This window comes from Pseudomonas sp. Pso3, from assembly GCF_055393275.1.
Window position 1 is genome coordinate 502,220 of the sequence record NZ_AP043687.1, and the last position, 55,974, is coordinate 558,193.

Genomic DNA, 55,974 nt, shown 5'->3' on the forward strand with positions numbered 1-55,974 from the left:
CTGGCCAGGGCGCCGAGTTGCACGCTGGCGGCGATCAGGGCGCCGGTCTTGTGCAGGTGCATGGTTTCCAGCGCCGGCTGGTCGATACGGCGGCCGACCGACTCCAGGTCGATGGCCTGGCCGCCGACCATGCCGGCCGGGCCGCTGGCGCGCGCCAGCACCGCGACCATCTCCAGCCGCACCGCGGCGTCCTGGGGCGCCGCCAGCAGGGTCTCGAAGGCCAGGGTCTGCAGGCCGTCGCCGGCAAGGATGGCGCAGGCTTCGTCATAGGCCTTGTGGGTGGTGGGCCGGCCGCGGCGCAGGTCGTCGTCGTCCATGGCCGGCAGGTCGTCGTGGACCAGGGAATAGGCGTGGATCAGCTCCACCGCGCAGGCGGCCTGGTCGGCGCGTGCCGAATCGCCGCCCAGGGCTTCGCAGGCGGCATAGACCAGGAGCGGCCGCACCCGCTTGCCGCCGCCCATGACGCTGTAGGCCATGGCCGCATAGAGCCGGGCGAGTTCGGCGCGCGGGGCGGTGAAGAGCGGGGCGAGGGCTGTGTCGACGCGGGTCTGGCAGCGTTGCTGGTAGGCCTCGATCATGCGTCGTCCCCGACCGGGGCGAAGGGCGCGGCGCTGAGTTCGCCGTCCTTTTCCAGCAGGATCTGCACCTTCTGCTCGGCCTGGGCCAGGGCGCCCTGGCATTCGCGGGTCAGGCGGATGCCCTGTTCGAAGGCGCCGAGGGAGTCCTCCAGGGACAGCTCGCCACTTTCCAGGCGTTCCACCAGGGTCTGCAATTCGGCCAGGGATTGTTCGAAGTCGGGAGCTTTCTTGCGGGCCATCGGGATTCTCGGCAGAGGCGATCGGGTCGCGGGAAGTGGGCAATGGGTCGGCCATTGTGCCACAGCCATCGGCGCCGCTTGACGCCATGCCCGGCCAGGCCCTAGGGTAGCGGTCATGAAAACGCGCAGCCCTCAACGCCCCAGCATTATTACCGCCATTACCTGATGGCGGGACAGCGTTAGCTGCGCAACCAGACCCGCCCAAGAGGCGGGTTTGTACTTTCTGACTCCTGGGCCCCGATGAAACACCCCAGGAGCCCGCCATGACCGCCCAGGAACCCGCCACCGATCTCTTGCAGCGCTATGCCCGCAAGATCCTCGAAGCCCCCGTTTACGACGTGGCGATCGAAACGCCCCTGCAACCGGCGCGGGCGCTGTCCGAACGACTGGGCTGCCAGGTGCTGCTCAAGCGCGAAGACCTGCAGCCGGTGTTTTCCTTCAAGATCCGTGGTGCCTACACCAAGCTGGCCAGCCTCTCGACCGAGGAAAAGGCCCGCGGGGTGATCGCGGCCAGCGCCGGCAATCACGCCCAGGGCCTGGCCCTGGCGGCGCGCGAACTGGGCGTGCGGGCGATCATCGTGATGCCACGCACCACGCCCGAGCTCAAGGTCATCGGCGTGCAATCGCGTGGCGGCGAGGTGGTGCTGCACGGCGACGCCTTTCCCGAGGCCCTGGCCGAGGCGCTGCGCCTGGCCGACGAGCAGGGCTACACCTTCGTCCCGCCTTATGATGATCCCGACGTCATCGCCGGTCAGGGCACCGTAGCCATGGAGATCCTGCGCCAGCATCCTGGTCGGCTGGATGCCATCTTCGTCCCCGTGGGCGGTGGTGGCCTGATCGCCGGGGTCGCCGCCTATGTGAAATACCTGCGGCCCGAGATCAGGGTGATCGGTGTCGAACCGGACGATTCCAACTGCCTGCAGCAGGCCCTGGCCGCCGGTGAGCGGGTGGTCTTGCCGCGGGTGGGGCTGTTCGCCGACGGCGTGGCCGTGGCCCAGATCGGCCACCACACCTTCGAGATCTGCCGCCGTTATGTCGACGAGGTCATCACCGTCAGCTCGGATGAGATCTGCGCGGCGATCAAGGACATCTACGACGATACCCGCTCCATCACCGAGCCCTCGGGCGCCCTGGGCGTGGCGGGGATCAAGAAATACGCCGAGCGGGAAGGTTCGAGCGGCCAGGTGCTGGTGGCCATCGACTCCGGTGCCAACATCAATTTCGACCGTCTGCGACACGTGGCCGAGCGCGCCGAACTGGGCGAGCAGCGCGAAGCCATCATCGCCGTGACCATTCCCGAGCGGCCGGGCAGCTTCCGCGCCTTCTGCGAGGCTCTGGGGCGGCGGCAGATCACCGAATTCAACTATCGCTATCACACCGGCCAGGAGGCGCACATCTTCGTCGGCGTCCAGACCCATCCCCAGCGCGATCCGCGCGAGGCCTTGCTGCAGGGGCTACGCGACCAGGGCTTCCCGGTGCTGGACCTGACCGACAACGAACTGGCCAAGCTGCATATCCGCCATACCGTGGGCGGTCACGCGGCGCGTGTCGGCCAGGAGCAGGTGTTCCGCTTCGAATTCCCCGAGCGGCCCGGTGCGTTGTTCGATTTCCTCGAACGCTTGGGCGGCCGCTGGAACATCAGCATGTTCCACTACCGCAACCATGGCGCGGCGGATGGCCGGGTGTTCGCGGCGCTGGAGGCCAGCCAGGCCGAACGGCCGGAGCTGCTGGCGACCCTGGATGCCATCGGCTATCGCTATTGGGACGAGACGGAGAATCCGGCGTATCGGTTGTTCATTGGGTGATTGGTTTTCAGGATCACGGCCATGGCGGCCTGCTAACGCGGCTGCTCTGCATTGATCGCGGCCATGGGCCGCTCCTACGGGCTGCATCCATGCCTGTAGGAGCGGTCGCTACGGCGCACCGGCATGGCCGCGATTGCCTGTAACGGGCACTGGGGCCTATCAGTGGAAAACGCTGCGCGGTTTTCCACGCTACGAAGCCCGGGCACAAGACGCCGGACCTCAATCCGCGTCATACCGGGCACTGAAGGCCTGCACGAAGGCGTTGCGCAGGATATTGAAGAATGCCTGCAGCGGGCTGATGTCCTGATCCTTCACGCTGCCGGAGAGATCCACCCGGGTGGCGAACTGGTCGCGGGGCTGGTTCTTGAGCAGCGTCTGGGCGGTGCCGACCACGGCTTCCCAGGCGCTTTCCAGGGCGTTCTTGTTGCGGTTCTCGACGTCCTGCTGCCAGTCGAAGATGTCGACGTTCTTCATCAGGGGTTTGACGTAGCCGCTGAGCCGGCCGTCCACCGCCTTGGCTTCCACCACCACGTCGCCGCTACCGGCGCGGAAGTCGAATTTGCCGTAGGCGCGGGCGAAGTCGTTGAGCTTGGGCAGGTCGATGTCGGTCACCCGCAGACGGAAGTCGAAGTCGGTGAAGTCCTTGAAGGGATCGAAGCGGGCACTGGCTTCTAGCGGCGCGCTGCCGAGCACGGCGGCCTTGCCTTCGAAGTGGGCGATGCGTTCGCCCTGGGCGTCGGCGGCGTTGGTCAGGTTGTAGAGGCTGGCGTTGACGTCGGTGGCCGCCAGATTCACCTGGGGCCTGGAGTTGAAGTTGCGGAAGGTCACCCGTCCATTGACCACCCGCACCTCGTCGAGGGTGATGGAGATCAGCTTGTCGACCTGGTTCTGCCAGTCGGTGCCTTCACCGGTCTGCGACTGTTCCTTGCGCGCGCCGCCGTCGACGAAGTTGAGTTCGGGGCGATCGAAGAGGATGCGTCCGACGATGGCATGGTCCCGCCACAGCGAGCGCCAGCTCACCGCGATGTCGATGCTGGGCGCCTTGAGAAAGGGCACCGGCACCTTGCCGTTGACCTTGACGATCTCCAGCCCCTCGATGCGATAGGCGCCGCGCCACCAGGCCAGGTCCACGTCGGTCACCTGGCCGCGGTAGTCGCCCATGTCCGCCAGCTTGTCGTTGAGGTAGTGACGGATCAGCAGGGGCGCGGCCAGGTGCAGGCACAGCAGCAGGACGACCAGGCCGAGGAGAATATAAAGAGGCAGGCGCAGACGACGGGACATGACGGTGGCTCGGGACAAACTTCGTCCCCGGTCGACCCTGGGCGCCCCGTCTGAGTTTCTTGCGACCAGGCGTGACGGGAGGAGCCGGTCGCTGCGCTGGCAACGAAGGGCTCTGGCGTGCCGCCTGGCGAACACCAGGCCTCGGCGCCGGTCGTCGGTCCGCTCGAATCGCAGATGCAAAAAAGCCGGCTTGTGGCCGGCTTTCGAGGGCGGGTTGAGCTGATTTTTGGTGAGCCCGGCCCGCCCGGGTTGCCCTTGCCGGGCAGATGAGAAAGAGGCCTGGGGCCTCCGGCGGCGATCGGCAGATGGCGGATCGGCGCAGGGTCGCGGATGGCGACGAGGGGTGCAGGGTAGTCGCTTTGCCGCCGGATAGGAAGCCCGGCGTGGCCGCTGTGACGTCCAGAAACAGAAAAGCCCGGCGAACCGGGCTTTGCGACAGCGGCGTGGATCAGCCCTTGTAGGCGGCCACGGCCTTGGTGATCTCGGCGCGGGCGGCGTCGGCGTCGCCCCAGCCCTCGACCTTGACCCACTTGCCCTTCTCCAGATCCTTGTAGTTCTCGAAGAAGTGCTTGATCTGCTCCAGCAGCAGGGCCGGCAGGTCGGTGTATTCCTTCACGTCCTTGTACAGGACGCTCAGCTTGTCGTGGGGGACGGCGATCAGCTTGGCGTCACCGCCGGCTTCGTCGGTCATGTGCAGCACGCCGACCGGACGGGCGCGGATCACGGCGCCGGGAGCGACCGGGTAGGGGGTCACGACCAGCACGTCCAGGGGATCGCCATCGTCGGCCAGGGTGTTGGGGATGTAGCCGTAGTTGGCCGGGTAGAACATGGGGGTGGCCATGAAACGGTCGACGAAGAGGGCGTCGCTGTCCTTGTCGATCTCGTACTTGATCGGCGCGTGGTTGGCCGGAATCTCGATGGCGACGTAGATGTCGTTCGGCAGGTCTTTGCCGGCGGGAATCTTGCTGTAGCTCATGAACGGGTCCCTCTGGTCGGTTGGGAAAAGTGGCCGGGAGTATAGGCGCTTTCAGATCGGGGTTCGAGCCTCGGACCCCGGGGGTGTCGGCTGTTGCACGCTCGCCAGGCTGACGGCGAGACGCTGGCGCGGATCCTGGCGGAACAGCTGCTGCAGCTGGGCGTAGACCGCCGGATAGTGTTCGCCGAGCAGGTCGGGCGCGCTGAAGAAGTACTCGCAGGCGACGGCGAAGAATTCCTCGGGGCTTTCCGCCGCATAGGGGTCGAGCGCGGTCTCGGCGTCCGGATCGGCGTCGAGCTGGCGATTGAGGTCGTCATAGGCGTGCTGCAGGGCGCCGGTCCAGGCCGCCTGGGGCATGCCAGGGTGCAGCGGTGGCTGGCCGTTGCACAGGCCGCCGGCGAGCAGGTCGATGAGGTGGGCGAATTCGTGGATGACCAGGTTGTAGGCCTCCCAGCCGCCACTGGCCTGGATGCCGGGCCAGGCCAGCACCACCTGGCCGCGATCCCAGGCTTCGCCGTCGCGTTCCTCGTCCCATTCGTGCTCCAGACCGCCCTCGTCGCGATGGCGCTGGGGACTGACGAAGGCGTCCGGGTAGACGACGATCTCGCGGACGTTGGGATAGAGCGCCGCTTCCGGCAGGTGCAGCAGGGGCAGCAGGGCCTGGGCGGCCAGCAAGAGGCGGTCACCGTCGTCCAGTTCCAGCCCCTGGAGCAGGGTCAGGCGCTTCTCGGCGAGAAACAGCACGCAGTGCTCGCGCAGCCAGGCGTCTTCCGCGACGGTCAGACCATCGAGGATCGGCAGGCGCTGACGCAGGCGCGCCCAGAGGTCATCGGCGATGGCGACCCGCGCAAGCAGGCGCCGCTCGCGCCAGGCGCGCCAGAAACCCAAGGACTCAGACTCCGCTCTGGACCGCGGCGCGCCGGCTCTTGATCAGGCCGAGGATCATCGGCAACAGGGAGATGCCGATGATGGCCAGCACCATCAGGGTGAGATTCTGCTTGATGAAGGGCACGTTGCCGAAGAAGTAGCCGAGGCTCACCAGACCGCCGACCCAGAGCAGCGAGCCGAGCACGCTGTACGCCAGGAAGTAGGGATAGTGCATGCGGCCGACGCCGGCGACGAAGGGGGCGAAGGTGCGGATGATGGGCAGAAAGCGCGCCAGGGTGATGGTCTTGCCGCCATGGTGCTCGTAGAAGGCCTGGGTGCGCAGCAGATAGTCGCGGCGGAACACCTTGGAATGGGGGTTGCTGAACAGCTTGTCGCCGGCGAAGCGGCCGATCAGGTAGTTGGTGCTGTCGCCCGCCACCGCGGCGAACATCAGCAGTCCGGCCAGCAGATAGGGGTCCATGTCGCCGAGGGCGGAGAGCGCGCCGGCGATGAACAGCAGGGAGTCGCCGGGCAGGAAGGGCATGACCACCAGGCCCGTCTCGCAGAAGATCACGGCGAAGAGAATGGCGTAGATCCAGGTGCCGTACTGGGCGACCAACCCGCTGAGATAGACGTCGAGGTGCAGGATCAGATCGATCGGGTTGAATTCCATGGGGCGTGCCTACCGTGGTTGCGAGGGTCCGGCGGCGATTATAAAGGCAGCCGGGACCGGGTTTTGTGGCCTGGTCGAGATCGGCGCCGGGAAAAAACGCCAGCCGCTCAGAGGTCAGGGTAGGGCAAAGGTTCAGTCCCGCGCCCGGATGGGCGCGGGAGTGGCGAGCCAGGTCTCAGCTCAGCGCCATGTCGATCACCACCCGACCCTCGATGCCGCCGCCGTGCATGCGGGCGAAGATGTCATTGATGTTCTCCAGCGGTTCGGCGCTCACCGTGGCCTTGACCTTGCCCTCGCCGGCAAAGTCCAGCGCCTCCTGCAGGTCCAGGCGGGTGCCGACGATGGAGCCGCGCACCGTGGTGCCGTTGAGCACCATGTCGAAGATCGACAGCGGGAAATCGCCCGGCGGCAGGCCATTGAGGGCGATGGTGCCGCCGCGGCGGGTCATGCCGATGGCCTGTTCGAAGGCCTTGGGCGAGACCGCCGTGACCAGGGCGCCGTGAGCGCCGCCGATCTCCTGCTTGAGGTAGGCCGCCGGATCCTGCTCGCGGGCGTTGACCGTGACCTCGGCGCCCAGCCGGCGGGCGAGGTCGAGCTTCTTGTCATCCACGTCTACCGCCGCCACGTTGAGGCCCATGGCCCGGGCGTACTGCACCGCCATGTGGCCAAGCCCGCCGATGCCGGAAATCACCACCCAGTTGCCCGGCTTGGTATCGGTCATCTTCAGGCCCTTGTAGACGGTGACCCCGGCGCAGAGGATGGGCGCGATCTCGACGAAGCCGACGTTGTCCGGCAGGCGGCCGACGTAGCCGGCGTCGGCCAGGGTGTATTCGGCGAAGCCGCCGTTCACCGAGTAGCCGGTGTTCTGCTGGGATTCGCAGAGGGTCTCCCAGCCGCCCAGGCAGTGTTCGCAGTGGCCGCAGGTGGAATACAACCAGGGCACCCCGACCCGGTCGCCTTCCTTGACGTGGGTGACCCCGGCGCCCACCGCCACCACATGGCCGACGCCTTCGTGGCCGGGAATGAAGGGCGGATTGGGCTTGACCGGCCAATCGCCCTGGGCGGCGTGCAGGTCGGTGTGGCAGACGCCGCTGGCGGCGATCTTGACCAGTACCTGGCCGGCACCCGGGGTCGGCACCTCGACTTCGCGGAATTCCAGGGGTTTGCCAAAGGCGGTGACGACAGCGGCTTTCATTGTTTTGGGCATGACGAGTCCCTCATGGAGGCATGATGCGTGGATGAAGCCAGACGGGGCCTGCGCCGGGACGCACCTGTCCACCACGGGCGGCCGTTGCGTCTAGCGTCGGCCACCCACGGGGAGGGGGTGTTGATCCAGGTCAGGCGGGAGGCGCGCCCCGACGTCCTGCTGAGGCGCGCGATCCAGGCGTCGTCTTCGCGGAGCGGCGTTGGCCCCGGGGCACAGTCAGTGGCGGCCGTACCCCGGGGTCTGCCGGTCGCTCCTAGAAGAAGCCCAGCGGATTGATGTCGTAGCTGACCAGCAGATTCTTGGTCTGCTGGTAGTGGTCGAGCATCATCTTGTGGGTTTCCCGGCCGACGCCGGATTTCTTGTAGCCACCGAAGGCGGCATGGGCGGGATAGAGGTGGTAGCAGTTGGTCCAGACGCGACCGGCCTTGATGCCCCGGCCCATGCGGTAGGCGCGGTTGATGTCGCGGGTCCAGACGCCGGCGCCGAGGCCGAACTCGGTGTCGTTGGCGATGGCCAGGGCCTCGGCTTCGTCCTTGAAGGTGGTGACGCCGATCACCGGGCCGAAGATCTCTTCCTGGAAGACGCGCATCTTGTTGTGACCCTTGAGCAGGGTCGGCTGGATGTAATAGCCGCTGGCCAGGTCACCCTGCAACTTCTCGACGTTGCCGCCGGTGAGGAATTCGGCGCCTTCCTGACGGGCGATCTCCAGGTAGGAGACGATCTTCTCGAATTGCTGCTGGGAGGCCTGGGCGCCGACCATGGTGTCGGTGTCCAGCGGATCGCCACGCTTGATCTGGGCGATCTTCTTCATCACCGCTTCCATGAAGGGGGCGTAGATGGATTCCTGCACCAGGGCGCGCGAGGGGCAGGTGCAGACCTCGCCCTGGTTGAAGAAGCCCAGGACGAGACCTTCGGCAGCCTTTTCGATGAAGCTCGGCTCGGCCTGCATGATGTCTTCGAAGTAGATGTTGGGCGACTTGCCGCCCAGCTCCACGGTGCTCGGGATGATGTTCTTGGCCGCGCAGGAGAGGATGTGCGAACCCACCGGGGTGGAGCCGGTAAAGGCGATCTTGGCGATGCGGGTGCTGGTGGCCAGGGCCTCGCCGGCCTCCTTGCCGTAGCCCTGCACCACGTTGAGCACGCCGGGCGGCAGGAGGTCGCCGACCAGCTCAACGAACAGGGTGATGGACAGCGGGGTCTGCTCGGCGGGCTTGAGCACCACGCAGTTGCCGGCGGCCAGCGCCGGGGCCAGCTTCCAGGCGGCCATCAGCAGCGGGAAGTTCCAGGGGATGATCTGGCCGACCACGCCCAGCGGCTCGTGGAAATGGTAGCTGGCGGTCTTGTCGTTGATCTCGGCGGCGCTGCCTTCCTGGGCGCGGATGCAGCCGGCGAAGTAGCGGAAGTGGTCGGCGGCCAGGGGCACGTCGGCGTTGAGCGTCTCGCGCACCGCCTTGCCGTTGTCCCAGGTTTCGGCGACGGCCAGTTTTTCCAGATTCTGTTCGATGCGGTCGGCGATCTTGAGCAGGATCAGCGAGCGCTCCTGCACCGAGGTGCGGCCCCAGGCATCGGCGGCGGCATGGGCGGCGTCCAGGGCGCGCTCGATGTCGGCGGCGTCGGAGCGGGGGAATTCACCGATCACCGAGCCGTTCACCGGGGAGGTGTTGGTGAAGTACTGGCCTTTCACCGGGGCGACGAATTCGCCGCCGATGTAGTTGCCGTAGCGGGCCTGCAGGGTCAGCAGGGCGTCTTGGGTGCCGGGAGCTGCGTAGCGCATGGTGGGTCTCCTGTTTGTTCTTGTATGAAGCGGCGCACCGATCCTGAGCAAGGTGCGGGCCAAGTCGGGCGAACCCGCATGGTTGCGGCCTTGCGGCCTGTCTCGGGGAAAGCCGCTCCCTGTCACTGTGACAGAGGTGTCACCCCTTGGCGTGACAGCCTGTCACCTGGGGGTGACAGAGTGCCCAGTCCGCCCGATTTGGCCTATGCTGGGGACCGCGCAGACGCCCCCGCGGAGGACAACAACAATGGCCGCCACCCCGTCCGATCGTCATGCCAGCCAGGTGCTCGAACTCGCTCGCGGCGCCGTCCTTGACGGCCCGGCCAGCGATCCGGCCATCGCCCGCTCCTGGCGGCGCTGTCTCGACGAACACCAGCTCGACCCGGCCGCTCCGGTAGCGCCCTGGGTGCTGGAGCGCGCCCGGTTCGACGAGCACCGCCAGCGCCAGCAGCGGGTCCTGCAGATCGCCCGTGGGCAGATGAATGCCCTGCACCAGCAACTGGGCGGCGCCGGCCATGCCGTGCTGCTCACCGATGCCCGCGGGCTGATCCTCGATTGCGTCACCGCCGAGGCCGAGCGCGAGACCTTCCAGCAGGCCGGGCTGTGGCTGGGCGCCGACTGGAGCGAGGCCTGCGAGGGCACCAACGGCATCGGCACCTGCGTAGTGGAGCGCCAGGCGCTGACCATCCATCGCGACGAACACTTTCGCAGTCGGCATACCCAGCTGACCTGCTCGGCCAGTCCGGTCTTCGATCCGGCCGGCGAACTGCTGGCGGTGCTGGACGTCTCCACCGCCCGCCAGGAAGCCTCGCGCCAGGGTCAGTTCCATACCATGGCGCTGGTCAACCTCTCGGCCAAGCTGATCGAGAGCTGCTACTTCCTCGACCGCTACGCCGACGGCTATCTGCTGCGCTTCCATGCCCAGGCGGCCTATGTCGGCCTGCTCAGCGAAGGGCTGCTGGCCTTCGACGCCGAGGGTCGCGTCCAGGCCGCCAACGAGACCGCCCTGATGCTGCTGGGCCTGGCGCGTAGCGCGGTGCTGGGGCAGCGGATGGAGAGCCTGTTCGAGTTGCGGCAGGACGACCTGCTGGAGCGCGCCCGTCCGCAACCCAGCGCCTGCTGGGCGCTGCGTGGCCGCCAGGGCCAGGGCTTCCACGGCCTGGTGCGCGGTCCCCAGGTACGGCCGGTCACCCCGGTGGCGGTGCCCAAGGCGCCCCTGCCCAGCGGCATCTGCCTGGCCGATCCGGCCCTGGCGCGGGATTTCAGCCGGGCGCTCAAGGTCCTGGAGCGCGACGTGCCGGTGCTGCTGCACGGCGAGACCGGCACCGGCAAGGAAGCCTTCGCCAGCGCCCTGCACCGCGCCAGCAGTCGCGCCGGCCAGGCTTTCGTCGCCCTCAATTGCGCGGCCATCCCGGAGACGCTGATCGAAAGCGAGCTGTTCGGCTATCGCGGCGGCAGTTTCACCGGGGCGCGCAAGGAAGGCATGGCCGGCAAGTTGCAGCAGGCCGATGGCGGCATCCTCTTTCTCGACGAGATCGGCGACATGCCGCTGGCGCTGCAGACCCGCTTGCTCAGGGTGCTGGAAGAGCGCCAGGTGGTCCCCCTCGGCGGCGGTGCTCCGCGGGCCCTGGACTTGCGCCTGGTCAGCGCCAGTCACCGCGACCTGGAGGCCCTGGTGGCCGCCGGCAGCTTTCGCGAAGACCTCTACTACCGCCTGCGTGGCCTGGTGGTGACCCTGCCGGCGCTGCGCGAACGCAGTGACCGCGGCGAGCTGCTCGATCAGCTGCTGGCCGAAGAGGCGCGTGGCGAGTCGATCCGCCTCGATCCGGCCGCGCGCGCCTGCCTGCTGGCCCAGCCCTGGCCCGGCAACGTCCGCCAGTTGCGCACCGTGCTGCGCACCCTGGTGGCCCTGAGCGAAGACGGCCATATCGGCCTGGACGAGCTACCCGCCGACTGCTGTGGCGCCCGGCTGCCTCTGCCGTCCAGCGCGACGCCGGTCGACAGCGCCCGGGAGGAGCTGCGCGCGGTGCTGGACGACTGCCACTGGCAGATGACCCGCGCCGCCAAGCGCCTGGGGGTGAGTCGCAACACCCTCTATCGCTGGCTGCATCAGCACGGCCTGCAGCGCCCCCAGGACTAAGAGCCTGTTCAAAGTCTGCTGCGCGTCGGCCAAACGGCGTTAAAAATGGCCTGGAAGGCCAGCCCCGTCGGAATGCTCATTTACTCTTTGTAAACTCGAGCGCGAGTCCGATCCGCTTCCTCAGCTATTTTCGCGGGGCCGCCTAGGCCTTGTTTGTCTCTAGCTCGCGAGCCTTTGAAAAGGCTCTAGCGCACCTTCGTGCACAGTTGGGCGATGCAGGGCGAGACAAACAGACCGCCCCGGTAGGCGCCGGCCAGGGTGCGGCTGGCGACCAGCAGCCACAGCAGGGCCAGCAGCACCACCAGCGCGGCGCCCAGGCCGGTGAAGAAGGGCGCCGCCAGGGCCTCGCCCAGGCGCAGGGTGGTCAGGGCATAGACGCCCAGGGGAAAGGTGAAGCCCCACCAGCCCAGGTTGAAGGGCATGCCCTCGCGGGCCTGGCGCTGGGTCACCAGCACCGCCAGCGCCAGCCACCAGAGTCCCAGGCCCCAGAGCAGCAGCGCGCCCAGCAGGCCTAGGCCCCGGGCGATCTCGCCAATGCCGGCCAGGCCATGGGCGGCGAACACCGCGGGCGCCGCACTGCCCAGTACCAGGAGACCCAGGGCACCGGTGGCGATCGGACCCAGCGCCAGCCAGCTCGACGCCGCCATGCTGGCCGGCGGCAGCCTGTGCAGGGCCAGGCGCAGCAGCAGGATCACCAGCAGGCTGAGGGCGACCGGCACCGAATAGGCCCAGAGCACATAGCTGGCGACGAGTACGGTGAAGTGCTCGCCGGCCGCCAGGTGCGGCAGCAGCAGGCCGCCACTGGCCGCCGCCACCTCCGCGGCCACCACCGGTAACAGCCAGACCGCGGTCATCTGGTCGATGCGATGCGCCTGGCGGGTAAACATCAGATAGGGGACCAGCACCCCGCAAGCCAGTGCCATGGCCACATCCAGCCACCAGAGTCCGAACGCCAGGGGCAGCACCGCCGCGCCCCAGCGCGGCAGGCCGAACAGCAGCAGGCCGTTGATCAGTGTGGCCAGGCCCATGGGGATGGTGCCGATAGACATCGAAACGGTGGCGTGGGCGAAGATCTCGCGGGCCTCGTCGAAGAACAGCAGCCAGCGCGCGGCATAGAGCCCAGTGAACAGGCCGAACAGCAGCACAGCGAGCAGCCAGAGCCCTTCGGCGAGGATGTGCAATCCAGGAAACTGCAAGGGGAAGGCGGCCAGAGCGAGGGCCAACACGCCAGTGCCCATGGTCACGGCGAACCAGTTGGGGGTGAACTGGCGGATGACCTCCAGGGGGCGGTCGAGCTGCCTGAAGGGTCTGAGGGCCTGCGCTGGGACAGCGGCGAAAAACGGCATGGCCGGGCTCCTGAAAGGGAAGGCCCTCAGGCTATGCCTGCTCGCTTATCATTAAAAATGAATGATCACGAAATATTAAACCATAGGATAGATAAGGCGCTGCCCGCACGGGGCAGACAGCGCCCGGGCATCAGGGCTTGGCCACGTGCCAGACCTGATTGACGCCATCCCCGGTGGTATCGCCCGGCTTGCTGTCCTTGACCCAGGTATACAGCGGCTTGCCCTGGTAGGCCCATTGCTGGCTGCCGTCGTCGCGAGTGACCAGGCTGTAGCCATCGGCCGCCTTGGCGCCCGCTTCGGCTGTCAGCGGTGGCCAGTTCTGGGCACAGGGACCGTTGCAGGCGGACTTGCCCGCGCTGTCCTTGGCGAAGGTGTAGAGCGTCATGCCCTTGCCGTCGACGAGCACCTTGCCCAGGGCGGTGTCGGCGACCTTGGTCGGCGCGGCGGCCAGGGCCAGGCTGGCGAAGGAGAGGGTTGCAGCGGTGATCAGCAGGTGTTTCAGCATGGTCGACCTCTTGTGCTTGTTATCAGGGCGAACGGAGCCACGGCTACTTGGGCATCCGCAAAGCCAGGGATGCCTTGCGCACTCTAGTCGAAATCCTGCCGTCCGGGGCCGGCGCAGCGCCGGGTATCCGCGACGGCCATCGCTCCGGCGGCGCGGCCCCCCGTGCTAACCTTGCCGCCGTTCAATCTGCAGCGGAGCCCGCCTGTCATGCACATCCACATCCTCGGTATCTGCGGCACCTTCATGGGGTCGCTCGCGGTGCTGGCCAAGGAAGCCGGCCATCGCGTGACCGGCTCCGACGCCAACGTCTATCCGCCCATGAGCACCCAGCTGGAGGCCCAGGGCATCGAGCTGACCCAGGGCTACGATCCGGCCCAACTGGATCCAGCGCCGGACCTGGTGGTGATCGGCAACGCCCTGTCGCGCGGCAATCCGGCGGTGGAATACGTGCTGGATAAGGGCCTGCCCTATGTCTCCGGCCCCCAGTGGCTGGCCGAGCACGTCCTGCAGGGCCGCTGGGTACTGGCGGTCGCCGGCACCCATGGCAAGACCACCACCACCAGCATGCTGGCCTGGGTGCTGGAGCACGCCGGCATGAGCCCGGGCTTTCTCATCGGCGGGGTGCCGCAGAATTTCGGCATCTCGGCGCGCCTGGGCGGCACGCCTTTCTTCGTGGTGGAAGCCGACGAATACGACAGCGCCTTCTTCGACAAGAGATCCAAGTTCGTTCACTACCGGCCGCGGACCACCATCCTCAACAACCTGGAATACGATCACGCGGACATCTTCCCGGATCTGGCGGCCATCGAGCGGCAGTTCCACCATCTGGTGCGGACCATCCCCAGCAGCGGCCTGATCATCCATCCCACCGCCGAAACGGCCCTGGTGCGGGTGCTGGAGATGGGCTGCTGGACCCCGGTGCAGACCACTGGCGCAGGTGGCCAGTGGCAGGCCCGCCTGCTGGCCGAGGACGGCTCGCGCTTCGAGGTGCTGTTCGACGGCGCGGTGCAGGGCACGGTGAACTGGGAACTGACCGGCCAGCACAACGTGGCCAATGCCCTGGCCACCCTGGCCGCGGCTCGTCATGTCGGCGTGGTGCCTGGCCTGGGCGTCGCGGCCCTGAGCGAATTCCGCAGCGTGAAGCGGCGCATGGAAAAGGTCGCCGAGGTGCGCGGCGTGACCGTCTACGACGACTTCGCCCACCATCCCACCGCCATCGCCACCACCCTGAAGGGGCTGCGTGCCCGGGTCGGCAGCGAGCGGATCATCGCCGTCATCGAGCCGCGCTCCAATTCCATGAAGCTGGGCGCCCACCGTGACGGCCTGCCGGCCAGCGTCACCGGCGCCGACAGCGTCATCTGGTACGCCCCGCCGAATCTGGGCTGGGACCTGGCCGGCACCGCCGAGGCCTGCGCCGTACCGGCCGTGGTCTGCGATTCCCTGGAGGCGATCATCACCCGGGTCCAGGCCGAGCTGGACGGCCCCACCCACGTGGTAATCATGAGCAACGGCGGCTTCGGCGGCCTGCACGGCAAGCTGGCCGCCGCCCTGGAGCAGGCATGATGGCCGGCCCGGAACGCATCACCCTGGCGCTGACCGGCGCCTCCGGCTCCCAGTACGGCCTGCGCCTACTGGACTGCCTGGTGCAGGAGGAGCGCGAGGTGCACTTTCTCATCTCCAAGGCCGCGCAGCTGGTGATGGCCACCGAGACCGACGTGGTGCTGCCACCCAAGCCCCAGGCCATGCAGGCCTTTCTCACCGAATACACCGGCGCGGCGCCGGGCCAGGTGCGGGTGTTCGGCCAGAGCGACTGGATGGCGCCGCCGGCGTCCGGCTCCAGCGCTCCGGCGGCCATGGTGGTCTGCCCCTGTTCCACCGGCACCCTCTCGGCCATCGCCACCGGGGCCAGCAACAATCTCATCGAGCGCGCCGCCGACGTGGCCCTCAAAGAGCGGCGGCAACTGATCCTGGTGCCGCGCGAGTCGCCGTTCTCCAGCATCCACCTGGAAAACATGCTCAAGCTGTCCAACCTGGGCGTGACCATCCTGCCGGCCTCGCCGGGCTTCTACCACCAGCCGCAGACCCTCGACGACCTGGTGGACTTCGTGGTGGCGCGCATCCTCAACACCCTGGGCATCCCCCAGGACATGCTGCCGCGCTGGGGCGAACATCACCTGTCCGGCAACGATGACTAGGTTCTGTACGAAAAGTCGCCGAGCGAAGATCAGGCAAGGCAAAAATCAGCGAGGAAGCGGACCGGGCTCGCGCTCGAGTTTACGAATGGTAAATGAGCATTCCGACTGGGCTGGCATTCCAGCTGATTTTTAACGCAGCATCACCGAGCGCAGGCAGTTTTCGTATAGAACCTAGGGCCGTCGCGCGCCTCGGCCTGCTGCTGACGACTGTCCTGGTCCTCGGCGGCTGCGCCACGGCGCGCACCCTGGATGCCGCCAAGCCCAGCGCGCCGGTGGTCTATTCCGGTACCCGGCTGGATCTCTATGCCCTGCAGGGCGGCTGTTGCGCTTGGGAGCGCTTTGGCGCCGAGGCACCGGCCTGGCCGGTGCTGGACCTGCCTGCCAGCGCCCTGCTCGACACCCTGCTGCTGCCGCTGTCCCTGCCGGCCGCCATCGGTGGGCGCGGCAGTGTGCGTGGCGGCCTCTAGAACGCCTTCAGCAACTCGCCGAGCCTGGCCATGGCCGCCTCGCTGCGGGCGTCCCAGGGATGCCCGCAATTGAGTCTGATGCAGTGGCGAAAGCCCTGCTGCGCGGAAAAGATCGGGCCCGGCGCCAGGCTGATGCCTTCGGCGAGGGCCTGGCGGTAGAGCGCCAGGCTGTCCACCCGGGTGGGCAATTCGAACCAGAGAAAGTAGCCACCCTGGGGCCGGCTGACGTGGGTGTCGGCGGGAAAGTAGCGCCGCGCCGCAGTCAGCATGGCCTGGCGCTGGCGATCAAGACTCAGGCGCAGACGACGCAGGTGGCGATCATAGCCGCCGTGCTGGAGGTAGTCGGCCAGGGCGGCCTGGGCCGGCATCGAGGGGGTGATGGTGGTCATCAGCCGCAACCGCGCGACGGCGCCGGCCTGGCGACCGGCGGCGATCCAGCCGATGCGATAGCCGGGCGCCAGGCACTTGGAAAAGGAGCCGCAGTGCAGCACCAGACCGTCGCGGTCGAAGCGCTTGACCGGGCGGTGCGGTTCGCTGCCGCTGTAGAGTTCGGCGTAGACATCGTCTTCCAACAGCGGAACCTGATGGCGTTGCAGCAGGCCATAGAGGCGCTGCTGGGCGCTATCGTCGAGACTGACCCCGGTGGGATTCTGCAGGCCGCTCATGAACCAGCAGGCCTTGATCGGCAGGCGACTCAGGGCTTCTTCCAGGGCGTCCAGGTTGAGCCCGCGCTCGGCATCGACGGGAATCTCCACCGCCTTGAGCTGCAGCCGCTCCAGCACCTGCAGGCTGGCGTAGAAGGCCGGGCTTTCCACCGCCACCAGATCGCCGGGACGGGTCAGGCTCTGCAGTCCCAGATTCAGCGCCTCCAGGGCGCCGTGGGTGATCACCAGTTCTTCGCCGACCTCCGGCATGCCGGCCAGGCCGTAGCGCCGGGCGATCTGCCGGCGCAACTCGGGATGACCGGGGGTGACGTAGGCGGTGAGGTCTTGGGCGGGCAGATCGCGCAGGCCGTGGGCCATGCTGCGGGCCAGGCGCGCCAGGGGAAAGAGATCAGGGCTGGGAAAGGCCGAGCCGAAGGGCACGATGTCCGGATCCTGCAGCGACTGCAGCACCGAATAGACCAGGTCGCTCACCGCGACCTCGGTGCCTTCCAGAGGCGCCAACAGCGGCGCCGCGTCGCGCGCCCGGGCCGGTTCGCGGACGAAATAGCCGGACCGCTCGCGGGCCTCGATCAGCCCGCGACTCTCCAGCAGGTAATAGGCCTGGAACACCGTGGAGGGGCTGATGCCATGGGTCTGGCTGGCGCTACGTACCGAGGGCAGCCGCTCGCCGGGGGCGAGGACACCGCGGGTCATGAGGGTGGCGAGCTGATCGGCGAATCTTTCGTAGCGCTTCATGCAGGGCCAGGGCAGGGGAGACCGTCACTATAGCGAGCCGGGCCCCATCTGATCCGGTTTTTCATGTGTCTACCTGCTGCTGTAACGCGGGCGGCGGGAGGCCTAAGCTTTATCCATCCCTTTCTGGCATCCCTCGGAGGCAGCCATGGACGATGGTATCTTCATGATTCTCTTCAGCCTGCTCGCACTCATCCTGCTCGGCGGCGGCTACTACGCCTGCGTGGTGTTGAACAAGGACCGGCGCGACGTGGAAAAGAACGATCAGCTGCGCTGATCGCCCACCTCGCAGACATCCACCCAGCGCGCCTCGCTGAGGGCGGCCAGCCGCTCCGGGGTGAGGCGCACGCAGCTGTGGATGGCACCCGCGGCCGGTAATACCTCGTCGAAGGCTTTCAGCGATTCATCGCAATAGACCGGCAGCGGTGTGGCCAGCCCGAACGGGCAGACGCCGCCCACCGGATGCCCGGTGAGGCCTTCCACGGTGGCGGCATCGAGCAGCTTGGCCTTGCCACCGAAGGCGGCCTTGAGCTTGCGGTTGTCCAGGCGCGCATCGCCGCGAGCCACCAACAGCAACTGCTGCTCCCCGACTTTCAGCCCCAGGGTCTTGGCGATCCGCCCCGGCTCCACGCCATGGGCGGCCGCGGCCAGGGTGACGGTCGCGGTACTGGTGGTGGCCTCGAGGATCTCGAGATCGGGAGCGATGCAGGCAAGGTGCTGGCGGACGGAGTCGAGGCTCATGGGGCTTCCCGTGCAGGTAAACCCCGACTTTCGGCAATCCGTACCGCCCGCGTCAAGGCTGGCTCAGCACTCCACAAAGGTCACGGCCAGGCCGCCGCGCGAGGTTTCCTTGTACTTGCTGTGCATGTCCGCGCCGGTTTCCTTCATGGTGCGGATCACCTGGTCGAGGGAGATGAAGTGCTCGCCGTCGCCGCGCAGGGCCATCTGGGCGGCGTTGATCGCCTTGACCGCGGCGATGGCATTGCGCTCGATGCAGGGCACCTGCACCAGGCCGCCGACCGGATCGCAGGTCAGTCCCAGGTTGTGCTCCAGGCCGATCTCGGCGGCGTTTTCCAGCTGCGCCGGACTGGCGCCCAGCACCTCGGCCAGACCGGCCGCGGCCATGGCGCAGGCCGAGCCGACCTCGCCCTGGCAGCCCACCTCGGCACCGGAGATGGAGGCGTTCTTCTTGCACAGGATGCCGACCGCGGCGGCGGCGAGCATGAAGCGCACCACGTCGTCGTCGCAGGCGTCGGGATTGAATTTCATGTAGTACATCAGCACCGCCGGGATGATCCCGGCCGCGCCGTTGGTGGGCGCGGTGACCATGCGTCCGCCGGCGGCGTTCTCCTCGTTCACCGCCAGGGCGAAGAGGTTGACCCATTCCATGGCGGAGAGCGTGGAGCCGATGACGTTGGGCTTGCCGATGGCCTGCAGACTCTGGTGCAGGCGGGCGGCGCGGCGACGCACCTTGAGGCCGCCGGGCAGGATGCCCTCGTTGGCGAGACCGTTCTGCACGCATTCGCGCATCACGCTCCAGATGCGCAGCAGGCCGCTGCGGATCTCTTCCTCGGAGCGCCAGCTCTTTTCGTTGGCCAGCATCAGCTCGGCCACGCCCAGGCCATGACGGCGACACAGCTGCAGCAGCTCGGCGCCGCTGGAGAAGTCGTAGGGCAGTTCGGTGGTGTCGTTGTCCAGCACGCCGCTGGCGGCCTGGGCGGCGTCCACTACGAAGCCACCACCGATGGAATAGTAGGTCGCCTCGGCCACCTCGCCGGTGGCGCCAAAGGCGGTCAGGGTCATGGCATTGGGGTGATAGGGCAGGCTCTCGTCTAGGAGCAGCAGGTCTTCCTGCCAGTCGAAGTGGATCGCCTGGCGCCCGGCCAGCAGCAGCTGGCGCTCATTGCGCAGGGCTTCGATGCGCGGCTCCACGGCGGCGGGATCGACGCGATCCGGCCATTCGCCCATGAGGCCGATCAGGGTGGCGCGGTCGGTGCCATGGCCGACGCCGGTGGCCGAGAGCGATCCGTAAAGGCGTACCTCGATCCGCTTGACCTGTTCCAGCAGACCTTCGTCGACCAGGCGCTGGGCGAACAGGGCGCCGGCCCGCATCGGGCCCACGGTATGGGAACTGGACGGACCCACGCCGATTTTGAACAGGTCGAAGACGCTGATGGCCATGACGATAATCCCTGATTGAGCTTGAATGGTCGCCAGACAAGGTGCCGGCGGATGGCTCATAGTGGTGATAAGCCCTCAGCTCGCACAAACGAAAGCTTCTAAGCGATCCTTTAGCGGAACTCATCGATGAGCCGGATCCTCAACGCCCAAACCCAGGCCTGGCTGCAGGTCTTCGCCTGCGCCGCCCGGCACCTGTCCTTCACGCGCTGCGCCGAAGAGTTGCACGTGACGCCGGGCGCCATCAGCCAGCAGATGCGCCAGCTGGAAGAGCGCCTGGGCTTCAAGCTGTTTCACCGGGTGGCCCGTGGCCTGGAGCTGACCGCCGAAGGCCAGCGCCTGGCAACCACCCTGAATCAGGCCTATGGGCTGATCGACGCCGAATTGCGCCGTCTCAACGCCGGTCAGTTCGGCGGCGTGGTGCGCCTCAGGTCGATCCCTTCGTTCCTGGGCAAGTGGCTGACGCCGCGACTGCCGCGGCTGCAGGCGCGCTTTCCCGACCTGCAACTGCGGCTGGTGGCCGAAGACAGCAGCTGGTCGCTGCGCGAGGGCGAATTCGACCTGGCCATCGACCTCAACGACGGCAGCTATCCGGGCCTGGCCTCGACGCCGCTGATGGAGGAAGAGATCTTTCCGGTCTGCGCGCCCAGCCTGCTGGCGGGGCGACCGCCGCTGGAGCGGCCGGAGGACCTGGAGTTCTATCCGCTGCTGCACGACATCACCGCCTGGCGCGGCAGCTACGAATACGCCGAATGGGAATTCTATCTGGCCAGCATCGGCGCGCCGGCGCTGGATGTGCGGCGGGGTCACACCTTCAACCGCAACCACCTGACCATAGAGGCGGCCATCGCCGGCATGGGCGTCGCCATCGCCCGCCGCGCCTTGATCACCGACGAGCTGGCCCGTGGCGTGCTGGTGGTGCCGCCCTTCGGCCGTTCGGTACCGGCGCACAAGAGGTACATGCTGCTCTATGCCCAGGGCGCCCTGGCCGATCCCCGCCTGCGCGCCCTGCACGACTGGCTGGTGCAGGAGGTCGACCAGATGGTGCTGGCCCAGCCGGCCTGAGTGGCCTTGATAGCTCGGTAGTATGGAAAACGGCACAGCCTTTTCCGCTGGTGAGTTCGCCGTGAGGCGCGCCCTCACCCCAGCCCTCTCCCAGAGGGAGAGGGGGCTTATCCAAGCGAGGAGGGTCTTGTGCAGGCTCCGTAGCGTGGAAAACGGCGCAGCCTTTTCCGCGGGTGGCTTCGTCGTGAGGCGTGCCCTCACCCCAACGCTCTTCCGGAGGGAGAGGGGGCTATCCGAGCGGGGAGTGGCCGCATCGGCGGACCGCCATGACCGCGAGGGCGGCAACTCTGCCCCTGGCTCTACGCCTTCATCGCCCCAGCTTGCGCAATTCGTCCGATTCCACCACGCGCACGCCCTTGCCTTCTTCCAGGGCCAGGCGCCAGAGCGCGCGGGCCAGCACGGCGGCTTCGATGCCGTGCCACTTGCCGGGCAGCCATTGCGACAAGGGGGCGGCCAGGCGCTCGCCCAGGCGTTCTTCCTGGCGCTGGCCGATCAGCAGCGACGGTCGGGCCAGGGTCAGTTGCGTCCAGCCCTGGGCGCGCAGGGCTTCTTCAAGCTCGCCCTTGACCTTGTTGTAGAAGATCGAGGATTGCGGATCGGCGCCGATGGCGCTGACCACGATGTAGTGGCGGGCGCCCAGTTCCAGGGCGCGCTGGCCGACCGCCAGGGGCAGGCCATAGTCCACGGCGCGAAAGGCGGCTTCGGAGCCGGCCTGCTTCATGGTGGTGCCCAGGCAGCAGAAAGCCACGTCCAGCGGGCCTTCCAGGGTCGGCAGCAGGCTGTTGAGGTCACCCACCGGATTGTCCAGCCGGGCGTGTTCCGCCAGCGGGCGACGGGTCGGCGCCAGCACCCGGGGGACCGTCGGCTCGTTGAGGAGGCGGTCGAGCAGGTGTTCGCCGGTCAGGCCAGTGGCGCCGGCGATGAGGGCATGCTGAGGCGTCAGGTACACGGGGCTCTCCTTGTAGCGGCGACCGCTGATGTCAGGTTGGACCTCAGGCGTTCCGGTTGTTCGTCAAAGCCCCAAGGCAAAGGCAGTTCTCAGCGACCCGCGCGCCAGGCGCGCCACTTCTGCAGCACGGCCGGCGGCGCCCAGAGCTGCGGCTCGGACGGGTCGAAGCCTTCGGTCTTCTCGCGCACCGACACGGTGTCGCGGGCGCGCTGGAAGGCCTGCTCGGGATCGTCGGTGTGCTGGAAGGCCTCGGCGAACAGGGCACGGCCGAAGTAGGTGAAATCGGCTTCGTCGGTGCAACCGAAGGAGGTGCGATCGGCCTTGGAGGCGGTCATCACCAGGGTATGGTCGTCCTGCAGTTGCGGGATGAAGCCGCCGCTGTAGCAGCTGGAGACGATGATCAGCTTGTCGCGTCCGCGCAGCGGCGCGAGCAGGCGGCCGAGCTCCGCCGCCGGCAGGCTGGAGAGATCCAGGCCCGGCTGGGAGAGCACCAGCTGATGGTCGGCCGAGCCGTGGCTGGTCAGGTAGATGAGGATGAGGTCTTCCGGACCGGTGCGCTGGGCCAGCGCCTGCAGGCTCTGGTAGAGATTCTCGCGGGTGGCCAGCGGATGGTCGCTGCGGATGTCCTTGGCGTTGATCAGGTGGACGACGTCGCGGGCGCCCCAGGTGGTGGTCAGGAAGTTGGCCACATAGTTGGCCTCGCGCTGGAACACGCCCTGGCCGCCGTCGCCGGCCAGGACCAGGCCATAGAGTTCGGTGGCGGGGGTGGAGGCAGGGATCTGCTGCAATTCCTGGTCGAGCACCTTGCCCTGATCGAGCAGGGCGCGCTCCAGGGGATCGGCGATGTACTGGCCCTGGTCGTCGCGGATGCGCTTGCCGCCTTCCCAGAGGCCCCGTTCCACCTGGCCGTCGGCGCGGGTCAGGACGCCCATGCCGGCATAGACGCCATCGGCGAAGTTGCCGCGATAGACGCTGCCGTCGCTGTTGGTGAGCACGCCCTGGCCATCGAATTTCCAGTTGCGGAAGGCGCCGCGGTACTGGCTGCTGTCGCTGCCGACGAATTCGCCGTTGCCGGTCAGCTCGCCGCCACTGAAGCGCCCGCGCCAGAGATCGCCACCGGCGCTGCGATAGACGCCGGCGCCTTCGAACTGGTCGTCGACGAATTCGCCGTCATAGCGATCGCCGCCCGGCTCCTGCCACTGGCCGACGCCATTGAGGTGGCCGTCGTTGAAGGTGCCGATGGTCTGGGTGCCGTCGCTGTCGAGCTTGGAGCCCTGGCCCTGCATGCGGCCATTGACGAAGCTGCCGTGGTACTCCCAGCCGCTGCTGCTGATCAGATTGCCCTGGCCATGGTAGAGACCGCGGCGAAAGGTGCCCTGGTAGTAGGTGCCGTCGGCGAATTGCTGTTCGCCGGGGCCCTCGGCCAGGCCGTCCTTGAAGCGGCCCTTGAGCCAGTTGCCGTTGGGCCACTCGATGCGCCCGCTGCCGTTGAGCAGACCGCTGACGATCTCGCCGGTATAGACCCCGCCATCGGGCAGTCGCACGCTGCTCGCGTTGGGCGCCGCCTGGGCAGCGCAGGCCGCCAGCAACAGCGCAACGAGGGCGAGACGGGGCAGGAGGGCGCTCATAGGTGGGGTCGGGTGGGCGCTTTAACGCGCCTCGAGCCGGACCAGATGACGCTCCAGCGTCGCGGAGTAGGGTTCCAGGAGACGTTCCACGCAACTGGCCCCGGCGGGGCTGGCGATGGTGCGGATACGGGCGCGTTTACGCAGCAGCTCGTCCTCGGCGATGCTCTGCTCGACCAGCAACAGGTTGCGACTGTGGCGACTCAGCGCCTGGGCATTGCGCACGGTGGTGTTTTCCAGCAATTGGGCAAGCTCCAGGCCGGCGAGGCGTTCGCCCTGCGTCAGACCCAGTTGCAGCTGCAGGGTTGCACCGCTGCCGACCACTTCCACCTGCAGCGCATGACCCAGGGCACGCATGATCTCGCCGCAGCATAGCGCGCGGGTCAGGTAGTCGTCGTCGTCGCTGCGCTCGTGGAAGAGGATCAGGCTGCCCCCGTCCTTGAGGGTGTGGAGTTCGCCGTCATAGAGCTCGGTGGCCTGCTGCAGGCAGTCGCGATAGCGCTCCAGCAGCTGTTCGAGGCGGCTGCGCGGCAGCCGGCTGAGCTGGTCCTGGGCGCCGAGCTGGATGGCCAGCACCGCGGAGGTGACGATATCGGGTTCGGTGGGCACCACCGGAGCGGGCGTGGGCGGCGGCTCGGTGAAGGAGTCCGGTACCAGCTCGGCGAAGGCGTCGGCGTCCAGCTCGCTGTCGGCGTCTGCCACGGGCGCCTTGCGCGCGGCCGGTTTGGCGGCGGCCTTGCGCGCAGGCGGCTTGACGCTCAGGCCACCCTGCTCGTCGGCGAAGGGATCGTCGTCTTCGTCGGCCACTTCCGCCTTGGGCGGCTTGGGCGGTACCAGGCGGCTCTGCAGCTGACGAGCCAGGTCGCCCAGTTCGTCGAGGCGACCGGCGCCCGGTGCGGGGTCATCGGGATCGCGCAGCCAGACGCGCAGCTCCAGCAGCGGCGTCGACAGCTGGCGCCCGAGGCGCAGGCTGAGGATCAGCGTCAGGGCCAACAGGATGAGGCCCAGCAGTCCCATGTTCTGCAGGCTGATCATCATCGGCTGCTGGAACTGGTCCATGTCCAGCGCCAGGCGCACCTGGCCGGCGGTGACGTCCTGAAAGCGGATCGGCGTGCTGTAGATGCCGTCGGTGGCGGTCAGCAGGCCCTGGCTCGGGCGCGTGCCGGATTCGGCCAGCACCCGGTTGTCCGGGCTGTAGACCGCGGCATGGGCCACCAGCGGATTGCGCGCCAGGTTGCTCAGCAGCACGTTGAGGCTGAGGTTGTCGTTGGCCACCAGCAATTCGGCGGCGGAGTTGGCGGTCTGGGTCACCAGGCTCTGGCCGACGGCGTCGGCCTGCTGCTGCATGGCATGGCGAAACTGCATGCTCATGATGCCGGCATAGATCACCAGGGCGGCCGCCACCAGCAGCAGGCTGTGGGAAACGATGCGCAAGGCCACCGGCACACGACGCTGGCGCAGGGCTCGGTAGATCAGCAGGAAGAAATTATCGGGCTTGACGGTCGCGGGGCGGGTCACAGAAATCGTTTCTTTGGACAAAAAATGTGCGGCCAGTATAACCAGCGCGCCAGGGGTGCGAAAACGGCGAATGCAGGGCTTCGCCCGCAAAAGAGGCCGGCGGTGGACTCCCGCCGCCAGCCGGTGCCCATGGCTCGGCACCGTCGGGGCGAAAGGGTAGACTGCGCGCTTTTCCGCGAGGGGATCGCCATGCAAGACGTTATCGGACTCCAGGCCGTGGGTATCCTGCCCGCCGACTGGTTGGCTGCTCTCACCGGCGCCCTGGCCGCGGCCGGTGCCCGGCTGGAATCGCTGCAGCAGCAGGGGTTGGACAACAGTGCCGCCGTGACCCTGCTGATCAGCCCGGCAAGTGCTGGCGCCGCGTTGCAGCAGGCGCTGCAGGCCCTGGGCCTGCAGGTGGCGCCCCTGGCGCAGCCGGCGCCGGAAACCGGCGAAGCCCATGTCCTGACGCTGATGGGTCGTACCCTGGCCGATCTGCCGCTGACCCGCCTGGCCGCGCTGTGCCGCGAGCAGGGCCTGAACATCCATGCCATCCGCGCCCTGAGCGAGCCGGGCGCGACCACGCGCGCAGCCCTGGAGCTGCGCGTCACCGGCGAGCCGCACGAGCCCCAGGCGCTGCGCGCGGGGCTGCTGGCGCTGGCTCAGGAAGGCCAGGCCGACATCGGCTGGCAACCTGACGATCTGCAGCGGCAGCATCGCCGCCTGGCGGTGTTCGACATGGACAGCACCCTGATCCAGGCCGAGGTCATCGATGAACTGGCCAAGGCCGCCGGCATCGGCGAGCGGGTGGCGGCCATCACCGAGCGCGCCATGCGTGGCGAGATCGACTTCCGCGCCAGCTTCACCGAGCGCATGGCGCTGCTGCAGGGCCTGTCCGAAGAGGTACTGGAAGACATCGGTGCCGGGCTGCGCCTGACCGAGGGCGCCGAGCGGCTGTTCGCCGAGTTGAAGCGGCTGGGCTACAAGACCGCCATCCTTTCCGGCGGCTTCACCTATTTCGCCCGCCAGGTGCAGGCACGTCTGGGCATCGACTACGTCTATGCCAACGAACTGGAGATCGTCGACGGCAAGCTGACCGGCCGCGCCGTCGAGCCCATCGTCGATGCCCAGCGCAAGGCCGACCTGCTGCAGGAACTGGCCAGCCGTGAAGGCCTGACGCTGGAGCAGACCATCGCCGTGGGCGACGGCGCCAACGACCTGCCGATGCTGGCCCTGGCCGGGCTGGGCGTGGCCTTTCGCGCCAAGCCGCTGGTGCGCCAGTCCGCGCGTCAGTCGGTGAGCGTGCTGGGCCTGGATGGCGTGCTCTATCTGCTCGGCGTGGAAGACCGGCTTACCCGCGGCTGAGGTCGCGTTCGACGGCCACCCCGAGCCCTAGTGCTCGGGGTGGAATTCGTAGTCCATCGCCTGACTGGGCTCCTGCAGGTAGTAGCCCTGGATGAAGTGCACCCCGACCTGCCAGAGCTGGGCCAGCACGCTGGCGCTCTCGACGAAGGGCGCGATGGTCTGGACGTTCTGGGCGCTCAACTCGGCGACCATGGCCTTGAGCCGCTCCTGGTGCTCCGGCTGTCCCAGATCCTTGATCAGCTTGCCCGACAGCTTGACGTAATCCGGTACCAGCAGCCGCAGCGACGCCAGAGGCGGATCGCCGGCGGCAAAGCCGCTCAGGGTGACCGGATGACCCTGGCGGCGCAGGCGCTGCGCCATGGCCAGGGCCTGCTCCGGCTGGGCCAGCAGGTCTTCTTCGCTGAGCTGGAAGATCACCGCCTCGGCGTCCAGCTGTTGCCCCTGCAGGGTTTCCCGCAGCCAGGGCAGCAACTCCAGATCGCCCAGGGTCGCGCCCGAGAGGTGCACGAAGATGCGGGTACCGTGGCCGCGGGCGCGGTGTTCGCCCAGCTGACGCACCGCCTGCTGGATCACCCAGCGATCGATCTGGCCGCTCAGGCCGCTGTCGCGGGCGGTGCGGGCGAATTCGGTCGGGGAGACCTCTTCGCCCTGGGGATTGACCAGCCGCAGCAGCGCCTCGTAGTACTCGTAGCTGCTGCCGCGCAGGCCGATCACCGGCTGGAACAGCAGGCGGAAGCCGTTCTGCTGCAGGGCCTGCTTGACCATGGCCACCAGATTGCCGCGATTGGCGGCGGCGGCCAGCTCTTCCTGGGGATCGTAGCGTTTGCAGGCGTTGCCGCCGCGCTGGGCGACCTGGCGCGCGGAGCGGTGCGCCCGGTCCACCAGATCACCGGCGCTCTTGGTGTGGTTGTCCAGGCTGACCACGCCGATGGAATAGCTGATCGCCAGGGTGCGCCCGGCCAGGGTCAGCGGCTGCCGCTCCTGACGACCCAGCAGGCGCTCGAAGGCGCTGTCCAGGCTGGCGTCGGCCGCCTGCGGCAGGAGGGCGGTAAAGGCATCATCGGCGAAGCGCGAGAGGGTCACCAGGGTGCCGAAGTGCTCGCGCAGGCGCTCGGCCAGGGCTACCAGCAACTCGTCCATGGCACCTATGCCCAGCTCCGCCAGCAGGGTCGGATAGCGATCGATGCTCAGGTAGGCGAAGCTGGCCGGCGCGCCGAGTCGGGCGCGCTCCAGGGCGTCTTCGAGCAGTTCGAGCATGCGGCTGCGATTGAGCAGACCGGTGAGGGTGTCCTGGAAGCGCACCTCGCGCAGCTGTTCCTCGAGGGCCTCGGCGGCCGGGGCCGCGCGTTCCTCGCGCAGGTGCAGCTGCACGCAGGGTTCATCGAGGTAGATGGCCGGCGTCAGGCGCAGGCGCACGCCGAGGGTGCTGCCGTCCTGGCGGACGCACCGGCAGTCCAGTTCGCGGGGGCTGGGGTCGTCGCGCAACTGGCGGAAGGCTTCGCGCAGCGCCGGCTGGTCGGCGGCGGCGATGAGATCCATCAGCGGCGTGATCTCCAGGTCTTCCGCGGACGGATAGCCCAGCAGCTCCACATAGGCCGAGTTGACGTGGATATGCAGGCCGTCGTGGACATAGGCGACCGCCTCCACGGCGTTGGCCAGCAGCAGCTGGCAGCGCTGTTCGGCCTCGGCCAGGGCCTGCTCCAGGCGCCGGCGTTCGTGGCGTTCCGCCAGGTTGCCGAGTTCGCGCAGACTGGCCAGCAACAGGTGCTCGTCGTTGTCGCTGGCGATGCCATCGCGGGCGCCCAGGCGCAGGGCGTCGAGCACCGCTGCGGGATCGTCCGGCGGCACCCGCTGGATGACGGCGAGTTGGGGCACGCGGCGACGCAACTGGCGCAGCGCGCTCAGGCTGTCGAGCTCGGGAGAGGGCGGGGCGAGGATGGCGAGGTCCCAGGACTGGGACAGCAGTTCGTCGAGACCTGCAGGGTCGGCCAGGCGCTGGGCCCGCGTCGCCCGTCCGGCATTGCGGAACAGACTGACCAGGCGTTCCGCCTCGTTCTGCGATGCTTCGAGCAGTAACAGGCGGATCGCACTGTGTTCGGCGGCCATGGTCTATTCGCGCCCTGGCGATAACGATGATTTATCGAAGCTACAGAGACTTCCACAGCGAGTCAAAGTCTTCTTCCTGCCGGGCACCACCACCGGCAGGGCCGCCGCTGGGCTTGGCACCGCTCTGTTCCAGCAGGTGATATTCGAAGACGCTGAAGCTGACCGTCATGCTGCGACGCCGGTCGAGCATGCCGCGCTGCTCGTTGCCCTGCTGATTGATCTGCACCTTGCTGCCCTCCTGAAAGGGTAGTCGCGGCGCGATCAGGGTCGGCGCCTGGTCGATGGCCTTGATCTCCGGCAGCAGCAGGGCACGCAGGTACTGACTGTTCTGCTCGGCCTTGCGCAGCAGCTGCAGCCCGCAGGGCCGTGCGGTGGGGGCCAGCAGTTCGACGCCCATGTGGGTTCCGCTGCCGGGCACCTGGCGTACCCAGCGCACCACCGCCGGGCCCCAGTTGTGATCCTCGGGCAGGCGCACGCCGAGCAGTTCGCCGGCCTGCAGCTGCTCGGGGACCTCGCCGCTCCAGCTCAGGCAATAGCCGCCCGGACTGTGGTTGACCACCTGCACCGCATGGATCGGAAAGGCCGGACTGGCCGCCTCGCCGTCGCCGGGCAGGACGTCGTAATGGATTTCTTCCAGGGACTCGGCGCTCCAGTCCAGGGCGTCGGGTGCGCGGGTATCGGCATCGAAGGCCAGCGACCAGACGTCTTCCTTGGGCTTGGGCGCAAAGGCGTCCGGCACGGCCTGCGCCGACAGGCGCAGGGTGTCGGCGAACACCTGCCCCCCCGCGAGCTGGTAATGCAGGGCGCTCATGCCGATGCAGACCTGCACCTGGCCCTGGCCGGGCATGCGCTGGAAGGCGCGGTCCGCTTCCTGGCCCCAGGCGCCGACCAGGTGCTGCAGCAGATCCAGGGACAGGTCGCCGTGCACCGGCAGGCGCGCGCGCGGCCGCTGCTCCGGCGCCAGCGCCAGATAGTCCTCGATGGCCTGCACCAGCTGTTGCGGCGCAAGACCGAGCAGACCGTTGAGATTGGCTTCACGCAACAGCGAACGATAACGCGGCGGCGCGTCGATCTGCGGCGCCACCACCATCAGGGTGCCGTTCTGCTCGGGCCCTTGCAGGCGGATCAGGCTGGCCCAGTCGTCCAGGTGCAGGGTCAGCTGGGCGATATGGCTCTGGCGCAGCTGGTTGCAGCGCGCGGCACCAAACAGCAGGGCGGCGCCATAGGCCTGGGTGATGGTCTGGCTGCCGTCGCCGGGCAGCAGTTCGTCGCGAATCTTCTGGTTGTGCAGGCCGGTGGTCACTGCCAGCCGATAGAGCTGGTGCAGCTCCAGCCAGAGGTTGTCGTGCACCGGGGTATAGAGCTGGGCGGCGCGGATCAGCGGCCCGAGCAGCGCGCGCAGGGCGCGCTGGATGGCGGTGGCCAGCAGGGTGCTGCGTTCGCCGCGCTCGCTTTCCTCGACCACGATCAGCTTGTAGCCGGCGGCCAGCAGGTTCTGCAGGGCCTGGCAGAGATTGGCCACCTTGCGCGAGCGCTCGTCGAGCACGATGGCCTGGTTGAGCACATGACGTTCGAGCTGCTGGCAGACCCGCTGCACGTCCGAGCGCAGGGCTTCGAGCAGGCGCAGGCGCGCTTCCGGCGTCAGGATCAGCCGGTTGAGTTCCAGCAGGCCCTGATAGAGCAGCCGGGCGAATTCGCCCAGCTTGGCCCGTGGCAATTGCTCCAGCCAGCGCTTGAGGCCGGCCGGGGTGGCGTCACAAAACGTCAGGCTGCGCTGATCGGGCGTCGGTACCCGCAACATGAGCTGTGGCCTTTTGCTATCCATTCGCCGCGCACACTCCTGGTTCGATGGGCAATGAACCGCGCATCTAGGCGAGAGGCCCTGGCTCGGAAACGGTGGTCAAGGGGGCCGACGTGGTCGGAACCCCCAGCAGTTGCCCCATGTTGACGGTGGACAACGCGCCGAGTTCAGCGGACCAGTTCACCGCGTCCGTGCCGAACAGCACGATGGCGGTGGAGCCCAGCTTGAAGCGCCCCAGCTCGTCGCCGGTACGCAGGGTGATGGGCGCGCGGGCGGCCTCGTCGTAGGCAAAGCTCTTGAGTTCGCGCTTGGGCGGCGTGACCAGGCCGGCCCAGACCGTCTCGATGCTGGCGACGATCATGGCGCCGACCAGGATGACCGCCATGGGGCCCACGGCGGTATCGAAGATGCAGACCACCCGCTCGTTGCGGGCGAACAGTTCGGGCACGTTCTCGGCGGTGAGCTGGTTGACCGAAAAGATGCGGCCGGGCACATAGACCATCTCCTTCAAGGTGCCGGTGAGCGGCATGTGCACCCGGTGGTAGTCCTTGGGCGACAGGTAGATGGTGGCGAAATGGCCGCCCATGAAGGGCGCGGCGCGCAGGCCGTCGCCGCCGAGCAGCTCCAGCAGGCTGTAGCTGTGGCCCTTGGCCTGGAAGATGCGGCCGTGCTCGATGCGACCGAGCTGGCTGATGGCGCCGTCGCTCGGGCTCACCACCACGCCGGCTTCGGCCGGCAGTGGGCGCGCGCCGGGCTTCAGGGCGCGGGTGAAGAAGGCGTTGAAGTTCTCGTAGGCGGTGGGGTCTTCCACCTGGGCCTGGCGCATGTCGACGTCATAGTGACGGACGAACCAGCGGGTCAGCAGATTCTTGAACCAGGGCGCCCGGCACTCGGCGAAGCCGCCGATCACCCGCGACAGCAGATGGTGCGGCAGCAGGTGCTGGGCGAGGATGAACAGTCGGTCTTGCAGTTTCATGGGAGGTCCTTGGCAGTCATTCGATGGGGGTGTCGGGGTGGTTGCCCCATTCGCCCCAGGAGCCGGCATAGGCTTTGACCCGCGGATAGCCCAGGGCCTTGGCCGCGAGGTAGGTGAAGCCGGATCGGTGATGGGTCTGGCAGTGGGTGATGATTTCCTTGTCGCGGGTGATGCCAAGGCGTTCGAGTTCGGCGCCCAGGTCCTCGCGGATGCGCAGTTGGCGCTCGCGATCCATGCCGGCGGTCCACTCGAAGTTGATCGCCCCGGGAATGTGGCCACCACGGGCGGTCAGCACCTTTTCGCCGCGGTATTCGTCGGCGCCGCGGGCATCCCAGATGGCCAGGTCCTCGGCGCCCAGCCGGCTCTGCAGATAGGCGCGGCTGGCGGTGGGTTCCTCGTGCAGGGTCAGGGCGACCGGTGCCCCGGCCGGCGCGGGCACCGAGGTGCTCAGCGGCAGGCCGGCGGCGATCCAGCCCTGGCGGCCGCCGTTGAGGTAGTGATAGTGGCCGTGCCCGATGACATCGAGCAGCCAGATGAAGCGTCCGGCCCAACCGCCGCCTTCGTCGTCATAGACCACGTAGACGGCTTCGTCGCGCTGGCCCAGTTCGCCGAACAGCTGCTCCAGGTCCGCCTGGGCCGGCAGCAGGCCGGGCGCCGGCTTGCTGCCCAGCTGGGTGCGGGCGGGCGCGACATGGCGCGCGCCGGGCAGATGGCCCTCGGCATAGTGGGCGGCGCTGCAGAGATCCACCAGGATGAGTTCGGGCGCATCCAGGCGCGCCGCGAGATCGGCCGGTTCGATCACCAGGGGCAGGGCGGAAAAGGGCATCGCGGATTTCCCGTCGGTCCGTAGCAAAGGTGAAGTGTACCGAGGTTGACCGGCCAGCGTCAGGTCGGTCGTACCCGCGGACGATTGGCAAAGGTGCCGATGGCGCGCTCGATGCAGGTGAAGGTCTTGTCCAGCGCCGCGGTCCGACGGGGATCCGCCGGCTGCAGTTCGCTGTCCAGGATCGCCAGCAGCACCACCCGTTCGCCAAAGCCTAGACTGCGCAGCCAGAGCCGTTCGTTGCTGAACAGCCGGCGCAGATCGGCGGGCAGGTGCGGCGCGAAACGCGCTCGGTTGCCGTCATCGATGCGCAACTGGCCGGGGCTGCCGAACAGCTTGGCCAGCAGCGGATGGCTGGCGATGTCCAGTTGCAGGCCGGGGGCGTCGTCCAGGCCATGGTGCAGCTGGACATTGCCCTTCTGGCCGTTGCGATCCGGAGCCAGCAGCAGCAGCCGCGGCAGGCCGCAGGCCACCAGCGCCTGGCGGGCGCAATCGAACAGCTGGGGCAGGGTGGCGAAGGCGCTGGGCGTGTGCAGCAACTGCTCGCAGAGTCCGCGCCAGCGCTGCGCCTGACTCTCGCTGGCGACCTGCACCCGGGGCACCGGCTTGAGGCGCCGTTCGCCCGGCGGCCAGACCAGGCCTTCGGCCGGGTGCCAGAGGCCGGGTCGGGCATGGCGCTGGGCGTCCTGCACCGCCAGTTCGTGGCTGCGACTCTGCACCCGTGCCAGTGGCAGTTGCAGGTAGAGGGCGCTGAAGCGCTGCCAGCGCAGGGTGTGGGGACCGTCCCAGGCATGGTGGCTGGCCAGCGCCAGGCCGTTGGCCAGGAGGATGGTGTTGCCGGGATGGGTCAGCCAGCGCCGTAGCGTGGGGTCGTCGTCGAGGCGCTGCTGCTGTTCGAGAGGATCGTCGCCATGGGCGATGTGCAACGCCCTGACCAGTTGCCGGCGATCCTGGTCCAGCAGCCGATAGCCTTCGACGATCCACTCGGGCAGCTGCCAGTGACGGGCCAGCGCCTGGCACAGGCGGATCGCCGGCACGCCGAGCAGCTCGCGCTCGACCTTTATCGCCGGTTCGCCTTCGCCCAGCACCCGCCGCTCCCATTCCTCGAAGAGTTCCGGATAGCGGGTCGCCAGCGGCCAGAGCGGCGCCAGAAAGAGCAGGGCGGCCAGGCGGATGTCCGGCCACAGTCGCGCCAGGGGCACGCCGAACAGGCCCAGCCCTAGGGTCATGGCGTGCTGGCTGACCAGGCACAGCTGCCGCAGCGGACGCGGCAGGCGTTCCTCGGCCAGGGTCGGCTGGCGGGCGATCAGGTATTCCGCCGGGCCGAGTCCGACGCGGCCGAGCACGGCTTCCAGACTGGCGGCCGGATCGCCGAGGCTGGCATGGCCGCGATTGGCCTCGCGCAGCAGGGCCAGCGCCAGGGGGGGTGACTCGCAGAGCCGTTCGGCGATCTCATGCAACGCCAGACGGCCATCGGCCAGGGCGCGGCGCAGACGCTCCGCGGTGGCGGTGGCCACCGGCAGGCGCACGCCTTCCAGGTGTTTGACCCAGTCTTCGACGGTGTTCGGGCGGCTGGACATACGACGGTCGCCTTGAAATTTGATGAAAGGCCTTCAGTCCGGGGCGCCGGGTCCGATAAAGGGGGCGTGAGGGTGATTCCCCGGCTCAATTTTCCTTAGCACACAGTATTCCCAACCATGGCAAAAATCATCGGCATCATCGTGATATTCGCGGCTGTCCTCGGCGGCTACATCCTCGCGCATGGCAAGATCGCTGCGATCATCCAGCCACTCGAGGTCCTGATCATCGGCGGTGCCGCCCTGGGGGCCTTCCTGCAGGCCAACCCGGGCAGCACCTTCATGCAGGTGTTCAAGAAGTCGCTGAAGATGTTTGGCAATCGCTTCACCCACGCCTTCTACCTGGACGTGCTGAAGCTGCTCTACGAGATCCTCAACAAGAGCCGGCGCGAGGGCATGATGTCCATCGAGGCGGACGTCGAGGACCCCAAGGCCAGTCCGATCTTCAGCAAGTACCCGAACATCCTCAAGGATGAGCGGATGACCGCCTACGTCGCCGACTACCTGCGATTGATGTCCTCCGGCAACATGGCCCCCCACGAGCTGGAAGGCCTGTTCGACATGGAACTGGCCGGCATCAAGGAAGAGCTGGAGCATCCGTCCCACGCGGTATCGCGGGTCGCTGACGGCCTGCCCGGCTTCGGCATCGTCGCCGCGGTACTGGGCATCGTGATCACCATGGGCATGCTCGGCGAGGGCGACCAGGCGGCCATCGGTGGCCATGTGGGTGCGGCCCTGGTGGGGACCTTCCTCGGTATTCTCGCGGCCTACGGCTTCTTCGGACCGCTGGCGACCTGCCTGGAGCACGACGCCAAGGAAGAACTCAATGTGCTGGAGGCCATCAAGGCCTGCCTGGTCGCCGCTGCCAGCGGCATGCCGCCCACCGTCGCCGTGGAATTCGGTCGCAAGGTGCTGTTCCCGGCGCACCGGCCATCCTTCAGTGAACTCGAGCAGGCGATGCGGGGCAGCTGATGGACAACAACCAGCCGATCATCGTCAAGCGCGTCAAGAAGAGCGCCGCCGGCCACCACGGCGGCGCCTGGAAGATCGCCTTCGCCGACTTCGCCACCGCCATGATGGCGTTCTTCCTGGTGCTCTGGCTGATGTCCTCGGCCACCCCGGAACAGAAGAAGGCCATCGCCGGCTACTTCCAGGATCCGATCGGCTTCACCGAAAGCGCCAGCCCCTATGTCATCGACCTGGGCGGCACGCCGACGCCGGCGCCCGACCGCACCCTGAATCCCGAGATCCAGGCCCAGCCGGATTCGACCCAGAACAAGGTCAACCCGGACATGGAGGAGCGCGCCGACCCCAACGATTCCAACCGGGTGCAGCCCGATCCGACCCAGTCGCCGGACAGTTCGCCGGATCGCCAGCCGAATGCGGCGGCGCAGAAGGATCAGAACCAGCAGGCCCAGAAGATGGATGCCAGCCAGGCGGAAAAGATCGCCGAGCAGGTCGACAAGGAGCGCCTGGAGCTGTTGCTGCAGGAGCTGCAGAACAAGATCGAGCAGAATCCGGAACTGCAGAAGTTCAAGGACCAGATCCTGCTGGAAATCACCCAGGACGGCCTGCGCATCCAGATCGTCGATGCCGAGAACCGGCCGATGTTCGACTCCGGCAGTCCGCGGCTGAAGTCCTATTTCGAGGACATCCTGCTGGCCATGGCCGACACCATTCGCCAAGTGCCGAACAAGATCAGCATCAGCGGCCATACCGATGCGGCGCGCTACAACGGCAAGGGTGACTTCAGCAACTGGGAGCTGTCCGCCGGTCGCGCCAACGCCGCACGCCGGGCGCTGATCGCCGGTGGCTATCCGGAAGAGCAGGTGGCGCGGATCGTCGGCTATGCCTCCTCGGCCCCCTTCGATCGCGAGCATCCGCTCAATCCGGTCAACCGCCGCATCGACATCATCGTGCTGACCAAGAAGGCCCAGCAGGCCATCGAGGGACGCGCCGGCGGCAACCAGGCACCCAAGCCCGCGGCCGGCGCCGCCCCGGCGGCGAGCCGGAGCGGGGTCTCCAGCGGTGGCGTCAGCGCCACCGGTAACCTGGCGCAACCCATCAACAACGCGGCCTTCAAGCAGCAGATCAATGCCTTCGATGCGGGTGTCATCCAGAGCAAGCCCTGAACGGTCGCGCTGATAGATAGGAAAATTCGCTGCTAGCGTTCGGTTTTTTCGTCCGTTGACGTGAAGACGGCTGGTTAAGCTGCAGGGGTTTCATGACGGATCGGGCACCTTGCGCCCTCGTGCGCGGTCTCCCGATCTCCGATTCCCTTGCAGGAGCCTTCCGATGAGCAACGCCTTTATCGACACCATCAAGCGCCGCCGCAGCCAGTACGCGCTGGGCAAGAATCTGCCGCTGGCCCAGGACCAGGTCACCGCGCTGATCCAGGAGGCCGTCAAGCTGTCGCCCTCCGCCTTCAATTCGCAGAGTTCGCGCGCGGTGATCCTGTTCGGCGCCGAGAGCGACAAGTTCTGGGGCTTCGTCATGCAGGCGCTGCGGCAGATCGTGCCGGCCGACGCCTTCGCCGCCACCGAAGGCAAGATCAACAGCTTCGCCGCCGGTGCCGGCACTGTGCTGTTCTACGAGGATCGGCATGTGGTTGCCGGCCTGCAGGACAAGTATCCGGCCTACGCCGACAACTTCCCGATCTGGTCGGAGCAGGCCAGCGGTATCGCCCAGTTCTCGGTGTGGACGGCCCTGGCCAATGCCGGTATCGGCGCCAGCCTGCAGCACTACAATCCGCTGCCCGACGCCCTGGCCGCCGCCGAGTGGAAGCTGCCGGAGACCTGGCACCTGCGCGCCCAGATGCCCTTCGGCTCCAACGAAGGCGACTTCCCCGAGAAGGGCTTCATGGACGACGCCGAGCGCTTCCGCGTCTTTGGCTGATGGTCCTCGACTGATAGAGCAAAACGCCGGGCTTGCCCGGCGTTTTGCTTAGTAGCGCGACTCGCCTTCGAGGCTGGCCAGGATATGCCGGTAACTGGCCATCCGCTGCGGATGGATGTCACCGCGCTCCAGGGCAGCGAGCAGGGCGCAACCGGGCTCCCGCTCATGCTTGCAGTCGCGGAAACGGCAGTGGCCCAGGTAGTCGCCGAATTCCTTGAAGCCAGCTTCGACATCATCACGGCTGACGTGACTGAGGCCGAATTCGCGGATGCCGGGCGAGTCGATCAGGTCGCCGCCGTCGGGAAAGTGGAAGAGCCGGGCGGTGGTAGTGGTGTGGGTGCCCTTGTTGGTCAGCTCGGACAGCGGGCCGACGCGGGTATCGACGCCCGGCAGCAGGGCATTCACCAGCGACGACTTGCCCACCCCGGACTGACCGACGAAGACACTGACGTGCTCGTCCAGGGCACTCTTGAGCTGGTCCATGCTCAGGCCATTGTGGGCCGAGACCTCCAGCAGCGGATAGTCCAGTTCGCGGTAGATGCCCAGCAGGTCGTCCAGCGCCGGGCCGTTGTGCTCGTCGATCAGGTCGGCCTTGTTGAGCAGCAGCAGCGGCTGGATGCCGGCGTGCTCGGCGGCCACCAGGTAGCGGTCGATGAGGTTGGCGTGGGGCGTGGGCAGCGGGGCGAAGACGATCACCAGGCGGTCGACGTTGGCCGCCACCGGCTTGAGCAGGCCGCGCATGTCCGGCCGGCAGATTTCCGAGCGGCGCGGCAGCTGGGCGACGATGACGCCATTGCCCTGGAGGCTGGCGCGAAACACCACCCGGTCGCCGGTGACCAGGGTCGGCAGGTTGGCACGCAGGTGACAGCGCTGCAGCTGGCCGTCGTCATCCTCGACCTCCACTTGAACGCCGAAGTGGGCGATCACCAGGCCCTGTTGCTCCGGGCCCAGGTCGCCGCCTTCGAGCTCGTCGATCAGCTTGGATTCGCGCTTTTCCGCGCGGGCGGCGCGTTCGGTCTGGATTTTCTCGATCCGCCAGCTCTGGCGACGGGTCAGGTGGCGTTTGGCCATGGGATGTCCGCGGGTTTCAGGACCGCTGAGTCTAGCATTGGCCGCCTCCCCCGGATTACCTAAACTTGGCGTACCTCGTCGCTTCGGAGCCCCCATGCTGGCCCATCTCGCCTCGCGCTATCCGCTGTTGCTGGCCGTGCTGGTGCAACTGGCCGCCCTGGTGGTCGCCGTCGTCGGCATCCGCCTGTGGGCCAGCTTCGCCGGCCAGCGCCCCTCGCTGCTGGCGCTGGTCTGCCTGCAGGCGGTACTGGCGGCCCTGCTGGGCGAGTTGCTGGGACTCGCCCGCTGGTGGGTCTTCATCAATCTGCTGTTCGCCCCGGCGCTCTATCTGGTCAGCGGTCGCGGGCTCTCGGCGGGCATCGCCGCGCTCGGCTTCCTGCTGCTCCTGCTGCTGAACTGGAACAGCCTGCGCGAGCGGGTACCGCTCTATCTCACCGGCCGCCAGACCCGCGAACGGCTGGCCGAACTGCTCGCCGAGCGCGAGCCGACCTTTCGCTTCGTCGACCTGGGCTGCGGCCTGGGCGATACCCTGGTCGATCTGTCCCGGCGCTTTCCGCAGGCCACCTTCGTCGGCGTGGAGACGGCGCCGCTGAGCTTCGCCCTGGCCTGGCTGCGCTGCCTGCCGCGGCGCAATTGCCAAGTGCGCTATCGCGATCTCTGGCGGGTGGAGCTGGGCGAGTTCGACGTCGTCTACTGCTTTCTCTCGCCGGCGCCCATGCCACGCCTGGGCGACAAGGCCCGCACGGAGCAGCGCGCCGGCAGCTGGCTGATTAGCAACACCTTCGAGATTCCCGGCCAGCCCGCGGATCGGGTGCTGGAGGTAGGGGACCTGCGCGGCAGCCGGCTGCTGCTCTGGCATCGTTAGGTGCGCGGCAGGCGCGCTGCTACACTGGTGCCATCATCAAGGAGTTCACCATGACCGCCCCCAATCCTCAGCACCTGATCTGGATCGACCTGGAAATGACCGGCCTGGATCCAGATCGGGACGTGATCATCGAGATGGCCACCATCGTCACCGACAGCGATCTCAATGTGCTGGCCGAGGGCCCGGTACTGGCCATCCACCAGTCGGACGAGATCCTGGCCGGCATGGACGAGTGGAATACCCGTCAGCACGGCGGCTCGGGCCTGACCCAGCGGGTACGCGAGAGCACCGTCGACACCGCCCAGGCCGAGGCCCTGACCCTGGAGTTCCTGCGTCAATGGGTGCCCAAGGGCAAATCGCCGATCTGCGGCAACAGCATCTGCCAGGACCGGCGCTTCCTCTATCGCCGCATGCCGGAGCTGGAAGCCTACTTCCACTACCGCAACCTGGACGTCTCCACCCTCAAGGAACTGGCCGCGCGCTGGGCACCCCATGTGCGTGACGGCGTGAAGAAGAGCGGCAGCCACCTGGCGCTGGACGACATCCGCGATTCCATCGCCGAGCTGCGTCACTACCGCGAGCACTTCATCAAGGTCTGACGGCCACCCGTCGGTGCTGCTGTCCATCCTCTACCTGGTCGCCATCACCGCCGAAGCCATGACCGGCGCCCTGTCCGCGGGGCGCCGCGGCATGGACCTGTTCGGCGTGGCGCTGATCGCCAGCGTCACCGCCCTGGGCGGCGGCTCGGTGCGCGATGTGCTGCTGGGGCACTATCCGCTGGGCTGGGTAAAGCACCCGGAGTACCTCGCGCTCACCGTCGGCGCGGGCCTCGCCACCGTGGCCATCGCGCGGGTCATGCGCTATCTGCGCCGGTTGTTCCTGGTGCTCGACGCCCTGGGCCTGGTGGCCTTTACCGTGATCGGCTGCCAGGTGGCCCTGGAAATGGGCCTGAGTCCGGCCATCGTCATCGTCAGCGGCACCCTGACCGGCACCTGCGGCGGCATCCTGCGCGACATCCTCTGCAACGACGTACCCCTGATCCTCAGGCGCGAGCTCTATGCCAGCGTGGCGGTACTCTCCGCCGGCTGCTACCTGCTCTGCCGCCCGTGGCTCGGCGAAGAGCAGGCACTGCTCATCACCCTGGCCGCGGGGCTGCTGCTGCGCCTGCTGGCGCTGAGATTCAACTGGCAGATGCCGACCTTCACCTATCCGGACGATCCCCACGGCTAAGGCCATGACGATTTGCACGGTATCGCGCTGAAAGGCTTGTCCTAGAGCCTTTTGTGCGGCATTTTTCAGGCCCCAGTTACCGATAGGGAGATCGGTCATGTCTGGAAAGCCCGCTGCTCGCCTGGGCGACGCCGTCGCCTGCCCCAAATGTGGTTCCACCGCCCTGGTCCAGGGCTCCGCCGATGTCACCTTCGATGGCCTGCCCGCCGCGACCCTCGGCCATGCCTGCGGCTGTGGCGCGGCCCTGAGCGCCGCGGTCATCCCCAACGTCCTGATCAACGGCCGGCCTGCGGCGGTGCTCGGCAGCCTCACCAGCCATGGCGGCGTGGTGATCGGTGGTTCCGGCACCGTCATCATCGGCCTGGACGCAGGCGGCGCGGCCAAGGGCACCTGCGCAAGCCATGCAGGTGCTACCGGCCTGGCACCGGGGCAGGGAAAGCCTTCGGCGCTGCGCGACCGGGAGCGACAGGGCAGCGAGGGACCGGCCAAGCGCCCGGACAGCGCGCCCGTCGCCAGGAATGAAGTCGCCGAACAGGCGGAGCGCCCGCTGGAACAGCGCATCACCCTGCGCATCGGCGTCTTCTTCGACGGTACCGGCAACAACCTCTTCAACGCCGCCACCGGCGCCGCCTGCCGGGCGGAAGAGCAGGGGTTTGATACCAATCAAGCCGAGAGCATCGCTCGGCACTGCCAGGCGTTCATGGGCAATCCGGACAGCAGTTATGCCAATGCCGATACGAACATCGTGCGGTTGTATCGGCTCTATCAAGACGATACTCAGCGTGCCGTCGAGCAGGACGAAAAGTCAGCGGCTATTCCGGTCTATATCGAAGGTATCGGCACTCGGGCCGGACAACCTGATAGCGCCTTGTCCATGGGAACGGGCTTGGGTGCCAGTGGTGTGCTGGGATGTGTTCAGACGTTTCCAGTCGCGTTCGGTGAGCGCTACGATCAATTCAAGCGCATCAATCCCAATGTCGTCGTTGAAGCCATCAAATTCGATATTTTTGGCTTTAGCCGGGGTGCCGCGGCTGCACGCCACTTCGCAAACGAGGTGAAGGCGGGCGGCGGTATTGCTGCGGCGGGTTTAGCCAGGTGCTTTTCGTGGCAGAGCGCTAAGGTCAGGCTCAACTTCATCGGACTATTCGATACCGTAACGGCGATAGCGGACCCCAGGCGTGGCGACTTTACCCCGACCAATATCGCCAACCCTGGCGTCAACCTCTATCTGCCGGCAGGATGTGCCGACAAGGTGGTGCACCTGGTCGCACGTGACGAGCACCGGCGTAACTTCGCCCTTACCAGTGTTGCGCCCCAGCATCAAGAAATTGCCCTGCCGGGTGCTCATGCCGACTTAGGTGGAGGCTATGCGCCCGAGATGACCGAGCGCCTGCTGTTGACGCGACCACGCGCCTCGCGAGAGCGCTATGGCACCGACAGCCAGGCGGCCTGGAGCTATCGCCAAGCCCAGCGGGAGCTGGCGCAGTTGCAACGAGAGCCCTGGTACGACCCAGGCTCCACCACCTTGGCAATCGATACCTGGCGCAACAACTTGCCACGTACCCGCGGCGAGATGCCGGAAACCGAGGTTATCGCCGCGATCCGCCTGGAACGTCAGGTGCGCGGTGAGCTGTCCTTGGTCTACTTGCGTGTGATGCATCGCCTCGCCGTTGCCAACGGAGTGCTCCTGGCGGCCATCGATGAAGCTGATCCTGAATTACGCCTGCCCGATGAGTTGAAGGAGATTGCTACCAAGCTGCAAGCCAACGTCCAGGGTGTTCCGCTGCATATCGACCAAGCTGAGGCTCGCCTGCTGTTCGGTCGCTATGTACATCTTTCCGCTCACTGGAACGCGCTATTGGGTAAAGACCTTAGCAACCTGGGCATCTTCTTCGTTAACGCCCCTACGGCCGCTGGTAAACGCAACGTCTATCCCAACCGTCCCCAGGCAGGTTATCCCGAATGAATCGCTGGCTGCTGTGCCTTGTTCTCGCGCTCGGCCTCGCTGGCTGCCAATCCAGCGCCGTGCCAAAGCCTAAGCTTCCTTACGACGCTTGGTACCTGGGTTTTCTAGCACCCAATTACATGGAGGTCTGGTTGGAGTTGGCCAATGTCAGTGACATCGATGGCCGCTTTTTTCCTAATGCCATGGGTGGCGTAGTTGCCATGGGACAGCCCGCGAGTCTGTCAGCGACTGCCAAGGGCTGGCCTAGGAGAATCGGGTCGGGCAAAGGCCTCTACATGACCGGGCTAGATCTGCCCTATATGGTAGCGCTGCGCTGGCAGTCAATGGTTGAGCCCCAAACCTATCAGGCGGTATTCGCCATTCCCGCCTGGGCGCGGGCAAAAATGCTCGAACGCCTGCCAGCCGAGTGTCCGGTCAGTGGTCGCACTTCCGATTATCGCAAGGACCTCACCATCGGCCTGGCGCCTGGCGGGGTGGTCAAGGTCTGGATCATGGGCCCCTGCCTCGACCCCATCGAGGTCCTGACCCTCCAGGCCGAGATCGAGCCCAAGGGGCCCTATGGCGGCAAATCCAACGGCAAGTACCGGCCGCTGTCGCCGGTGGTCAAGCGCTATGTCGACAAATACGGCGTCCCTTACGGCAGCTGGTGGGCGCCGATCCCCTACACCACGGTAGGGCCCTGAGCGCCTAGCTTGCCGCGTGTCGCTGCAGCGCCCATTCCACGTGCTCGCGCACCAGGGGGGAGGGGTGTTCGCGCTGCAGCTTCAGGGCTTCCACCACCGGGATGCTGGTCGGGGCGTTGCCCAGGCCCACGGCCAGGTTGCGCAGCCAGCGCTCGTAGCCGGCGCGGCGTAGCGGCGAGCCTTCGGTGCGGCTGAGGAATTCGGCTTCGGTCCAGCGAAAGAGTTCGGCCAGACTGGCGCTGTCCAGACTGTGGCGTGGCTGGAAATCGCCTTCGGCGGTGGGCTTGGCGAAGCGGTTCCAGGGGCAGACCAGCTGGCAGTCGTCGCAGCCGAAGACCCGGTTGCCGATCAAGGGGCGCAGCTCCGGCGGAATGCTGCCCTTGAACTCGATGGTCAGGTAGGAAATGCAGCGCCGGGCGTCGAGCTGATAGGGGCCGACGAAGGCCTGGGTCGGGCAGATGTCCAGGCAGGCGCGGCAGGTGCCGCAGTGGTCACGCGGGGTGGGTTCGTCCACCGGCAGCGGCACGTCGACGAAGAGTTCGCCGAGAAAGAACCAGCTGCCGGCCTTGCGATTGAGCACCAGGGTGTTCTTGCCGATCCAGCCCAGGCCGGCCTGTTCGGCGATGGCCTTTTCCAGCACCGGCGCGCTGTCGACGAAGGCGCGATAGCCGAAGGGGCCGATCTCGCCCTGGATGCGCTCGGCCAGGTGCTGCAGGCGCTTGCGGATCAGCTTGTGATAGTCGCGGCCCAGGGCGTAGCGCGAAACGTAGGCGGCCGCGCCGTCGGCCAGGCGCTCGCTCATGCGCGTGTCGCCGGGCAGGTAATCCATCCGCAGGGAAATCACCCTCAGGGTCCCCGGCACCAGTTCGGCCGGTCGCGAACGTTTGCTGCCGTGCGCGGCCATATAGTCCATCTCGCCATGGAAACCGGCGGCCAGCCAGCGCTCCAGATGTTCCTCGTGACGTGCCAGATCCAGCCCGGCAATGCCGGTCTGCTGAAAGCCCAATTCCCGACCCCAGGTCTTGATGAGGTCGGCCAGGGCGGCGAGATCGAGAGCGACAGCGGACATCGACGGGAACGCACAGGCAGGAGGGCCGCCTATTTTGCCAGACTCCGGAGGCTTTCCCAGCATGCACGACGAACTGCCGTTCCAGCTCTACAGCGCCCAGCAGGTGCGGGATCTCGACGCCCAACTGATCGCCGGCGGTCTGCCCGGCCTCGAGTTGATGAGACGCGCGGCGGCCGCGGCCTGGCGCTCGTTGCGCCACGGCTGGCCCCATGCCGGCGCTCTCTGCGTGCTGGCCGGCGGTGGCAACAACGCCGGCGACGGTTATCTGGTCGCGGCGCTGGCGCGCAAGGCCGGCTGGCAGGCACGGGTCTGGCACCTGGCCGATCCGACCGGACTCCAGGGCGATGCCGCCCTGGCCCATGCCGAGGCCCTGGCCGCCGGCGTGGACATCCAGCCCTGGCGCGCGGATGCCCCGCTGGAGGGTCTGGTGGTCGATGCCCTGCTGGGCACCGGCCTCAAGGGCGCGGCGCGCGAGCCCTATGCCGCGGCCATCGAACGGATCAACGCCAGCGAATTGCCGGTGGTGGCCATCGACCTCCCTTCCGGACTGGATGCCGACACCGGCGCCGCGGCGGGCCCTCTGGTGCGCGCCGATCTGACCATCACCTTCATCGGCCTCAAGCTCGGCCTGTTCACCGGCAAGGGGCCTGACCATGTCGGCAGTCTGGTGTTCGAGCCGCTGATGGAGGAACCGCAGAATCCCGCCCACGCCACCGCCCAGCGGCTGGCGCCCGGCAACCTGCCGCGGCTGGCCAGGCGCCCGCTCAATGCGCACAAGGGGCAGTACGGCCATCTGCTGGTGATTGGCGGCGACGAAGGCACCGGTGGCGCAGCCATCATGACCAGCGAGGCGGCGCTGCGCTGCGGCGCCGGCATGCTCAGCCTGGCGACCCGGCCCTCCAATGTCACCGCGGTGCTGGCGCGGCGGCCGGAGGTCATGGTCGCCGGGGTGCATTCCAGTTTCGCCGTGCTGGAACTGGCCAAGAAGGCCGATGTGCTCGCCGTCGGGCCGGGCCTGGGGCAGGGCGCCTGGGGCAAGGCCCTGGCCAGTGCCGCCGCAACGCTGGACGCGGTCCAGGTCTGGGACGCCGATGCCCTCAACCTGCTGGCCGCCGGGGTGGTCCAGGCGCCGCGCGGGCCCTGGGTGATGACGCCCCATCCGGGCGAGGCGGCGCGGCTGCTGGAGGTCTCGATCAAGGACATCGAAGCCGATCGTCCCGGTTGCGCCCGCGAACTGGCGCGGCGCTATGGCGGCGTGGCGCTGCTCAAGGGCTTCGGTACCCTGATCGCCCATCCGGACGGTCGCATGGCGCTGTGCGGCGAGGGTCATCCGGCGATGGCTACCGGTGGCCTGGGGGACATCCTCACCGGTATCATCGCCGCCCTGCTGGGGCAGGGGCTGGCGCCCTTCGAGGCCGCCTGCCTGGGCGCCTGGCTGCACGGCCGTGCCGGCGCCGAGCTGGGTCGCCAGGGCCGCGGTCTCGCCGCCAGCGATCTGCCCCCGGTCGCCCGCCAGTTGCTCGAGGAACTCCAGCCATGCCTGAACTGACCCTGCACGCCGCCGACGAAGACGCCATGTACGCCCTGGGTGCCCGCCTGGCCCAGGCCAGCGGCGGTCGTGGCGTACTCTATCTGCACGGCGATCTGGGCGCCGGCAAGACCACCCTGTCGCGGGGCATCCTGCGTGGCCTCGGCCACACCGGGGCGGTGAAGAGTCCCACCTTCACCCTGGTCGAGCCCTACGAACTGGCCAGTGGCGCGGTCTATCACTTCGATCTCTATCGACTGGCCGATCCGGAAGAACTGGAATTCATGGGGATTCGCGACTACTTCACACCCGAGGCCTTGTGCCTGGTGGAATGGCCCGAGCGCGGTCAGGGCTTTTTGCCAAAGCCGGACCTGGACATTACCATTACGCCACGCGCCGACGGCCGTGATCTGCGCCTGACTAGTCATGGCGCTCACGGCGAGGCCTGGTGCGCCGCCCTCGCGCCCTAGGCGCCGATCCCTCGTTCTCCAGCTATACGGTCGCAGGCATGCGCAAGCGTTTTTTCAGGTCGGGACTCGGCCTGTTGTTGTTGATTCTCAGCAGTCAGCTGCTGGCCGCCACCCAGATCAAGGGCATGCGCGTCTGGCGTGCGCCCGACAACACCCGTCTGGTGTTCGATCTGACCGGCCCGGTCAAGGCCAGCGTCTTCACCCTCAGTGCCCCGGATCGCATCGTCATCGACCTGTCCGGCGCGCAGCTCGACGGTGGATTGAACGAAAAGCCGCTGCGCAACACCCCCATCACTGGTCTGCGCGCGGCCCAGCGTTCGCCGGGCGAGGTGCGCCTGGTGCTGGACACCAAGGGTGCCCTGACGCCCAAGAGCTTTACCCTGGCGCCCAACAAGGAATACGGCAATCGCCTGGTGGTCGACCTCTACGACCAGGGCACCGATCCCGCCACCAGCGACATTCCCGCCACCGTCACGCCCAATCTGCCGGCTACGCCGGTGACCCCGGCGCAGCCGGCGACCCGTTTGCCGTCCAGCCCCAGCGGCAAGCGCGACGTGGTGGTGGTGATCGACCCCGGCCACGGCGGCGAAGACCCGGGTGCCATCGGTCGCGGTCGGTTGTACGAGAAGAACGTGGTACTGGCCATCGCCAAGCAGTTGCAGGCCAATCTCAATCGGCAGAAGGGCTTTCGCGCCGAGCTGACCCGCACCAGCGACTACTTCATCCCGTTGCGCCAGCGGCAGATCATCGCCCGCAAGAAGGGCGCCGACCTGTTCATTTCGATTCACGCCGATTCGGCGCCCAGTGCCAGCGCCGAGGGCGTTACCGTCTTCGCCCTGTCCCAGCGCGGCGCCACCTCCGAGGCGGCGCGCTGGCTGGCCGATGCGGAAAACCGCTCCGACCAGGTCGGCGGGGTGTCCGATGCCCTGGACAACAAGGATCCCATGCTCGCCGGGGTGCTCATGGACCTGTCCATGACCGCCACCGTGGCCTCCAGCCTGGAGGTCGGCCAGACCATCCTCAGCCAGGTCGGGCGCGCCACCAAGCTCTTGCACACGCGGGTGGAGCAGGCCGGCTTCATGGTGCTGAAGTCGCCGGACATCCCCTCGATCCTGGTGGAAACCGGCTTCATCACCAATGCCAACGAATCGGCCAAGCTGGCCAGTCCGGCGCACCAGGGGCTGCTCGCCCGGCAGATCCAGGCCGGTATCGTGCAGTACTTCCAGCACCGTCCACCGCCCGGCACCTACCTGGCCTGGCAGCGTGAACAGCGGGGCGACAAGGTCGGCAGCGTGCGCGGCTTCGATCAGCACCGGGTGCAGCCCGGCGAAAGCCTGAGCCTCATCGCCCGTCGCTATGACGTCGATCTCTCCACCCTGCGGGCGGCCAATGGGCTGCGTGGTAATCGCATCCGCTCCGGCCAGGTATTGACCATCCCCACCCACGAACTGGCGGCCAGCAATGACTGAACCCCGGCGCATCCAGCTGCTCAGCCCGCGGCTGTCCAACCAGATCGCCGCCGGCGAGGTGGTCGAACGACCCGCCTCGGTGGCCAAGGAGCTGCTGGAGAACAGCCTGGACGCCGGGGCCCGGCGCATCGATATCGAGGTGGAGCAGGGCGGGGTCAAGCTGCTGCGCATCCGCGACGACGGCCATGGCATCCCGCCGGACGACCTGCATCTGGCCCTGGCGCGCCATGCCACCAGCAAGATCTACCACCTGGACGAACTGGAAAGCGTCACCAGCCTGGGCTTTCGCGGTGAGGCCCTGGCGTCGGTCAGTTCGGTGTCGCGCCTCACCCTGACCTCGCGCTTTCGCGGCGAAGACCAGGCCTGGCAGGTGGAGACCGAAGGCCGCGAGATGCAACCGCGGGTGCAGCCCGCCGCCCATCCCCAGGGCACCTCGGTGGAGGTGCGCGACCTGTTCTTCAATACCCCGGCGCGACGCAAGTTCCTGCGCGCCGAAAAGACCGAATTCGATCACCTGCAGGAAGTGGTGCGGCGCCTGGCGCTGGCGCGCTTCGACGTCGGCTTTCATCTGAGACACAACGGCAAGAGCGTGCTGGCCCTGCATCCGGCGGGCGATCCTCAGAGCCAGGGTCGGCGGGTCGGCGCGGTCTGCAGTCCGGCCTTTCTCGAGCAGGCTCTGCCGCTGGAACACGAGCGCAACGGCCTGCGCCTCTGGGGCTGGGTCGGCCTGCCGACCTTTTCGCGCAGCCAGGCGGATCTGCAGTACTTCTACGTCAACGGCCGCATGGTGCGCGACAAGCTGGTCGCCCATGCCGTACGCCAGGCCTATCGCGACGTCCTCTACAACGGTCGCCACCCGGCCTTCGTGCTGTTCCTGGAAGTGGATCCGGCGGCGGTGGACGTCAACGTCCACCCCACCAAGCACGAGGTGCGCTTCCGCGACAGCCGCCAGGTGCACGACTTTCTCTACGGCACCCTGCACCGGGCACTTGGCGACATCCGCCCGGATGACCAGCTCGCCGTGGTGGCGCCCACCGCACCGACGCCGCTGAGCGGTCCGGCCGCCGGTGAATTCGGCCCCCAGGGCGAGATGCGCCTGGCTGCCGCCGTGTTGCACGACAGCCCTGCGCCGCCGGCCCAGCCCTTCGCCGGTGGCGGCGGTTCGGGTGGTGCCGCGCACTACAGTCCTGCCCCGCAGCCCTATGCCGGCGCGCCGGTGGCCGAGGTGCAGAGCGCCTACAAGGCCTTCTTCGCGCCGCTGCCGGAGGGTGCCGAGGCCGCGGCCCTGCCCGCGGAGCAGGGCGACGTGCCGCCGCTGGGCTATGCCCTGGCGCAGCTCAAGGGCATCTACATCCTGGCCGAGAACGCCCAGGGCCTGATCCTAGTGGACATGCACGCCGCCCACGAGCGCATCACCTACGAACGACTCAAGGTGGCCATGGCCAGCGAAGGCCTGCGCGGCCAGCCGCTCTTGGTGCCGGAGTCCCTGGCCGTCAGCGAGCGCGAGGCCGACTGCGCCGAAGAGCATGGCCAGTGGTTCGAGCGCCTCGGCTTCGAACTGCAGCGCCTGGGTCCCGAGACCCTCGCCATCCGCCAGATCCCCGCCCTGCTCAAGCAGGCCCAGGCGGCGCGGCTGGTGCAGGACGTGCTCGCCGACCTGCTGGACTATGGCACCAGCGATCGCATCCAGGCGCACCTCAACGAATTGCTCGGCACCATGGCCTGCCACGGCTCGGTACGGGCCAACCGGCGGCTGACCCTGCCGGAAATGAATGCCCTGCTGCGCGACATGGAAACCACCGAGCGCAGCGGCCAGTGCAACCACGGTCGTCCCACCTGGGCCCAGCTCAGCCTGGACGATCTGGACAAACTCTTCCTGCGCGGCCGCTGACCGCCCGCCGCGCCCTGCGCGGCGCCCCTTCGAGAATCCGCAATGACCGCCCCTCTGCCGCCCGCCATCTTTCTCATGGGGCCGACCGCCTCCGGCAAGACCGATCTCGCCATCGAGCTGGCGCGGCTGCTGCCCATCGAGCTGATCAGCGTGGATTCGGCGCTCATCTATCGCGGCATGGACATAGGCACCGCCAAGCCCAGCGCCGAGCTGCTGGCCGCCCATCCGCACCGGCTGGTGGACATCCGCGACCCCGCCGAGAGCTATTCCGCCGCCGAATTTCGCGCCGATGCCCTGGCGGCCATGGCCGAGATCACCGCGGCCGGACGCATCCCGCTGCTGGTGGGTGGCACCATGCTCTACTTCAAGGCCCTGCTCGAAGGCCTGGCCGACATGCCCGGTGCCGACGCCGAGGTGCGGGCCGAGATCGAGGCGCTGGCGGCCACGGCCGGCTGGGGCGAGATCCACCGGCAACTGGCCGAGGTCGATCCGGTATCGGCCGCGCGCATCCATCCCAACGATCCCCAGCGCCTCCTGCGCGCCCTCGAGGTGTATCGCGTCAGCGGCCAGTCGATGACCGAGCACCGCGCGCTGCAATTGCGCGCCAATGCCGATTCGAACGGGGCGCCCCAGACGCAATTACCCTATACTGTGGCCCAATTGATCCTGGCGCCCGGCCGGCGTGAGGTGCTCCATGCGCGTATCGCCGAGCGCTTCAGCCTGATGCTGGAACAGGGCTTCATCGACGAAGTCTCAGCCTTGCGGGAACGTCCCGATTTGCATCCTGGTCTGCCGTCCATGCGATCCGTAGGCTATCGTCAGGTGTGGGAGTTCCTGGAAGGGGGTTGCACGCGGGAAGAGATGGTGGCGCGTGGCGTTGCGGCGACGCGGCAGTTGGCGAAGCGGCAGTTGACCTGGTTGCGTGGCTGGCCCGCCGCACACACCTTCGACAGCCTGGCTTGTGACAATCTGCCGCGGATCTTGAAATGCCTGGCCGGTGACACCATATCGCCCCGCAGCTGAATCGTTTTTGTCCGCGTGTCCATGGTGGGCAGCGGAAACTGGCATGTCGCCAGATCGGTATTTTCATTTCCTTAGGAGAGCGACACGATGTCAAAAGGGCATTCGCTACAAGACCCTTACCTGAACACCCTGCGTAAAGAGCGCGTTCCGGTTTCCATCTATCTCGTCAACGGTATCAAGCTGCAGGGTCAGATCGAGTCCTTCGACCAGTTCGTGATTCTGCTCAAGAACACCGTCAGCCAGATGGTCTACAAGCATGCAATCTCCACCGTGGTGCCGAGCCGCCCGGTCCGTCTGCCCAGCTCCGAGACGAGCGAGTCGGATAGCGAATAAATAACGAGAGGAGCGCCCTGTTGTTCTTCGAGCGTCACGAAGGTGGTGAGCGGGCCATTCTGGTCCATTTGGAAGGCCTGCATCCCGAGGCGCGCGAAGATCCTCAGGAGTTCCTCGAACTCGCGCGATCGGCGGGTGCGGAGACCGTGGCGTTCGTCACGGTGAACCGCAGCCAGCCGACGGCGCGTTATCTCATCGGTACCGGCAAGGTCGAAGAGTTGCACGATCAGGTGCACGCCCATGCCGCTGATCTGGTCATCTTCAACCATGACCTCACGCCCAGTCAGGAACGCAACCTCGAAAAAGCCTTCGAGTGCCGCGTCCTCGATCGCACGGGCCTTATTCTCGACATCTTCGCTCAGCGCGCCCGGACCCACGAGGGCAAGCTGCAGGTGGAACTCGCCCAGCTCGAGCACATGAGCACCCGGCTGGTGCGCGGCTGGACTCACCTCGAGCGCCAGAAGGGCGGCATCGGTCTGCGTGGTCCGGGTGAAACCCAGCTCGAAACCGACCGTCGTCTCCTGCGGATCCGCATCCGCCAGATCCGCCAGCGCCTGGACAAGGTGCGCAGCCAGCGCGAGCAGGCCCGGCGCGGTCGCCGGCGTGCCGAGATTCCCTCGGTGTCCCTGGTCGGCTACACCAACGCCGGCAAGTCCACCCTGTTCAACAGCCTCACCGAATCCGGCGTCTACGCGGCCAACCTGCTGTTCGCCACCCTCGATCCCACCCTGCGCCGTCTGGAATTGCCGGACCTGGGGCCGATCGTGCTGGCCGATACCGTGGGCTTCATCCGCCATCTGCCGCACAAGCTGGTGGAGGCCTTCCGGGCGACCCTGGAGGAATCCAGCAACTCCGACCTGCTGCTGCACGTGATCGATGCCCACGAGGACGATCGCCAGCTGCAGATCGAGCAGGTCGAGGCGGTGCTGCACGAAATCGGTGCCGACGAGCTGCCGATGTTGGAGGTCTACAACAAGCTCGATCTGCTCGACGGGGTCGAGCCGCATATCCAGCGCGACGATGAAACCGGACGGCCGATCCGGGTCTGGGTCTCGGCGCGCGAAGGCCGTGGTCTGGAGCTGGTCGGTCAGGCCGTGGCCGAACTGCTCGGCGAAGATCTTTTCGTCGGGGTGCTGCGCCTGCCCCAGCGGCATGCCCGGCTGCGGGCCCGGCTGTTCGAGCTGGGCGTGGTTCGCCAGGACGATCATGATGACGAAGGCAACATCCTGTTGTCTGTACGAGTACCCCGCGCCGAACTCAATCGACTGCTCAGCCGGGCCGGTGAAGAACCGGAAGTCTTTATCCAGCAACATGTTTTGCAATAAACCCCCGCTCGGCGCTTTTGTTCGGGCAGGGACCATCCGGTAGCATTGGTCGGCGCGCCATTTCGGCGCGTTTTCGCGTTATCAGTAGGGAGAGCGCTATGGCTTGGAACGAGCCCGGTGGCAACTCGAACAATCAAGACCCCTGGGGCGGCCGCAACAACAACGGTGGCGGCAATGGTGGACGCAAGGGGCCGCCGGATCTCGACGAAGCCTTGCGTAAGTTTCAGGACCGCATTAACCGCCTGGTCGGCGGCAAGAAGCGCTCCGGCGGCAGTGGCGGCGACAGCTTTGGCTCGGGTGGTGGCAAGGGTTTGCTGCTGCTGGGCGTGCTGCTGGTCGGCGCTCTCTGGCTGTACAACGCCGTCTACGTCGTGGACGAGCAGGAGCAGGCGGTGGTGCTGCGCCTGGGCAAATACCATGAGACGGTAGGGCCCGGCCTGAACATCTATTTCCCGCCCTTCGAGACCAAGTACCAGGAAAACGTCACCCGTGAGCGGGCCTACAGCAAGCAGGGCGCCATGCTGACCCAGGACGAGAACATCGTCGAGGTGCCACTGACCGTCCAGTACCGCATCACCAATCTCAAGGACTTCGTCCTCAACGTCGACCAGCCCGAGGTCAGCCTGCAGCAGGCGACCGACAGCGCCGTGCGCCACGTGGCCGGCTCCTCGACCATGGACCAGTTGCTGACCGACGGCCGCGAGCAGGTCGCCACCAACGTCCGCGAACGTCTGCAGCGCTTCCTCGACACCTACGGGACCGGCATCACCGTGACCCAGGTGAACATCCAGAGCGCCTCGGCGCCGCGTGAAGTTCAGGAAGCCTTCGACGACGTGATCCGTGCCCGTGAAGACGAGCAGCGCGAGAAGAACCAGGCCGAAGCCTATGCCAACGGCGTGATCCCCGAGGCCCGCGGTGCTGCCCAGCGCATCATCGAGGAAGCCAACGGCTATCGCGACGAAGTCGTCGCCCGGGCCCAGGGTGATGCCTCGCGCTTCAGCCAGCTGGCGGTCCAGTACGCGGCCAATCCGCAGCTGACCCGCGAGCGTCTGTACATCGAGACGATGCAGGAAGTGCTCGGTCAGGCGAGCAAGGTCATGGTCACCGGTCAGGCCGGCCAGAACCTGCTCTATCTGCCGCTCGACAAGCTGATGCAGAACCGTGCCCCGGCACCGACCTCGGCGATCAGCAGTGGCGCTGCCCCGGCGGCGTCGAGCGATACGGCGGCCTCGGTCATTCGCAATCTGCCGCAGTCCACCGAAGCGCGTACGAGGGAGAGCCGCTGATGAGCAATAAATCGCTGGCCGCGCTGATCGTCGTGGTCGTTCTGGGTCTTGCCGCCTGGAGCAGTCTGTTCGTGGTGAAGGAGACCGAGCGGGCGGTGATGCTGCGCTTCGGTCGTGTGGTCGAGCCCAATCTGGAGCCCGGCCTGCACTTCAAGATTCCCTACGTCAACCGGGTGCGCAAGTTCGACGCCCGCCTGCAGACCCTGGATACCCCGACGCAGCGTTTCCTGACCCTGGAAAAGAAAGCGGTGATGGTGGATGCCTACGCCAAGTGGCGCATCTTCAATGCCGATCGCTACTACACCGCGACCTCGGGTCTCAAGCAGATCGCCGACGAGCGACTGCTGCGCCGCCTGGAGGCGGGGCTGCGTGACCAGTTTGGTCGTCGCACCTTGCACGAGGTGGTGTCCGGTGAGCGGGATGCAATGGTCGGTTCGCTGACCGCGGCGCTGAACAAGATGGCCAACCAGGAGCTGGGTATCGAGGTGCTGGACGTGCGCGTCAAGGCCATCGACCTGCCCAAGGAAGTCAGTCGCAGCGTCTATGAGCGGATGAGCACCGAGCGCGAGCGGGAAGCCCGCGAGCATCGCGCCAAGGGTCGCGAGCTGGCGGAAGGCATCCGTGCCGACGCCGATCGTCAGCGCCGTGTGCTGCTGGCCGAAGCCTATCGCCAGGCCGAACAGGCCCGCGGTGAAGGTGATGCCCAGGCGGCCCAGGTGTATTCCCAGGCCTACTCGAAGAATCCGGCGTTCTTCTCCTTCTATCGCAGCCTGCAGGCCTATCGCTCCAGCTTCTCCAGCAAGAGCGACGTCCTGGTGCTGGATCCGAAAAGCGATTTCTTCAAGTATTTCCAGAGTCCGGGGCAGTGAGGTCCGGGATGAACGGCGCCTAGGCTTCGCTCGTCGTTCATCCCCGATCGCCGATTTTTTCGTGTTATCATGAATCAGCCGGGGCCATCCCCGGCTTTTTTGCGTCCGTACGAAACCCGTGGAAGGGCGACGCCCTGGCTGATCCGGGTAGCAATCCACGGCAGAGCGGCTCGATCCGGCGGCAGGATTCTCCAGGAATCCACTGCGCCGACCTCGGCAGCCGCGTGCCGATCCATGACATGGAGAAGAGGCCTAATGGCTACGGTAGACCGCTGGCTGCTGCCTGACGGTATCGAGGAAATCCTGCCGCCCGACGCGGCGCGCATCGAAGGTGCTCGGCGTCGGGTGCTGGAACTGTTCCATTGCTGGGGCTACGAGTTCGTCATCACCCCGCACCTGGAATTCCTGGAATCGCTGCTCACCGGCGCGGCCAAGGAACTGGAACTGCGCACCTTCAAGGTGACCGATCCCAATTCCGGCCGCCTCATGGGCTTCCGCTCCGACATCACGCCCCAGGTGGCGCGCATGGAAGCCCATAGCCTCAAGCAGAGCGGTCCGAGCCGACTGTGCTATGCCGGCAGCGTGCTGCATACCCGTCCCCGTGCCCTGTCCACCTCGCGCAGCCCGATCCAGGTCGGCGCCGAGCTCTATGGCGTGCCCGGCAGCGAAGGGGATCTGGAAGTCATCAGCCTGATGCTCGACGTGCTCGAGCAGGCCCAGGTGCCCGACGTCCACATGGATCTGGGGCATGTGGGGATCTATCGCGGGCTGTGCCAGGCGGCCGGTGTCTCCGGCGCCAGCGAGCAGCAGCTGTTCGATGCCCTGCAGCGCAAGGCGGTCGACGAGATCGCCGAATTGACCGCCGACCTGCCCGCCGCCGAGCGCGGCTGGCTGCGGGCGCTGGTCGAGCTCAGTGGCGATGCCACGGTGCTCGAGCAGGCGCGGCAGCGCCTGGCGGGTGCGCCCGCGGGCGTCCTGCAGGCACTGGACGAGCTGATCGCCCTGGCCGATTCGCTCAAGGGGCGTTTCCCGGGCGTGCCGCTGTATTTCGATCTGGGCGAGTTGCGCGGTTATCACTACCACACCGGGGTGGTCTTCGCCGCCTTCGTGCCGGGCACCGGGCAATCCATCGCCCAGGGCGGTCGCTATGACAACATCGGCGCCGACTTCGGGCGTTCGCGTCCGGCCACCGGCTTTTCCACCGATCTCAAGACCCTCGTCGAGCTGGGCACCGCCGTGCTCGACGAACCGCGCCGCGGCATCTGGGCGCCGGCGGGCGATGCGCCGGTGCTCTGGCAGGCCGTGCGCGAATTGCGTGCCGCGGGCGAGCGGGTGGTCCAGGCCACCGCTCATGACGACGCGGACCAGCTGCACAGCTCGGGCTGCGATCGCCGGCTGATCGAGCAGCAGGGCGCCTGGGTCGTGGTGCCCTTGAATTCCTAAACACCGGATCTGGCATCCGGGTGAACGTGAGCATCGTCGGCCTGGCCGACAGAAATCTTCCTGACAGGGGATAAGGTTATGGGTAAGAACGTCGTCGTCCTGGGCACCCAGTGGGGTGATGAGGGCAAGGGCAAGATCGTGGACCTGCTGACCGACCAGGCCGCTGCCGTGGTGCGTTATCAAGGCGGTCACAACGCCGGCCACACGCTGGTCATCGATGGTCAGAAGACCATCCTGCGGCTGATTCCCTCGGGCATCCTGCGCGCCGACACCCAGTGCCTGATCGGCAATGGCGTGGTGCTCTCGCCGGAAGCCCTGTTCAAGGAAGTCGGCGAGCTGGAAGCCCGCGGCGTGCCGGTGCGCGAGCGCCTGCGCATCAGCTCGGCCTGCTCGCTGATCCTGCCCTATCACGTGGCCCTGGATCAGGCGCGCGAGAAGGCGCGCGGCGAAGCCAAGATCGGCACCACCGGTCGCGGCATCGGCCCGGCCTATGAAGACAAGATCGCCCGTCGCGGTCTGCGCGTCGGCGATCTGTTCCACCCCGAGCGTTTCGCCGTCAAGCTCAAGGAAGTGCTGGACTACCACAACTTCGTCCTGCAGAACTACTTCAACGAGCCGCCGGTGGACTTCCAGAAGACCTACGACGAGGCCATGGAACATGCCAAGGTCATGCAGCCGCTGGTCATGGACGTCGTCAGCCGTCTGCACGAGCTGCGCAAGGCCGGTGAGAACCTGATGTTCGAAGGCGCCCAGGGCACCCTGCTGGACATCGACCACGGCACCTATCCCTTCGTCACCAGCTCCAACACCACCGCCGGTGGCGTGGCGACCGGTTCCGGCGTGGGTCCGCTGTACCTGGACTACATCCTCGGCATCACCAAGGCCTACACCACCCGCGTCGGCTCCGGTCCCTTCCCGACCGAGCTGTTCGACGAAACCGGTGCCTACCTGGCCAAGCAGGGCCACGAATTCGGCTCCGTGACCGGCCGTCCGCGCCGTTGCGGCTGGTTCGATGCCGTCATCCTGCGTCGCTCCATCGAGATCAACAGCATCTCCGGTCTGTGCCTGACCAAGCTGGACGTGCTCGACGGTCTGGAAACCGTGCGCATCTGCACCGGTTACAAGGATGCCGCCGGCAACCTGCTG

Annotated in this window: 50 protein-coding genes (2 of these 50 only partly in view); 27 read left to right on the forward strand and 23 right to left on the reverse strand. The window is 67.3% G+C overall.

Going from position 1 to position 55,974, the window contains the following annotated elements:
* On the reverse strand, nt 1-578 hold the 5' portion of the coding sequence (locus ACZ5R1_RS02395) for a polyprenyl synthetase family protein (RefSeq protein WP_074585219.1). 301 nt of this gene lie to the left of the window's left edge; the window shows 578 of its 879 coding nt (coding positions 1-578); it begins with the start codon at nt 576-578; the stop codon falls past the left edge of the window.
* Complete coding sequence (locus tag ACZ5R1_RS02400; RefSeq protein WP_007161201.1) at nt 575-817, reverse strand: exodeoxyribonuclease VII small subunit; 243 nt, start codon at nt 815-817, stop codon at nt 575-577. Before ACZ5R1_RS02400 ends, ACZ5R1_RS02395 begins: the two co-directional genes overlap by 4 nt.
* Nucleotides 818-1,080: 263 nt before the next feature.
* Here ACZ5R1_RS02400 and ilvA point away from each other — a divergent pair, with 263 nt between their 5' ends.
* On the forward strand, nt 1,081-2,622 hold the full coding sequence (ilvA, locus tag ACZ5R1_RS02405) for a threonine ammonia-lyase, biosynthetic (protein WP_464712796.1): 1,542 nt from the start codon (nt 1,081-1,083) through the stop codon (nt 2,620-2,622).
* Nucleotides 2,623-2,841: 219 nt separating this feature from the next.
* On the opposite strand, the gene ACZ5R1_RS02410 is transcribed toward ilvA, so the two are convergent.
* The 6 genes from ACZ5R1_RS02410 to exaC all read right to left on the reverse strand — a co-directional run bounded on the left by ACZ5R1_RS02410 (nt 2,842) and on the right by exaC (nt 9,400).
* Entirely contained in the window at nt 2,842-3,903 is a 1,062-nt protein-coding gene (locus ACZ5R1_RS02410) for an AsmA family protein (RefSeq protein WP_464712797.1), read from the reverse strand.
* 448 nt (nt 3,904-4,351) lie between these two features.
* Nucleotides 4,352-4,879, reverse strand: coding sequence for an inorganic diphosphatase (ppa, locus tag ACZ5R1_RS02415; protein WP_007161198.1), 528 nt, complete (start codon nt 4,877-4,879; stop codon nt 4,352-4,354).
* Between the two features lie 51 nt (nt 4,880-4,930).
* Nucleotides 4,931-5,767: a M90 family metallopeptidase gene (locus ACZ5R1_RS02420; RefSeq protein ID WP_150339906.1), complete on the reverse strand. Its 837-nt coding sequence runs from the start codon at nt 5,765-5,767 to the stop codon at nt 4,931-4,933.
* 4 nt (nt 5,768-5,771) lie between these two features.
* Nucleotides 5,772-6,419 carry a DedA family protein gene (locus tag ACZ5R1_RS02425; RefSeq protein WP_007161196.1) on the reverse strand — a complete coding sequence of 216 codons (648 nt, stop codon included), beginning with the start codon at nt 6,417-6,419 and terminating at the stop codon, nt 5,772-5,774.
* Nucleotides 6,420-6,594: 175 nt separating this feature from the next.
* On the reverse strand, nt 6,595-7,626 hold the full coding sequence (gene adhP / locus ACZ5R1_RS02430) for an alcohol dehydrogenase AdhP (RefSeq protein ID WP_150339903.1): 1,032 nt from the start codon (nt 7,624-7,626) through the stop codon (nt 6,595-6,597).
* A 253-nt stretch (nt 7,627-7,879) separates the two neighbouring features.
* Nucleotides 7,880-9,400 (reverse strand): acetaldehyde dehydrogenase ExaC, encoded by a 1,521-nt coding sequence (gene exaC / locus ACZ5R1_RS02435; protein ID WP_077171399.1) that lies wholly within the window; start codon nt 9,398-9,400, stop codon nt 7,880-7,882.
* A gap of 247 nt (nt 9,401-9,647) precedes the next feature.
* On the opposite strand from exaC, the gene ACZ5R1_RS02440 reads away from it, so the two are divergent.
* On the forward strand, nt 9,648-11,540 hold the full coding sequence (locus ACZ5R1_RS02440) for a sigma-54-dependent Fis family transcriptional regulator (protein ID WP_144948528.1): 1,893 nt from the start codon (nt 9,648-9,650) through the stop codon (nt 11,538-11,540).
* Nucleotides 11,541-11,725: 185 nt separating this feature from the next.
* Here ACZ5R1_RS02440 and ACZ5R1_RS02445 read toward each other — a convergent pair whose 3' ends face one another.
* Together ACZ5R1_RS02445 and ACZ5R1_RS02450 are read right to left on the reverse strand one after the other, a co-directional pair.
* Entirely contained in the window at nt 11,726-12,886 is a 1,161-nt protein-coding gene (locus ACZ5R1_RS02445) for an SLAC1 family transporter (RefSeq protein ID WP_464712798.1), read from the reverse strand.
* A 130-nt stretch (nt 12,887-13,016) separates the two neighbouring features.
* Complete coding sequence (locus tag ACZ5R1_RS02450) at nt 13,017-13,391, reverse strand: COG4315 family predicted lipoprotein (RefSeq protein ID WP_058791008.1); 375 nt, start codon at nt 13,389-13,391, stop codon at nt 13,017-13,019.
* A gap of 207 nt (nt 13,392-13,598) precedes the next feature.
* On the opposite strand from ACZ5R1_RS02450, the gene mpl reads away from it, so the two are divergent.
* From mpl to ACZ5R1_RS02465, 3 genes are all read left to right on the forward strand, one after another.
* The gene (gene mpl, locus ACZ5R1_RS02455; protein WP_464712799.1) at nt 13,599-14,954 is read left to right on the forward strand and encodes a UDP-N-acetylmuramate:L-alanyl-gamma-D-glutamyl-meso-diaminopimelate ligase; all 1,356 of its coding nucleotides are present in this window, start codon (nt 13,599-13,601) and stop codon (nt 14,952-14,954) included.
* A complete protein-coding gene (gene ubiX, locus ACZ5R1_RS02460) occupies nt 14,954-15,586 on the forward strand; it encodes a flavin prenyltransferase UbiX (protein ID WP_007161189.1) in 633 nt (210 codons plus the stop codon). The genes mpl and ubiX overlap by 1 nt, the downstream gene beginning before the upstream one ends.
* Before the next feature lie 194 nt (nt 15,587-15,780).
* Complete coding sequence (locus ACZ5R1_RS02465; RefSeq protein WP_464713261.1) at nt 15,781-16,053, forward strand: YceK/YidQ family lipoprotein; 273 nt, start codon at nt 15,781-15,783, stop codon at nt 16,051-16,053.
* On the opposite strand, the gene ACZ5R1_RS02470 is transcribed toward ACZ5R1_RS02465, so the two are convergent.
* Nucleotides 16,050-17,453, reverse strand: coding sequence for an aminotransferase-like domain-containing protein (locus ACZ5R1_RS02470; protein WP_074584947.1), 1,404 nt, complete (start codon nt 17,451-17,453; stop codon nt 16,050-16,052). The two genes, ACZ5R1_RS02465 and ACZ5R1_RS02470, sit on opposite strands and share 4 nt — an antisense overlap.
* A gap of 145 nt (nt 17,454-17,598) precedes the next feature.
* Between ACZ5R1_RS02470 and ACZ5R1_RS02475 the strand changes: the two genes are divergently transcribed.
* Complete coding sequence (locus ACZ5R1_RS02475) at nt 17,599-17,727, forward strand: hypothetical protein (RefSeq protein WP_007161186.1); 129 nt, start codon at nt 17,599-17,601, stop codon at nt 17,725-17,727.
* Here the strand turns inward: ACZ5R1_RS02475 and ACZ5R1_RS02480 are convergent.
* Both ACZ5R1_RS02480 and ACZ5R1_RS02485 read right to left on the reverse strand, forming a co-directional pair.
* On the reverse strand, nt 17,715-18,191 hold the full coding sequence (locus ACZ5R1_RS02480) for a YbaK/EbsC family protein (protein ID WP_042137327.1): 477 nt from the start codon (nt 18,189-18,191) through the stop codon (nt 17,715-17,717). The genes ACZ5R1_RS02475 and ACZ5R1_RS02480 overlap by 13 nt on opposite strands.
* 63 nt (nt 18,192-18,254) lie before the next feature.
* Entirely contained in the window at nt 18,255-19,631 is a 1,377-nt protein-coding gene (locus ACZ5R1_RS02485; protein ID WP_042137329.1) for an L-serine ammonia-lyase, read from the reverse strand.
* A gap of 126 nt (nt 19,632-19,757) precedes the next feature.
* On the opposite strand from ACZ5R1_RS02485, the gene ACZ5R1_RS02490 reads away from it, so the two are divergent.
* Nucleotides 19,758-20,693, forward strand: coding sequence for a LysR substrate-binding domain-containing protein (locus tag ACZ5R1_RS02490; RefSeq protein ID WP_017642882.1), 936 nt, complete (start codon nt 19,758-19,760; stop codon nt 20,691-20,693).
* A 307-nt stretch (nt 20,694-21,000) separates the two neighbouring features.
* On the opposite strand, the gene ACZ5R1_RS02495 is transcribed toward ACZ5R1_RS02490, so the two are convergent.
* The 3 genes from ACZ5R1_RS02495 to ACZ5R1_RS02505 form a co-directional block, all read right to left on the reverse strand.
* Nucleotides 21,001-21,642 (reverse strand): oxidoreductase, encoded by a 642-nt coding sequence (locus ACZ5R1_RS02495; RefSeq protein ID WP_017642883.1) that lies wholly within the window; start codon nt 21,640-21,642, stop codon nt 21,001-21,003.
* Nucleotides 21,643-21,731: 89 nt separating this feature from the next.
* A complete protein-coding gene (locus ACZ5R1_RS02500) occupies nt 21,732-23,270 on the reverse strand; it encodes a C13 family peptidase (RefSeq protein WP_027598856.1) in 1,539 nt (512 codons plus the stop codon).
* 21 nt (nt 23,271-23,291) lie between these two features.
* Nucleotides 23,292-24,785 carry an AhpA/YtjB family protein gene (locus ACZ5R1_RS02505; RefSeq protein ID WP_027598855.1) on the reverse strand — a complete coding sequence of 498 codons (1,494 nt, stop codon included), beginning with the start codon at nt 24,783-24,785 and terminating at the stop codon, nt 23,292-23,294.
* A 189-nt stretch (nt 24,786-24,974) separates the two neighbouring features.
* On the opposite strand from ACZ5R1_RS02505, the gene serB reads away from it, so the two are divergent.
* On the forward strand, nt 24,975-26,129 hold the full coding sequence (serB, locus tag ACZ5R1_RS02510; RefSeq protein ID WP_042137332.1) for a phosphoserine phosphatase SerB: 1,155 nt from the start codon (nt 24,975-24,977) through the stop codon (nt 26,127-26,129).
* Between the two features lie 27 nt (nt 26,130-26,156).
* On the opposite strand, the gene ACZ5R1_RS02515 is transcribed toward serB, so the two are convergent.
* The 5 genes from ACZ5R1_RS02515 to ACZ5R1_RS02535 all read right to left on the reverse strand — a co-directional run bounded on the left by ACZ5R1_RS02515 (nt 26,157) and on the right by ACZ5R1_RS02535 (nt 33,415).
* Nucleotides 26,157-28,235, reverse strand: a complete 2,079-nt coding sequence (locus ACZ5R1_RS02515) for an EAL domain-containing protein (protein ID WP_464712800.1) — start codon at nt 28,233-28,235, stop codon at nt 26,157-26,159.
* A 40-nt stretch (nt 28,236-28,275) separates the two neighbouring features.
* Entirely contained in the window at nt 28,276-30,036 is a 1,761-nt protein-coding gene (locus tag ACZ5R1_RS02520; RefSeq protein ID WP_169854438.1) for a molecular chaperone, read from the reverse strand.
* 67 nt (nt 30,037-30,103) lie between these two features.
* Complete coding sequence (gene asd / locus ACZ5R1_RS02525) at nt 30,104-31,012, reverse strand: archaetidylserine decarboxylase (RefSeq protein ID WP_464712801.1); 909 nt, start codon at nt 31,010-31,012, stop codon at nt 30,104-30,106.
* A gap of 16 nt (nt 31,013-31,028) precedes the next feature.
* Entirely contained in the window at nt 31,029-31,838 is an 810-nt protein-coding gene (locus tag ACZ5R1_RS02530; protein WP_044341038.1) for a rhodanese-like domain-containing protein, read from the reverse strand.
* A 59-nt stretch (nt 31,839-31,897) separates the two neighbouring features.
* On the reverse strand, nt 31,898-33,415 hold the full coding sequence (locus ACZ5R1_RS02535; protein WP_464712802.1) for an HDOD domain-containing protein: 1,518 nt from the start codon (nt 33,413-33,415) through the stop codon (nt 31,898-31,900).
* 117 nt (nt 33,416-33,532) lie between these two features.
* On the opposite strand from ACZ5R1_RS02535, the gene motA reads away from it, so the two are divergent.
* The 3 genes from motA to ACZ5R1_RS02550 all read left to right on the forward strand — a co-directional run bounded on the left by motA (nt 33,533) and on the right by ACZ5R1_RS02550 (nt 36,307).
* Entirely contained in the window at nt 33,533-34,384 is an 852-nt protein-coding gene (gene motA, locus ACZ5R1_RS02540; RefSeq protein WP_017642892.1) for a flagellar motor stator protein MotA, read from the forward strand.
* Entirely contained in the window at nt 34,384-35,544 is a 1,161-nt protein-coding gene (locus ACZ5R1_RS02545) for a flagellar motor protein MotB (protein WP_042137344.1), read from the forward strand. Before motA ends, ACZ5R1_RS02545 begins: the two co-directional genes overlap by 1 nt.
* A gap of 163 nt (nt 35,545-35,707) precedes the next feature.
* On the forward strand, nt 35,708-36,307 hold the full coding sequence (locus ACZ5R1_RS02550) for a nitroreductase family protein (RefSeq protein ID WP_007161171.1): 600 nt from the start codon (nt 35,708-35,710) through the stop codon (nt 36,305-36,307).
* 48 nt (nt 36,308-36,355) lie between these two features.
* Here ACZ5R1_RS02550 and rsgA read toward each other — a convergent pair whose 3' ends face one another.
* Nucleotides 36,356-37,378 (reverse strand): small ribosomal subunit biogenesis GTPase RsgA, encoded by a 1,023-nt coding sequence (gene rsgA, locus ACZ5R1_RS02555; protein ID WP_007161170.1) that lies wholly within the window; start codon nt 37,376-37,378, stop codon nt 36,356-36,358.
* Between the two features lie 94 nt (nt 37,379-37,472).
* Between rsgA and ACZ5R1_RS02560 the strand changes: the two genes are divergently transcribed.
* The 5 genes from ACZ5R1_RS02560 to ACZ5R1_RS02580 all read left to right on the forward strand — a co-directional run bounded on the left by ACZ5R1_RS02560 (nt 37,473) and on the right by ACZ5R1_RS02580 (nt 42,122).
* Complete coding sequence (locus ACZ5R1_RS02560; RefSeq protein ID WP_027598845.1) at nt 37,473-38,243, forward strand: class I SAM-dependent methyltransferase; 771 nt, start codon at nt 37,473-37,475, stop codon at nt 38,241-38,243.
* Between the two features lie 50 nt (nt 38,244-38,293).
* Entirely contained in the window at nt 38,294-38,842 is a 549-nt protein-coding gene (gene orn, locus ACZ5R1_RS02565) for an oligoribonuclease (protein WP_042137346.1), read from the forward strand.
* Nucleotides 38,843-38,858: 16 nt separating this feature from the next.
* On the forward strand, nt 38,859-39,473 hold the full coding sequence (locus tag ACZ5R1_RS02570) for a trimeric intracellular cation channel family protein (RefSeq protein ID WP_042137396.1): 615 nt from the start codon (nt 38,859-38,861) through the stop codon (nt 39,471-39,473).
* A gap of 97 nt (nt 39,474-39,570) precedes the next feature.
* Entirely contained in the window at nt 39,571-41,439 is a 1,869-nt protein-coding gene (locus tag ACZ5R1_RS02575; protein ID WP_464712803.1) for a PAAR domain-containing protein, read from the forward strand.
* Entirely contained in the window at nt 41,436-42,122 is a 687-nt protein-coding gene (locus ACZ5R1_RS02580) for a DUF2931 family protein (RefSeq protein WP_042137350.1), read from the forward strand. Before ACZ5R1_RS02575 ends, ACZ5R1_RS02580 begins: the two co-directional genes overlap by 4 nt.
* A 4-nt stretch (nt 42,123-42,126) precedes the next feature.
* On the opposite strand, the gene queG is transcribed toward ACZ5R1_RS02580, so the two are convergent.
* Entirely contained in the window at nt 42,127-43,191 is a 1,065-nt protein-coding gene (queG, locus tag ACZ5R1_RS02585) for a tRNA epoxyqueuosine(34) reductase QueG (RefSeq protein ID WP_042137352.1), read from the reverse strand.
* Nucleotides 43,192-43,252: 61 nt separating this feature from the next.
* Between queG and ACZ5R1_RS02590 the strand changes: the two genes are divergently transcribed.
* The 11 genes from ACZ5R1_RS02590 to ACZ5R1_RS02640 form a co-directional block, all read left to right on the forward strand.
* The gene (locus ACZ5R1_RS02590; RefSeq protein ID WP_288406140.1) at nt 43,253-44,740 is read left to right on the forward strand and encodes an NAD(P)H-hydrate dehydratase; all 1,488 of its coding nucleotides are present in this window, start codon (nt 43,253-43,255) and stop codon (nt 44,738-44,740) included.
* Nucleotides 44,728-45,189, forward strand: a complete 462-nt coding sequence (gene tsaE / locus ACZ5R1_RS02595; protein WP_007161160.1) for a tRNA (adenosine(37)-N6)-threonylcarbamoyltransferase complex ATPase subunit type 1 TsaE — start codon at nt 44,728-44,730, stop codon at nt 45,187-45,189. The genes ACZ5R1_RS02590 and tsaE overlap by 13 nt, the downstream gene beginning before the upstream one ends.
* 38 nt (nt 45,190-45,227) lie before the next feature.
* Nucleotides 45,228-46,658: an N-acetylmuramoyl-L-alanine amidase gene (locus ACZ5R1_RS02600; RefSeq protein WP_027598837.1), complete on the forward strand. Its 1,431-nt coding sequence runs from the start codon at nt 45,228-45,230 to the stop codon at nt 46,656-46,658.
* Nucleotides 46,651-48,549: a DNA mismatch repair endonuclease MutL gene (gene mutL / locus ACZ5R1_RS02605; RefSeq protein WP_144948559.1), complete on the forward strand. Its 1,899-nt coding sequence runs from the start codon at nt 46,651-46,653 to the stop codon at nt 48,547-48,549. The genes ACZ5R1_RS02600 and mutL overlap by 8 nt, the downstream gene beginning before the upstream one ends.
* Nucleotides 48,550-48,591: 42 nt before the next feature.
* Entirely contained in the window at nt 48,592-49,572 is a 981-nt protein-coding gene (miaA, locus tag ACZ5R1_RS02610; protein ID WP_007161157.1) for a tRNA (adenosine(37)-N6)-dimethylallyltransferase MiaA, read from the forward strand.
* Nucleotides 49,573-49,659: 87 nt separating this feature from the next.
* Nucleotides 49,660-49,905 (forward strand): RNA chaperone Hfq, encoded by a 246-nt coding sequence (hfq, locus tag ACZ5R1_RS02615; protein ID WP_007161156.1) that lies wholly within the window; start codon nt 49,660-49,662, stop codon nt 49,903-49,905.
* Between the two features lie 20 nt (nt 49,906-49,925).
* Nucleotides 49,926-51,230 carry a ribosome rescue GTPase HflX gene (gene hflX / locus ACZ5R1_RS02620; protein ID WP_042137359.1) on the forward strand — a complete coding sequence of 435 codons (1,305 nt, stop codon included), beginning with the start codon at nt 49,926-49,928 and terminating at the stop codon, nt 51,228-51,230.
* 98 nt (nt 51,231-51,328) lie between these two features.
* Entirely contained in the window at nt 51,329-52,516 is a 1,188-nt protein-coding gene (gene hflK, locus ACZ5R1_RS02625) for an FtsH protease activity modulator HflK (RefSeq protein WP_007161154.1), read from the forward strand.
* Nucleotides 52,516-53,385 (forward strand): protease modulator HflC, encoded by an 870-nt coding sequence (gene hflC, locus ACZ5R1_RS02630; protein ID WP_007161153.1) that lies wholly within the window; start codon nt 52,516-52,518, stop codon nt 53,383-53,385. The genes hflK and hflC overlap by 1 nt, the downstream gene beginning before the upstream one ends.
* Nucleotides 53,386-53,640: 255 nt before the next feature.
* Nucleotides 53,641-54,828 carry an ATP phosphoribosyltransferase regulatory subunit gene (locus tag ACZ5R1_RS02635; protein ID WP_042137361.1) on the forward strand — a complete coding sequence of 396 codons (1,188 nt, stop codon included), beginning with the start codon at nt 53,641-53,643 and terminating at the stop codon, nt 54,826-54,828.
* A 78-nt stretch (nt 54,829-54,906) separates the two neighbouring features.
* Nucleotides 54,907-55,974 carry the 5' portion of an adenylosuccinate synthase gene (locus ACZ5R1_RS02640; protein WP_027601077.1) on the forward strand. It continues 228 nt past the right edge of the window, so the window shows 1,068 of its 1,296 coding nt (coding positions 1-1,068); its start codon is at nt 54,907-54,909; its stop codon lies off the right edge, out of view.

What these genes read in the sequence shown, in the direction of transcription:
- ACZ5R1_RS02400 (WP_007161201.1), bottom strand. Translation starts at nt 817, where the DNA reads ATGGCCCGCAAGAAAGCTCCCGACTTCGAACAATCCCTGGCCGAATTG.
- ilvA (WP_464712796.1), top strand. Translation starts at nt 1,081, where the DNA reads ATGACCGCCCAGGAACCCGCCACCGATCTCTTGCAGCGCTATGCCCGC.
- ACZ5R1_RS02410 (WP_464712797.1), bottom strand. Translation starts at nt 3,903, where the DNA reads ATGTCCCGTCGTCTGCGCCTGCCTCTTTATATTCTCCTCGGCCTGGTC.
- ppa (WP_007161198.1), bottom strand. Translation starts at nt 4,879, where the DNA reads ATGAGCTACAGCAAGATTCCCGCCGGCAAAGACCTGCCGAACGACATC.
- ACZ5R1_RS02425 (WP_007161196.1), bottom strand. Translation starts at nt 6,419, where the DNA reads ATGGAATTCAACCCGATCGATCTGATCCTGCACCTCGACGTCTATCTC.
- adhP (WP_150339903.1), bottom strand. Translation starts at nt 7,626, where the DNA reads ATGCCCAAAACAATGAAAGCCGCTGTCGTCACCGCCTTTGGCAAACCC.
- exaC (WP_077171399.1), bottom strand. Translation starts at nt 9,400, where the DNA reads ATGCGCTACGCAGCTCCCGGCACCCAAGACGCCCTGCTGACCCTGCAG.
- ACZ5R1_RS02440 (WP_144948528.1), top strand. Translation starts at nt 9,648, where the DNA reads ATGGCCGCCACCCCGTCCGATCGTCATGCCAGCCAGGTGCTCGAACTC.
- ACZ5R1_RS02445 (WP_464712798.1), bottom strand. Translation starts at nt 12,886, where the DNA reads ATGCCGTTTTTCGCCGCTGTCCCAGCGCAGGCCCTCAGACCCTTCAGG.
- ACZ5R1_RS02450 (WP_058791008.1), bottom strand. Translation starts at nt 13,391, where the DNA reads ATGCTGAAACACCTGCTGATCACCGCTGCAACCCTCTCCTTCGCCAGC.
- mpl (WP_464712799.1), top strand. Translation starts at nt 13,599, where the DNA reads ATGCACATCCACATCCTCGGTATCTGCGGCACCTTCATGGGGTCGCTC.
- ubiX (WP_007161189.1), top strand. Translation starts at nt 14,954, where the DNA reads ATGGCCGGCCCGGAACGCATCACCCTGGCGCTGACCGGCGCCTCCGGC.
- ACZ5R1_RS02470 (WP_074584947.1), bottom strand. Translation starts at nt 17,453, where the DNA reads ATGAAGCGCTACGAAAGATTCGCCGATCAGCTCGCCACCCTCATGACC.
- ACZ5R1_RS02475 (WP_007161186.1), top strand. Translation starts at nt 17,599, where the DNA reads ATGGACGATGGTATCTTCATGATTCTCTTCAGCCTGCTCGCACTCATC.
- ACZ5R1_RS02480 (WP_042137327.1), bottom strand. Translation starts at nt 18,191, where the DNA reads ATGAGCCTCGACTCCGTCCGCCAGCACCTTGCCTGCATCGCTCCCGAT.
- ACZ5R1_RS02485 (WP_042137329.1), bottom strand. Translation starts at nt 19,631, where the DNA reads ATGGCCATCAGCGTCTTCGACCTGTTCAAAATCGGCGTGGGTCCGTCC.
- ACZ5R1_RS02490 (WP_017642882.1), top strand. Translation starts at nt 19,758, where the DNA reads ATGAGCCGGATCCTCAACGCCCAAACCCAGGCCTGGCTGCAGGTCTTC.
- ACZ5R1_RS02500 (WP_027598856.1), bottom strand. Translation starts at nt 23,270, where the DNA reads ATGAGCGCCCTCCTGCCCCGTCTCGCCCTCGTTGCGCTGTTGCTGGCG.
- serB (WP_042137332.1), top strand. Translation starts at nt 24,975, where the DNA reads ATGCAAGACGTTATCGGACTCCAGGCCGTGGGTATCCTGCCCGCCGAC.
- ACZ5R1_RS02515 (WP_464712800.1), bottom strand. Translation starts at nt 28,235, where the DNA reads ATGGCCGCCGAACACAGTGCGATCCGCCTGTTACTGCTCGAAGCATCG.
- ACZ5R1_RS02520 (WP_169854438.1), bottom strand. Translation starts at nt 30,036, where the DNA reads ATGTTGCGGGTACCGACGCCCGATCAGCGCAGCCTGACGTTTTGTGAC.
- asd (WP_464712801.1), bottom strand. Translation starts at nt 31,012, where the DNA reads ATGAAACTGCAAGACCGACTGTTCATCCTCGCCCAGCACCTGCTGCCG.
- ACZ5R1_RS02530 (WP_044341038.1), bottom strand. Translation starts at nt 31,838, where the DNA reads ATGCCCTTTTCCGCCCTGCCCCTGGTGATCGAACCGGCCGATCTCGCG.
- ACZ5R1_RS02535 (WP_464712802.1), bottom strand. Translation starts at nt 33,415, where the DNA reads ATGTCCAGCCGCCCGAACACCGTCGAAGACTGGGTCAAACACCTGGAA.
- motA (WP_017642892.1), top strand. Translation starts at nt 33,533, where the DNA reads ATGGCAAAAATCATCGGCATCATCGTGATATTCGCGGCTGTCCTCGGC.
- ACZ5R1_RS02545 (WP_042137344.1), top strand. Translation starts at nt 34,384, where the DNA reads ATGGACAACAACCAGCCGATCATCGTCAAGCGCGTCAAGAAGAGCGCC.
- ACZ5R1_RS02550 (WP_007161171.1), top strand. Translation starts at nt 35,708, where the DNA reads ATGAGCAACGCCTTTATCGACACCATCAAGCGCCGCCGCAGCCAGTAC.
- rsgA (WP_007161170.1), bottom strand. Translation starts at nt 37,378, where the DNA reads ATGGCCAAACGCCACCTGACCCGTCGCCAGAGCTGGCGGATCGAGAAA.
- ACZ5R1_RS02560 (WP_027598845.1), top strand. Translation starts at nt 37,473, where the DNA reads ATGCTGGCCCATCTCGCCTCGCGCTATCCGCTGTTGCTGGCCGTGCTG.
- orn (WP_042137346.1), top strand. Translation starts at nt 38,294, where the DNA reads ATGACCGCCCCCAATCCTCAGCACCTGATCTGGATCGACCTGGAAATG.
- ACZ5R1_RS02575 (WP_464712803.1), top strand. Translation starts at nt 39,571, where the DNA reads ATGTCTGGAAAGCCCGCTGCTCGCCTGGGCGACGCCGTCGCCTGCCCC.
- ACZ5R1_RS02580 (WP_042137350.1), top strand. Translation starts at nt 41,436, where the DNA reads ATGAATCGCTGGCTGCTGTGCCTTGTTCTCGCGCTCGGCCTCGCTGGC.
- queG (WP_042137352.1), bottom strand. Translation starts at nt 43,191, where the DNA reads ATGTCCGCTGTCGCTCTCGATCTCGCCGCCCTGGCCGACCTCATCAAG.
- ACZ5R1_RS02590 (WP_288406140.1), top strand. Translation starts at nt 43,253, where the DNA reads ATGCACGACGAACTGCCGTTCCAGCTCTACAGCGCCCAGCAGGTGCGG.
- tsaE (WP_007161160.1), top strand. Translation starts at nt 44,728, where the DNA reads ATGCCTGAACTGACCCTGCACGCCGCCGACGAAGACGCCATGTACGCC.
- ACZ5R1_RS02600 (WP_027598837.1), top strand. Translation starts at nt 45,228, where the DNA reads ATGCGCAAGCGTTTTTTCAGGTCGGGACTCGGCCTGTTGTTGTTGATT.
- mutL (WP_144948559.1), top strand. Translation starts at nt 46,651, where the DNA reads ATGACTGAACCCCGGCGCATCCAGCTGCTCAGCCCGCGGCTGTCCAAC.
- miaA (WP_007161157.1), top strand. Translation starts at nt 48,592, where the DNA reads ATGACCGCCCCTCTGCCGCCCGCCATCTTTCTCATGGGGCCGACCGCC.
- hfq (WP_007161156.1), top strand. Translation starts at nt 49,660, where the DNA reads ATGTCAAAAGGGCATTCGCTACAAGACCCTTACCTGAACACCCTGCGT.
- hflK (WP_007161154.1), top strand. Translation starts at nt 51,329, where the DNA reads ATGGCTTGGAACGAGCCCGGTGGCAACTCGAACAATCAAGACCCCTGG.
- hflC (WP_007161153.1), top strand. Translation starts at nt 52,516, where the DNA reads ATGAGCAATAAATCGCTGGCCGCGCTGATCGTCGTGGTCGTTCTGGGT.
- ACZ5R1_RS02635 (WP_042137361.1), top strand. Translation starts at nt 53,641, where the DNA reads ATGGCTACGGTAGACCGCTGGCTGCTGCCTGACGGTATCGAGGAAATC.